This is a genomic window from Thomasclavelia saccharogumia DSM 17460, from assembly GCF_000686665.1.
Taxonomy (GTDB): Bacteria; Bacillota_I; Bacilli_A; order Erysipelotrichales; family Coprobacillaceae; genus Thomasclavelia; species Thomasclavelia saccharogumia.
On the sequence record NZ_JMLH01000011.1, the window covers coordinates 1 to 57,671 of the forward strand.

Below are 57,671 nucleotides of genomic sequence, written 5' to 3' on the forward strand. Positions count from 1 at the left end.
ATGTCCAGTAGAACCACAGGTACATTTAAATTTATTAAGATCTAATGATCTTACATCATTATCATAAGAGTTTTGAGAATAACTGTTGAAAGAAAGTGTTTTAAATGTTATCATAATCATGTACAAGACATACATATGTTTTTGGAAAAAAGGAAGGTAGGACTGCAATCTAATGATCCTTTCTTTTTTTGTATGCCGATCTCCTTAAACATAATAATAAAACAGCTGAGATAATTTGCATATTAATTTATCAAATTATTTCAGCTGTTTTTTTATATTTATTAATTTAATTTGATTTGTTCCTGTCTTTTTTTGTTTATATAATGTGCTAATCAACAATTTAACTTTTCATACATTCCTAGTTTTTTTGAAAGAGCAGGTATTTTCTGTTGTCGTTTTTCTTCTGATACACTATAAATATCACACATAAAATTCAAATACTGCAATCCCGTTAAGTACGGGTCAAGAATAGGAGTATCTGGAACATACGCCATTAGTTTTTTACATTCTGTTGGAGCAGACTTGATAGAAACACCATTTAAAAGAATATCGCCGGTATCATAGTCGTGAATAGTAAGACACGCTTTTAATGTAGTGGTTTTACCAGCACCATTTTTCCCGATAAAACCGTATAAATCGCCATCTTCAATCGTTATGCTTAAATCAGATACCGCTTTTTTTCCATTTGGATATATTTTAGTTAAGTTTTTTATTTCAAGCATATTACTGAAATTTCCCCTTTCAATCACTTCTCATTTAGAAAATTTTCTAAATGAGAAGTAAAAAAATAAACTTCCATTCCTCAATCATTACATTTTGTATATTTCTAAGTATCTTTATAATGCCAACACCAATATTACTACTGCCACAATAATAGAAATAACTGGAATTAAATAATACATAAATGTTCTTTCTTCGTTCTTTTTCATCAAAGCAAAACCTGAAAAGACATTTAGTATTGCACAAATTGCAGGTGTCCCAAACACAACAGCAGTCTTTGGAAGCACAGAGTTTACATTTCCATTACTGTCAAAATGAATAGGGACATCACTAGGTAATTTTCCCCAAAATACTAAAAAAATCAATACCGTTGCAACACAAATCAAACTTCCAATCATAATATGTTTTTTCATTTCCTTTACCTCCTCTTGTTTTTATAAACTAACATTAGGGAATATATAAGTGGTAAAACACCCACTAATATAATGACTAATGGAATGGACACAACCTTTAAAGGACTTACAAAAAGTTGAAGAATAAAAATAATTCCTGCTAAAATCCACGTATAACTGGCTAATTTATGTGTTTTGTCCCAACTTTCTTCATCATTTAGCAACCACGGAAATTTTAAACCTATATACTTATTTACATGATTTTTAGGAAAATAGTTTCCACTCACAATAAATAGCAAGCCAACAAAAACAATCGTTGCAATATTAGAAAATGAGGAATTTGGATAAATGGTGGAATAAATAGAAACAATCACTAAAAAAATTGAAGTAAAAGGCATAATCCATTTTCCTAATTTAACTAAAAACTTAGCTCCCATTGTTTTGCATACTTTAAAATTCAATACAATATTTAAAACTACATTTATAACGATACCACCAACAAAGAGCATATTTGAATATAAATTTTGCTGAACCGTTTTCGGTTCTGGATAAACAGCAGTAAACGATATATAAACAAGCAATGAACATAAACATATAAAAGTAGTTATTAAAAGTGTTCTTCTTTCTTTACTCATCATTTTTACCAGCTCCTTCATTAAATTGCATGCACCAAAGGACAATATCCTCAAATACGGAAACATTGATTTTGTAATATATATATTTCTGCTGTCTATTTTCAAATATCAAATCAGCTTTTTTTAATAAGGATAAATGATACGAAATAGTTGCATTAGATAAATCAAATTCGGAAGCTATATCTCCTGCTGACATTTCGCCCTTTTTTTTCAACATCATCAATATATCTCTGCGAATAGGGTCGCTTAATGCTTTAAATACATTAGGTAGGCTCATAATTATCACCACATCTACATTTCGATTTTTTTCTAAATGACTTTTTCTTTATTATATTCCCCAATAATCACAATGTCAATAGACTTTTAAAATAGTGGTAGTGACTAATTTAATCACTACCACATGCTTATCAATCTACAATCTTCCAGTTACTATCTTTATGTAACACAAGCTCATACTGCGACACCTGCGTCGCCTTTGTCTGATTATCAAGGAATTTCACGGCAACCTTGACTTTCACATTGTCCCCGTCCTTTGTAAAGATAGGGTTTACCAATTCAGAATAAAGATAGTCCCTGCCGATAGGTTCAAGTACATTTCCAGATACATAGTAAGCAAGCTCTTTTTCTGTGGCTGTTGGGTAGAGCTTAAAGAATGTTTCCAGAAATGCGGTAGCGTCGTTTACCGTATCAGCGTCTACGCTTGCGTCTGTTTCTGGTGTCTTTGGCTCATAGTCTGATTTTTCGATTGCTGGTGCAAGGGTAGGGTTCTGAACGATTACCATATCCCCGTCAGCGTCCACATGGACTTTTACCGTATAGGTTGCCTTGACCGCTGTTGTCTGTTCTCCCTCTTTTATCTGCTGATCTACTTCGTAGGTAGTAGAAAAAGTGTCCGCCCCCGACTGTTCGATACTCCACACAATCACATCTGTAACTGTGGAGCTGGTCGGTATATCGGTTCTAATGGTATCTACATTCAAGTCCTGCAATTCCTTTGTCAGATAACCGCTGATTGCCTGCGTCCTTGCTTCAATCGCTTCTTTGCTGTTGCTCCATGTATAATAGGACTTCGCAAAGTTCTTCACGAAATTTTCTATCCCGTTGGTGTCCTGCAAGCGAAGCTCTATGATTTCTTTTTCATGGGTGGTGTGCTGGTCGATAGCCGTAAAATTCTTATACACTCCAAAGCTCACACTTGCGATAAGCACTACCCACAACGCAATCACGGTTTTCTTATGTGTGCCTACCTTAACAGTACGCACCTTTTTTTCTTTGACATTTTCTGTCTGTTTCTTATTCTTCTTAAACATATTTTTCAAGTCCTTTCTATTGTTTTACTCGTCCTGCACCGATTAAGTGCTGTTGCCAGTAACTACTGCTTAGGTCTGCATATCCTATCGGGTCGCCTGCGTGGTACATCTGTGTCGGCGAAACAAGAATACCGACGTGTGTTACATAACTTCCAGCGTTATAGGTGGAATGGAAAAATACCAAGTCCCCAGCCTTTGCCTGCGAGAGTGGAAGATGTTGGGTAGCGTCATACTGTGCTTGTGCTGTTCTCGGTAAGGAGATACCAGCTTTTCCATAGCACCATTGCGTTAGTCCCGAACAGTCAAAAGAAGTGTTCGGGTTATTGCCACCATATACATACTTCCAGCCTTGATATTTCAACGCTTCATTCATAATCGCTTGTGCCGTCGCATTATCAAAGTGTGCCACGGTCAGATATTGATTGACTAATTCCACATAGAACATATTTCCATAGCCATACCGCCAGCCCCCATTCTTCGCAACGGCTATCGGGTTGGTGTAGGTTACTTTCTTTCCACCCGATTTCTCACGGGCGAAGCTCTCTGCAAGGTTAAAGGTGTGTTTTTTCCCTTTTCCTGCCACATATCCCACATAGCCATCGCCATAGTTATAGGACTGTATCGCTACATTCAAGTCGTCGATACCTTGATTTTTGCATGAAGAAAGCAGGGACGCAAAGTACTTACACCCCTGCTTGATTGAGCTTTCCGTATCTAAAGAGTTGGGCGGTAGTCCCAGACTTTCCGAACTCTGCATAACATCTTCTGCCGTACCACCACTTTCTACTTGAATGATAGCCAATAGCACATTGACATACTCGGAAATGTCGTATTCTTTGGCATATTTTTCCACCATAGGCTGATGTTTCAAGACTTCTGCGGATAAGTTCATACCCGTAATGCCAGAAGAAAAATTGCTGTTCTCGTCGTCGCTGTCTGCACTAATGAGGACACCAAAGAAAAGTACCAGAGAAAAGAGGATAGGAAACAGACTGCCAATGAGAGCGATATGTTTCAGTTTCATTTTTTCTTCTGTCCTTTCTTCGTTACAAGGTTACGGGTTTTCTCTATGGTCTGCTGGTTCTTCTGGACGTTCTGGGTCTGCTGAACCTTTGTCCTGCGGTCTTTTGTGTAATTCTGGCGTGTTTCCTGCGATACCACTTTTTCTATATTCTGCCTATGTACTGTCTGTGTAGGCTGGGTCGCTTTTCTATCAGAAGCACCAGAAGATAACGGACGCTCTTTGATAACAGTTGTCTTGACTGGCTCACTAGCTTTTGAAATGGTCGCTGTGGCAGGGCGTTTGACTTCTTGCGTTTTTTCCGCACTCGACTTTGGAATAGTTGAAGCTGTGGCTGGTCGCTCATGGGCACGGGTAGCTCCCGTTGTCGCTGATCCGTCAGCCTTTCGCTGTGCCTGCCTTGCTTCTTGTGCCTTTTGAAGCTCCATACGTTTGTCAGCGATATTTTGTCTATGCTGTTCCTGCTTTTCCAATCGTCCCGTCTGTCTGGACTGCTGTTCCTGAACCATGCCACGCTTGAAGTCGGACACGCTGGACTTTGCCTTTTCCTTTGCCGAATACACCGCATAAGCGGTCTGTGTCGGCATATCCTTGATATTTTCTTTGACAGCGTTTGCTTTGTCTTTCACTTTATTTTTTGTATCTAAGACAGCACCCACCTTTGAGCCTGCTCGCTGTCCCATGCTGGAAGTGGTATTGCCCCGATTTTCTTTAGAAGCCGTATTTTTTCTTTCGGCTCTCTTGCCAGCAACGGCACTTCCAGCTACCGCACCAGCCACACCACCCGAAATACCGCCAGCACTTACCGCCCTTGCAATACGGTGTTCCATACGCCTAGCCCTATGTCGCATAAACAGATACGGTCTGCGGAAAATTCTTCGCCCAATGCTTTGACTGTCGCCAGCATTAAGTGAGAACATACTCATTAAATCGCCCAGCTTCATGTAGATACCAGCGAAACACACTATCTGTAAGAACGCCACCATGAAAAACGGATAGTCCGTGGAAATGTTGTAAAACATACTGGAAATGCTAAATGCCACCGTTACAATGAGCGTTATTCCTGCCCGTGTCATTATGGTATTAAATACCCTTACGATTGCCTGCTTTGCCATGCTTTCATAGCTCGGTATCATGGATAGTAAAAAGCTGATAGGTAAAAACATTGCAAAGATAATAAAAAGTATCTGGCTAAACAACATCATGCCCGTAAGCAAGAATACAAATATCGTGATACCTAAGTTGAAGAACAAGAGGAAAAACACCATACCCAAACGATTTACCACCTGCGGTATCGTCAGATTGTTGTTGTCGTTATCCTCGATTTCTGTTTTCACGACTTCCTCTCTGGTCTTTCCGTCCTCGTCCTCTGGGCTTGCTGATACGAGAGCTTCCACACGGTCTGTCCCGATTTCCTCTGCGTTACTATTCCCGAATTGCAGAAGTAGCCACGGCTGTTCCACTTGAATAGAAAATAGGCTGTTCCGTATCAATTCCACGCTGTCCTTGCCCTCGCTGTCAGAATTAGGGAGCATGATTTTTGTTCCCAAGTCAAGCGAAGCGGTACTGATGTCTGATGAAAATTCATTTATCTTCTTGATGTAGTCGGGAGCATAGGCAATAAACGAAGCGGACAGCACGAACACCACAACAAAGTTGATAACAGCGTGAAGTGCCTTGCTGGTTTCCCGTTTTATCAGTCCCGTATAGGCAACATAAATACCAATGATTAAAATTATCAGTAATAGAGAACCTACATAAAACCCCGTACTCCCAAAGCCATTCTCGGTAACGCCTGCAAGGGTCTGTATGCTTTTTCCGATACTGTCTGCCATATCGTTAATAAAATCAAGTTTGTAGGCTTCCTGCACCACATAGCCCGTTGCATTGCTTAAATAAAGGCTTATCGTCCAGACAAAGTTGGTAATGCAGTAAAGCCCGTACTGTACCGATTTTCCGATACCGTCCAGCCAGTTCCACGGCAACCACGACCAGCTATTATCCACATAAAAATCAAGCTGGTAGTTGGAAAGGGGATATTTTGAGTAAAGATTTTCTGCGTTTATGGTATCGTCCACCAGTCCCGTCGCATGAGCCACCGTCCCCAGAAGTGAAAGCAGGATAAGGGAAAGTGCCACCACGAACAGAGCCATTTTGAGAAAGTGGAAAATCTTCTTTTTTGTGAACGCACCTTTTATCCTTTCTTTCATCACTCCACCTCATTTCTCTGTACGGGCGGTCTGGTATCAAAGGCGTGTAGTAATTCTTCAAAGACTGGGTGTATCTGTACTACACCGACACGCCCGTATAAGTCCTGCAATAAGCATTGTCCGTTCTCCAAATCACGCAAGCGTTTCTGGTTGTTCTCGTCGTCCTTGTCGATACCGAAAAATTCTAAGGTCTGTTTTATCTCGTTGATGTCAGTAGAACGGAAAGCGAATTTCAAGCCGATATTGTTTTTCAGACTTTCCTTTGACACGTCGCCAGAAGATTGTGTAACAAAATAGACGCCTGCCTGCATAGCTCGTCCAGCACGAACCAGCTTATTTGATAAGGTTTCGCCTTGTGCCACATTTAAGAACGCCCATGCTTCGTCTAAATCCACAATCTTAAAAATGCTTCTGTCTGAATGGATAAAATCAAGGGCAAAGGTACTAATCACAATCAGCATAGACACCGACAATAATTCAATGGTCGTGTATTCCTCAAATGTTGTATCCTTATCTGGTAATACTAAGTCCGCTACTTGAATGATATTGAGCTGATTATCCAGACTGATTGCATTTTCCACCGTACCGTCTGAAAACAGCAGATGTGCAAAGTCGTAGTCCGTGAAGCTGTCGATATGTTCTGCGATATTTCTTGATATGGGCGTATCTTCACGGCGTAGCTCGTCTATCACATGGAGCAAGCCCCGACTGTCGCTCTGGGTTACGGAGCGTACCGCTTTACGAAGCACGGGGAATTTTTCGCCGTCCCTAGAGGAAATACCAGTAAGGAATGTCAAGATGTCGATTGCCAGACTTTCAGCGTCTTTTACATTCTTCATAATCACAAATGGGTCAAGAAGCCCTGCATTGTCCTTGTCGCTGGTAAGGTTTACGATATTGATTTCATGGGCGATTTCTGGGAGCGTTTCTTTCCAGTTGCCTCTCTCGGCTTTGGGGTCTAAAATGACTGCTTGACCGCCAAACAGCACCGCATAATATACCAGAAGATTGTTGCAGAACGACTTTCCACCGCCAAGCGAACCGACAAAAGCAGAAGCAAGGGCATTTGTAACTGTGCCTTTTACGCCCTGCGAAGCTAAAGACGGTTGCAGGTACACATTTCTTCCCGTATCAACGGAATAGCCTATATAGATACCCGTGTTTTCTCCTAACTGCTGGGTCGCACCAAAACCAAGCCCTGCCAAGAAGTCTGATTTTACATACTGCACATAGTCATTGATATATCGTTTGCTGGCAGGTAAAAATTCAGAATGAAGCCCCAGCATATCGCCAGCAGGACGCACCAGTTTTACATTGAGGTCGTCGTAAAAGTCCTTGACTTCATCACAACGGCGTTTCAGCTCGTCAAGATCGGGTGCAGACACCCGTATGACGTAGCTTAACTTATACATACTTTCTTTGCTCTGGTCTAAATCCGTTTCCAGCTCGTCCACGCTGTCTAAAGCGTCCACCACATTTGAGCTTGTTTCACTTCCAGCTTGATAAGCGTGATTGTCAAGGTCTTTCAATTCCTTTTTCTTATTTCTTACGGTGCTAAGAGCCTTTCTGTTCTCCACGATTTCTACATTCATAGAAGTATCAACGGGGAACGTAAACTGCTGTTGCTGGAAATAGAAGATTTCAGAGGACGGAAAATCAAGCTCGCCCACAATCGCATTGACGGTAAAATAGGACACATAGCTTTCCCTGTCCTCATGCTCCAAGCGTAAATATCGCTGACTTTCTTCAATCATACACCTTGTCGGACGGATAATGTCATAATACTTTATCAGCGTTTCTTTCTTGTATTTCTTCTTTGGTAGCTGGTACTCATAATCTTCATAGGCGATACCGTCCCTGCCGTAAAGATGTTCCATGAGATACCCAAAATCATGGATTTCCAAGCGACGCACCTTAAAGCGACGGGAGATTTTATTTTCCAGTAACTTTTCCATTTTCATGTAACGGTTGATTTCATCATTCGGCATGGAAACAAAGTCATTCATCAGCGTGTGGTTTACTTCATGGAGAAATTCCTTGAATGTCAGCCACGCCGATTTTTTGATGTTCTTCAGATTAAGCTGTTCTTCTGTAACCATGAGCTTAAAGCCAAGAAAAAAGCGGTAGTCCACTTGATTGTCCCCAATCATAGATACTAACGCTTCGGTCTGTTCGTCTATCTTCTGGTAGGCAACTTCCTTTAATTTTCCCGTTACCAGTTTCTTTGACTGCTCCTGCATACTTCGTATGGAGCTTTCTGTGGCAATCTGCAACGCATGAATTTTACCCTCACGGGACTGTGCAATGAGCTGTCTGAAACTGTCATGCACGATAAATTTCTGCTCTGCGGATAAGAAAGAATAGTTGTACGGTATCAGCTCATAGTAGGCGAATACCTCATTGTCCTTGTTCCAGACAAGGTTATTGTCAATATATTTTATCGGGAACATAGTTCACACTCCTTACTGCCGTGATTGTTTCATTCAAGGTCTGCTTATGCAGTTTTACGGCTTTTCCTGCATAAGTGATTTTCGGTCGCAGGGCATAGGTTATCTGTGATTTCAAAAAGCTGTACGGCTTCTTTCCGTCAAAGGTTTTCTGCGACATGAACCAAGTGAGAGCAACGGGAATACCAAAGTATTTGAGAAATGCTCCCTCAATCATGGAAAGTGGGGGAATATCCCCAAACAGAATGATGATAAATTCCGTAATCACAAACCATGTAATCTGTGTAAAGGTAACGGGAAAGGGTAAGTTAAAGTCATTGATTGCATACAAGACTTTTTCCACGTTCCAGATACCCGTATAAGATTTAATCTTTTTCAAGTTCTTTCAGCTCCTTTCGTAAGTTTCTAAATGGAAAGGACAGCCATGTTTCAGACTGTCCCTTAAAGAGAAATACGCTGTCAGTAGCAACCATGCTTGTCGCTGATCTTCCAGCGTTAATATGGTATCTCGCACATACCTCGGCTTGTTTCAATAAAGCAACCACCCATATCCAAATCTCGCCCGTAGGCTTCATAGTCAATGTAGTTCTGTAAGCTGGGTGGAATGTCCCCAAGTGCCTGCAATTCGTCTATGTAGTAGTAGGCAACGTCTGTCATGGTTTCACAGTCGGGATAATAATAAATATCGTCCTTGTGTTCCACGACTTCTTCCAGCGTCCCGTAGTGGCTGATAAATTCGTCCAGACACTCTACGATATAGTCAGGAAGTTCCTCTATGATTTCATACATCTCATTGAGTTCTTCAATGGAAACATACTCGCCAATCGCAATGGGGAAGTTGTCGGTATCATGGATTGCGTATTCCTCATACTGTTCATTCAAGCCGATTTTTTCTTTCACATCTTCCTCGTCAATAGGAAAAGTGAACCAAGCACCGACTAAATAGCCCTCATTGTATTTGCCAAGATTAGCAATATAAACCGCCATATCATCAATCATAAGCACCACCTCATTTCCTACTCTGGCAGTTCAAAGATACCGTGTTCTGTTACTAAAAATTTCCCGTGTTCCTGCAAGTGAGAAGCATAGGCTTCAAAGTCAAAGTAATATTCTTGACAGTCCTCGGATAAATGCTTGAATGTCGGGTCATTCATCAGCTTTTGCCTTGCAACATCTATCATGCTTTTGCAGTCGGGATAAACCGTAATCACGTTTCTGCAAATATAAAGTGCTTCTAAGTTTTCATACACGGTAAGAAGTGCTGTATATTCTTCCTGCATATCGCTTGAAAGCTGGCGGTACATAAAATCTAGTTCGTTGAGCTGGTACACGCTTGTATGTTCGTGGACTTCATCAGCAAAGGGCAGTACCTTTTCGATAATGCGGTAATCTTGACTTTCTGCACCGACACCTAACTTTTCTTCAAACTCTGCAACATCTATCGGCAGGTCGAACCAGTATGATGTTGTTTCTTTGCCAGTTGTTCCTCTCGTTTCCACCAGCACCCTTGTTTCCTGCATTGTTCCTCACGTCCTTTCTGTTGTTTCATCACATCTTTTAAGCTCTGGTACGACATACCAAACACATACTTTGAAAAATCTTCTAACTGTTTTTCTTCATAATCGGCAGGGTTCAACCGTTTCATTTCCTGCCACACCTTACGCTTGTAAGAGGGCAGGTCGGAAATGTATTCACAGCCGACTTTTGCCTGCATATCCTTAAAAATATCGTTCATGTAATCACTCCAATCTGAAATTTTAGGTAAGAAAAAAGCAGTCAATCCTAAGACCAACTGCTTTGCATATAAATATAAATTTGTAAACTAAAATTTTCGGAAGTTTTTTTGTATTTTGTGTAGCCATAGTCCAGCAATACCAGCTATAATTGCCAAGAAAAAAACTGCGGTAGGAATAGAATGATTTTTTACTATAATCGCAATTACCCCAGATACTAAAATACCAATCCCTACGAATAAAACAGGTTTTCCTAATTCTTTTGCATATCCTTTTTTGTTATCAGTAGTATCAAATACTTTACCATGAACAAAAGAGTAATTTCCCTTTAATAAAGAAATACTCACGAATATAAGGATAGCAGAAACAAACCACATCATTATACTAAATCCTAACATAAAATATCACTTCCTAAAGTTGTATTTTTATATCCATATTATATCACCCCATTAACAACATCACAATAAAAATTTATGCACCGATAATCTTGTTGAATAGCTCTAACAGTACATCTTTCACACCGCCGGCGTTAAATACCAAACCGACAGCAATCAAGGCAACTACCAAGAAGCCGATAAGTTTGGAAAACTCACGCTTGAACCCTAAGTAGATACCGATAACCACAATCGCCATAAGCACCAAGCTCTGTGCGTTTGATAAAAACCATTGATACAAATTGTTTCCGAAATTCATGTTATTTGTCCTCTCTTTCTTCTAATTGTTTCATTTCACAGTCAGCTTCTTTGCCGACAGTCAAAATACACATCAAGACTATGCCGATACCCATTCCCAGAGATACCAGCAGGAAGTCTTTTAATAATATCCACATTTTTTATCACTCCTAACTTTCCACCAAATCTTTTGCAGGGGTCGTCTGCTGTTTGATTATCATTTCATGTTTTTCTGTGAGCTTTGCCTGCTGTTCGATTGTTTCCATGTAGTCTGTACCGTTTCCCTTATCAATTCTTTTCAGCATTTTCAAGGTCGGTGCTACCTGCCTTTGTACCCAACGCAATGTACGGTCTAAGGTGTAAGGCTCTGGCTTTGTCGTCAGCTTCAAGCTCTGTCTGTTATCGCCGATAAACCAAGCCCAGCGGTCATTGAGTTTCCAGTCATTTTTCCGCTTGTCTGGTTCTTCATCAACAAACCGCACATACTGGTTGATGATAGAAAAGGCGGTCTGCTCTGCGTCATAATAGGTCAGCAAATCCCGTACTGCATAATAGGCACGTTCATTGCGAAGCCGTATCTCAAAACGGTTGATAATATCAGCTTCTTCCAGCGGTGTCCCCAGCTTGACGTACTGCTCATAGTCCTTTTCATAGATACAGAAATACACATCTGATTTCAGCGAACCAAGATAAAGGGTGCGTCCCATATATTCTCTGTCGTCCTCTCTGTGCTTGATAAGCTCGCCCGACTGGTAAAACTTATAACTTCTGGACTTTCCGATATATTCCCGTTTCCTGCATTTTTCCGCAAGCTCTGGAATATCCAAAATGCCCGTATGGTCGTTGATAGCAAGGTCGATACGCTTCATCACGCCACCGTCTACCAATGCGTCCATGAGGAAGTCATACCAGCTTCTTTGCTGTGCCAGCAGGTAACTTTCAAACTGCCTGCAACCACGCCCCTTTAACTCTAAAAGGACACCTTTTTCCTCGTCAGCCGACGTATAGATAAAGATGTCCCCTAAAGAATAATGCTCCGTATAGCTGTAATGTCCGTAATCTTCATGGAGCATATAATTGATATTCAGTTTTAATATATCTTTGATGATGTGCTGTATATCCAGCGTGGGAAAACGAATTTTCACATAATCAAACAGCATGGTAAGCGGTGCTTCTGGATTGAACCTTGCCAGTTCTTTATACAGAGTTTCCAGAAGTTCCTTTGACGGCTTCATTTTTCCACTTTCTATCTTGTTGAGATATTCCCTTGTGATACCAGAAGCCACCGCCAGTCTGCCTTGTGAGATACCGTAAGCAATCCGCTTCTCCCGTAATTCTTTTATCCATTGTTCTTCATTCAGAACCATACCCCCAATCTGTAAAGTGTGAAGTTTTTTAAGGCGACTTCACAGCCGATTTTTGTTAGAAAATCATGCCAGAAGCCTTATGTTTCCTATGTTTTTTGTCTATTGTCTATTTGCAAACGTACCCCTCTGTTAGATACCGAGGGGTTTTACCTGCTGGCGTGGCTTACGCCACACCAGCAACGGCTAGTCCGTGCCGTCGCCTTTCGCTTCGCACGTCGCCGTCCCGTCCTGCCTTGCTTGTGCAAGAGAACCGATAGTCTGCAAAAAATCATGTCCTTTCGAGACTAAGGGCGTGTAAAATTCGCTTATCACGCTTGTTCCCACATCACAATAGCCACGCCCCTTGATACGCTTCTGAAAAAACTGCTTTTTAACATCTGAACCGAACAGCATACCATATCCTAATTCGCTGATACGCCCAAGTCCCACACGGAAATTGAAGTTATCTCTGATACCGTCTGAAAAATACTTTGCGTCTGGACGCTGGCAGGCGACGATAAGGAAATAACCTGCTTGTCGCCCTAACATAACGATTTTCTTTAACTGGCTAAGTAAGCTCACGCTTTCTTTTGTCCCCAGCATTTCAAAAAATGCCACATATTCATCAAAGATAAGAAAGCAGGGTGGCAGTCCCAGATAGGCGTAGTTTTTGCCCGTCTTATAGTTCGGGTGTCGCTTCATTTCCTCACTTCGCTGTACCATGCCCTCATAAAAGGCATTGACGCAATCTATCATTTCTTCTTTGGTGTGATACACATTTCCCATAACTGTCCCTAAGTCTGCAAGGTCAGCGTTCTTCGGGTCTAAGATATAAAGGACAGCGTTAGTATGCAGTAAGGCTTCAATGAGCGTCATCAGAAAATAAGTTTTACCACCACCCGTCCCACCAGCAATCAGAGCGTGGGGGAGTGCGTCATATTCCCAGACAAGATTTTTCATCAGTCTAAGACAGCCGTTTTCTGCCCGTACTTCATCAATGGTAATGCGATTTGCTATCATATCATAAAGCAGGGTATATTCGATATAGCCGTCATGCAGGGTCTTGTCGGTCAGCTCACAATACAAGCCACTTTCCAATTTATCCTCTAACCGTAAAAGCTGGTCTTGATATTTCCCCAGCGTGATTTCACAGCGGATATGAAGCAGTCCCTTTTCCATTTGATAGTAAATCTTTGGAAACCAGACGATTTTTTCTCTTGATCTGCTTTGCAGGTCAGTAAAAAAACCGCTGTCTTGTACGGTATCGGCTTCATACCACTTATTTTCCAGTATCATTCTTGCCAGCTTTTGACGGTGCAGGAGCTTCTTGAAACTATCGTAACAGAAGCGGTAATACAGAAAAGCGACCAATGCACAAACACCAGTCGCTATCAGTATGGTTATGAAGTTGTAAGGGGAGAGCGTCAAGCCGTTCTCTAACAAGCTGAAATGCTCCCAATCGGTACGCATGAGCTGTTTCGTATTCAGTAGCAAAAGAACCGCTACGAATACAAACAGAAGCGTCCCTATGGAAAAGTGATAGACAAGTTGCTTGTCGCTGGCTCTGATACGGTGTCCTTTGTTACAAATCTTACGCATAAATCAATCACTCCTTTCTGGATATGAAAAAAGCAGTCAATCCTAAGACTAACTGCTTTAAACTGTCTTTATTCAAAAATAAATATATCTTCTATCGGAGCTTTTACAGCTCTTGAAATATCTATTGCCAATTTAAGTGACGGATTATATTGTGCTTTTTCTAATCTCATAATAGTTTCACGACGAACACCTACAATGTCAGCGAGTTGTTCTTGTGTTAATTCTTGTGCTACACGATATTTTTTTAAATTACATACAAACTTTGCTTCCATAATTTATTCCCTTTTTTCATAACGATATAATAAATAGTTGCTAAGAAAAAGAACAAGAGCATAGATAAGTGAAACAGAAATCAGCATAAATATTGCACACCACTCAACATTACGGGAAAACATACCTATTGCCATAAGCCAGATAACTACAAATAATAGTTTAAAACCTATCTTGTAGGCTTCTAATTGTGCCTTACGTTTATTTTCTTGAAAAAGCTCATCTTCTAAGATATGAGAAAGTTTACCTTCAAAGAAAAAACTGAAAAAACCAAAAAATATGAAAAAAGCAAAAGGAAATATTTCTCCAAATTTATAGTATGTCCAAAATCCGCCAAACCCCAGAAAACCAAACATTCCACAAAATCCCCAGTAAGGAGAAATTGTTCTTGAATATCGTTTTTCCCTGCTGTTTTTTGAAAAGACATTTTTAAAGCAGATAATTACTATATAGATAGCATATAGTGCTATTAAAGCTCCAATTACTAACATAGGAATATCCTTGTAAGAAAATACATATTCCGACATATCCATATTTTTGACCCAGCGTCCATCATTGTATAATAGGGAGTAGATTGTACCAACAATAAGCAATAAAGCACACCCTACCCCCATAAAAATAATTTTTTTAATTTGTTTCTTTGACATATTTATCTCTCCTTTCAAATGAGATGTTTTTGTATCTTTATGAGATAAATATATCACTCCGCATTGTTCGTGTCAATCAAAATTAAGACAAATACATCACTTTTATTTCTTCGGCTGTCCCTGCGGTGTAGGGTTCTGTGGGCTACCTGCGTTCTGGTTGCCTTTATTCTTCAACACAATATCCTCTGCCTTTACATACCAGTCCACATCTGCACCCGTATAGGTTTTTCTTGATACCGTATCGGCTACTGGATTGACAAGCTCCACAACTGCATTGTAAGGAAATTCCCTTAACGGTACTTCTGGCGGTACAGACACGGGGATAATTCCACCGTGCAGACTGCACTTCAAATCATAGATACGCTTTTTAAGCTGGGTACTCGGTGTCCCGTCCTCATTCTGCAAGAACACATCACGTACCGCTGTAAACTTTAATTCTCCAAATGTTTTCTCTTTGTCAATAACAAACCCGTTTGATAATCTCATAAATTCTTCACTCCTTTACTTTTCTTCAACTGCTACAATATCATCAGCAACTAATACATAATCGGTATGTCCCATATCCCCGATTGCGTAACCTCTGCCGTATAACTTCGGATTGACAAGTTTTACTTTCTGTTCATACTTGAAATGCTTTTCGCCAGCCTGCACAGGAATTTCCACCACAACATTTTCGCCTTTCTGTATGTCAGAATAAAGGTTATAGCTTCGTCTGGCTAAGACCCTGCGGTTATTTTTATCTCTTTCAAAGACTGGCTCGCTTTCGCCTGCAAATTCAAGAGTTCCAAAAGACTGTGTCATATCTGGCACGACATATTTCATTTCCATATTGTTTTACCTCGTTTCTTTCTATATTTGATAAGTTTTTTAATTGTGATTTCTTATTCTGGCGGTTTGGGAAGTACCAGCAATCCCCCAGATAGTAAAGGGTAAAATCAATGCTTACGCACCCTTGACTATCCGTGTTCTTGCAGGTTGTAGGCAGACAAGCCAGAATAAGCAAAAATCTGCCGTTTGACAGCTTCGGCGGAGAGCGTGATTTTTCTTTCCTCATACCGTTACCGCCTTATGATTTCTTCATTTTACGGCGTTTGTAAAGATATGTTCCAGCCAGTCCACCAGCAGACGCAAGCAACATCACGATAAATGCCATTACATTTGTACTGTCGCCCGTTTTGGGACTGTCGCTAGGTCTGCTAGGCTTTTCTGGTGTCGGTGGTGTTTCGGGTTTCTCTGGTTCTTCTGGCTTTTCCTTAAAGGTAATCGTCTGTCCCTTATCCTCAATATTCTTATGTTCGGTAACTTTCTTCGGTTCGTCTGGATTGCTTAAATCGTACAATTCCTCAAAAGTTACAAGCTGTTTGCTGTCAAGAGAAGTAGCGTCAAAGGTAAAGGCAACTTCCACTTTCATAGCTTCGCTGTCAGCGGTAAAGGTATAATCACTTTCCACACGCTTTCCATTGATAAGAAGTTCTGCATTTTCTTCTTTCAACATCTGCCAGCCCACAAGTTTGTACTGTGTACCGATTTCTAAGCCCTCTAAGGTTACGGTATCAATGATTGTTACCTCTTTTTCAGCTTCAAGCTCTTTGTTGCCGTCTTTATCGGTAGCGGTTGTATGTATCTTGATGATACGCTCTGTGATAAGTACGGTCTGCCCGTCGTCCTTAATGTCTTTATGCTCCGCAACTTTTACGGGTTCGTCTGAATTGCTCAAATCGTATAATTCCTCGAATGTTACCAGATTTTTACCGCCAAGCTCGGACGCATTGAATGTATATGTAATTTCTATTTTCATTTCCTCATCATCAGCGACAAAGGTATAGTCATTTTCTACACGCTTTCCGTCAATGACAAGCTCGGCGTTTTCTTCCTTTAACATCTGCCAACCTTTGAGCTGATATTTTGAGCCTTTTGTAAGTCCGTCTAATTTGACCGTATCAACGATTGTTACCTCTTTTCCTGCAAGGATAGTCTTTTCGCCGTCCTTGCTGGTCGCTGTGGTATGGATAGAGATTTCTTTTTCGTATTCATCAGTCAGCGTCCCTAAATCAATCACAAGGTTATTTCTTGATACCACGATTTCAAAAGGTGGGATAAGTTCAAAGCCTTTGTTACTATCACAACGCATTTCTTCAATGATGTAGGTATCATAAGGTAATGCACCCTTGCTGTCGTCTGGTTCAGAAGTTCCAAACCACACACCGTCCTCGCTGGTCTTTCCTGCGTTGGTATTGTGCTTATGAGAAGCCCATTCAGCAGAAGTGGAGAATTGCCCGTTATCATCAGTTACCACGACGTGATTTTCGCCCGTTGTCTTGCTTGTGATCCTAAAAGGAACATCAGCAAGACGCTTGTGTGTGCCTGCACCGATTTTTACACCCTCAATATCTCCACGCTTAATCTGATTATAGATAGAATGGGCTTTTTCGGTTAAGTCCACGATTTTTCCATTTTCTGTGATTGTAAAATCAATCGGCTTTGCACCGTCAGTTAAGTAACCGTTGGGAGCTTCACTCTCAACGATACGGAATTTTCCATAAGGTAAGAGGTCAGAAGAAGTAGAAGCGACACCCTCAATATCTGTACGAATTGTCTTTACCACTTCATTTTTCTTGTATAACTTGCCCTCAACCAATACTGCATTATCATTTAAGGAAATGATGTCAAAGGCAGTATCTTTCAAAGTGGCACTTCCTTGTGGCTTTGTATCGCCCGTTTCTAAATCTCGTTTCTGAATTTTGACACCGCCACGGATAACCTTGTCTGATACGGAAAACTGGTTACTTCCAGATAATACGGCAAGGTCGCCGTCCTCGGTAATCTGTGTTACATATAAGCCTTTTATCTGTTCGGACTTATCGCCAGCCTGCATATATGCACCCTCTAACAAGTAGCCGTTTGGAGCTTTTGTTTCTTCTACGGTTAGTGTTCCAAGTGGAAGAACCGCCTTGCCGTCCTGCATATAGAAGCTGTCGCCAGATACTTTGTATGTGTCCGCTAATTTTGTGATGTAATGAGTTGTCCCGTCGCTGTCTGTTTCAGCGATTGTCTTTGTAACCCATGTACGAGTAGCTTCGGCAGGGAGATTGTCTTTATTGTAGAAGCCAGCATAATACTTCCATGTAAATTCCGCACCTGCTAAAGAAGCGTTCCCTTGCGGATTGTCTTTCTGTGTTTCCATATCAATCTTGAAAAGCTCAATCAAAGTGTCCGTTACTTTTGGCGTATCTGATACTTTCAAAATTGCTGTCTTTCCAACTTCAACCTTTAAGGAATATACAGTTTTATCCACTTTATATCCTGCTGGTGCGTATAATTCCTTGATATAGACTGTGCCTGCTTTTACCTCTGCAATATCTGTGTTTCCGTTTTCATCAGTCGTAAGGGTGGCAAGCTGTTTTGTGCAGTCTTTATCAGAAAAGACACCGTATGTTGCACCAGCGATTGAGTAATTCCCGTTACCGTCTGTGATGCTGGCATTACTGGAAACCTTTTGCAGTTTCGTATTTCCGACATTCAGTTTCGCCCAGAATTGTCCCAATTCCTGCCCCTCGCCAGAGTAGATATAACCGCCACATTCATAGCGTCCTTTATTTTCTTTGACAAAGGCTTTCGCACCAGAGAAAACTTCGTCCTGCGTAGCCTTTGGAATTTCATCATAAGAAGCTCGCACGTTATCACATTGCCAGCCAAGATGTACGCTCAATTTCTGCCAGACAACACATTGTTCCAACAGATAGACTTGTTTATAGTTCAATTCCTTGTGAGCTTCGCCATACTGTTTGACATACTCTAAGGATAACGCCACATCTGAAATCTGGTCGGCACTCATGCGTGAGCTTGCGTCAGCTCTGGTCTTATAGCCGTTCTTAAAATCTGTATTGATGTCAATACAATAGGCAGTTTCGCCCTCGACTTTCATATAGCCCTCATTGAATGTCGAACCAATAGAACCGTCATTCATTACTTTTTCAATGATACCGACACGTTCTGCACTTTCCGTCCAGTATTGCTTGCTTTCTGCATGAACGGGTGTAGTCGGTAAAGCAGTAACGACAGTTGCAAGAGCTAAGAAGCCCGTACACAATCGTTTCCATGTCTTTTTCATAAATCTAATGCTCCTTTCATTTTGGGTATAAAAATAGACGCTCATTTCTGAACGTCTACATTATTGAAAGGCTTGTCCTCTCACACATATTTTATTTTAATAGGTACAACAGTTGCCTTTCTCCTTGTATTTTCGTTGTTTTCATTACTTGCGTTATCTACAACCCCCATGTCCTGGATCTATTACCACCGATACCCCTTCTAATGTCAGTTCTTTACTAACAGCTATCGGACTACTTAAATAAAAACATTTAGTAAATATATATATAACGGCAGTTATTGCAATTATTAGATATGTTTTTTTCACAAAATCACCTATCTAACTATATGCATTAAATCATTAAATAATGTCCAAAACTAACCAAGCACTAATACAATTTAATTTCATCATCTCTACTTTAACACTTTTTCTACCAGCTTATATAAATACTTTGAATATGGTGGATATAATGAGATAAGGTTTTTTTTTAAATAGCGATGATGAATAGTCTGTTTATGACTAAAAGCAATAAAACTATCTTTACCATGATACTGTCCCATTCCCGAATAGCGAACACCCCCAAATGGCACCTTAGCTGATATTAAATGACTTATACAGTCATTTATGCAACCACCACCAAATGATAATCGTTTTGTTAAATATTGAATGTATTGTTTATCATTAGAAAAAATATATAGGGCTAAGGAAAACGGATGACGTTCGATAATTTCTACGATTTCATCACGATCTTTATATGTGATGATTGGTAAAATAGGGCCAAAAATTTCTTCATTCATAAAATTACTGCTACCCCCATCAACTAAAGTCGGTTCAATCCACAAATCATTACGATCATAATTACCTCCTGTATATATTCTTTCACCATCAAAAAGATTAACTAAACGATCAAAATGCCGCTCATTAACTATTCTAGCATAATCATCTTGACTCAAAAATTTATCAATTATAGTTTGCCATATTTGAATAAACTCATCTTTTAATTTTTCACTAATTATTAAATAATCAGGAGCAACACAAGTTTGTCCCGCATTCAAAATCTTTCCCCAGGCAACTTTTTCAACAGCATCCTTTAATAAAGCACTGTCTTCTATTATAACAGGACTCTTTCCACCTAATTCCAAAGTAACCGGTATTAACTGCTCACTAGCTGCTTTCATTATCTTTTTGCCAACTTCAATACTACCTGTAAAAAAAATATGATCAACCAAACTATGCGTTAACATAATCGTTATTGCTGCATCTCCTAAAATACAGCAAACATATTTATCTATAAATATTTCGTCAATAATTCTTTTTACTATTTTTGCTGTGGCAGGAGCGTTTTCTGAGGGCTTAACGATTGCGCAATTTCCAGCGGCAATTGCACCAATCAATGGTTCAATTACGAGTTGAAAAGGATAATTGAAAGGTCCTATAATCAAACTTATTCCTAAAGGTTGATAAGTAACTGTATCATACGAACCAAATAAATAATATGGTGCTATTTTGCGGTTTGGCTTCATCCACTTTTTTAAATTCTTCTGCATATATCTAATGCTTTTTAAAACATAACCGATCTCGGTTGAATAAGCTTCAAAAGAGCTTTTCCGTAAATCTTGATATAAAGCCCGCTCAATATCTTTTTGATATTCTTTTATTTTTTGATAAAGTAATGTCAATTGTTGATTTCTAAAATTAAAATCGTATGTTTTTAAAGTTTTAAAATATTCATGCTGCTGGTTAACAATTTGTTCGATATTTTTCATTTTATATAGTTGAATTAAAACAACATAACCTCCTTATATTTGATCTATTAAATAATATACTTATAATTATAAATAAAATTAAACTTTTTTCTATAAATAAGATATTTTAATCTCATTATAGCTAATAGCTATAACAAAGTGCTGTTTTTCTGTATTTTACAATAATCAAAAGACAAGTTATTATATGCAGTGATAGGAGGATAAGTACATGTTAAATATAAAATATGATATCGTTGGTTCTTTTTTAAGACCTCAAGAAATTAAAAAAGCACGCGCCCAATATCAAAAAAATGAAATTGATTTAAAACAACTAAGAAAAGTAGAAGATCAAGAAATCACAAAACTAGTAGAAAAAGAAGTTGCTCATGGATTAAAATACGTAACAGATGGAGAATTTAGACGTCGCTGGTGGCATTTAGACTGGCTAAAAGAATTTGATGGATTTACAACTAAACACCTTGATAAAGAAAGAAACGGTGTTGTAAACCATATTGAATTAGGTTTGATTGAAGGGAAAATATCTTATGATAAAAATAAATCACACCCTGAAATTGAAGCCTGGAATTTTCTTTATAACTTAGCTCAAAAATACCCTGGTATTGAAGCTAAAAAATGTATCTCTGGTCCTAATATGATTTTAGTCGACCATTTCTTACAGTTAGGAATAAAAGATACCCCTTATTATGGCAATGATATCGATGCTATTATCGATGATATTGCTACAGCTTATCAAGATGCTATTTTAGATCTATATGACCATGGCTGTCGCTATTTGCAAATCGATGACACTTCCTGGACATATCTTATTGACGATGATTTTTTAGCAAAAGTTGATAAATTAGGATATCAAAAAAATGAAATCTTGCAGTGGTTTAAAAAAGTTTCTACAAAAGCTTTAGAAAACAAACCTCAAGATATGGTTATTGCAAGTCATTTTTGCAAAGGAAATTTTAAAGGTTATCCTCTCTTTAAAGGCTTTTATGATTCAGTAGCACCTATCATTTGTCAAATTCCATATGATGGTTTTCTCGTAGAATATGATGATGAACGTTCTGGTTCTTTTGATCCATGGGCACAGTTAAAAGGAACAAATACTACTTTTGTAGCTGGTTTGATATCTACTAAAAATCCTGTTTTAGAATCACACGATGAAATCAAAACAAGATATCTTGAAGCCAAATCAATCATCGGTGATAATATTGCTTTATCTCCTCAATGTGGTTTTGCCTCTGTAGAAGAAGGAAACTGCATCGATGAAGATACTCAATGGAAAAAAATAGATCTTCTTGTTTCCTGTCAAGATTTTTTATAAAAATACTGATTGAAAAAGATTATCCCGCCAAGGATAATCTTTTTTCGTTAAAACATCTTATTTTCTTTTCTCTTACACACATATATGATTACAGTACAAGCTATCATGAAATATCCATAAATTAATCCTTCTGAATAATCTCCAGTCTGTGGTGATTTAGATATATTTGAATCATCTAACTTATCTGGTTCAATTGGTTTTTCAGAATCTTCACCAATTTTAATTAAATTCTTGATAGCATCAGCTAATGTATTTACCGCCAAATCTACTGTTTCTTGATCAATTGGATCAATTAAAATATTTTCAGCATTTTCTAATGCCATCTTAAACTCAGATTTCCCTATCTCTTGATATGTGTTCAAATCGATCATTTTAGCATCTTTAATTATTTTTTCAAGTGCACTAAGATCAATAACAGCAGAATCCGCTTTTACGTTAACGTGAATAGTATCACTATATTCACCAGCAATAACTGTAATATCAGCCATACCTGTTTTACAAGCTGTAATCATACCATCTTCTACTGTAACAATTTGGTCATCACTACTTTGCCATATTAATTTTTCATGAATATAAGTTTCAATATAATCTAGCTGCATATTATATCCAGTAGACGCAACATTTTTTGTGCCGCTACCTTTGATTACTACATGATGATTTTTTAATTCTAAGCGTTCACTTTCATATAAGCGAGAATATACAATTCTTCCTGAACTATAGGCATCTACTGTTGTTACATATTCACTATCAATAAATACATCAAATTTCCCATTTAAATATTCTAAATTTCCAATAATCGCAAAACTATCTCCATAAAAATCAAATTCATAACCATAGTTTTTAGCATCATCTCCATCAACTGGTGAGCACCAGTGATCATCACCATTATAAAACATACTTGGATATCCTTCATCAGTATGCCAGGCTCCATTATAAACAACATTTTCATCAAAATCATTTATAATTGCTGTTTGTTTTAAAATCTCTGTTAACAAGTTTTCAGGTGATACTGTGGTCGTTAACTGTTTTGTTTGATCTGGGTATAACTCAATATCACGCTCGTTAATTGAAATATAAGGAACTACTGATCCATTAGCTGCCTGTTTAGATAATTGATCAATAAGCTTTTGTGATGAAATAATATCATAACTCAATTTATTAACAACATTTTCAACATCAGCACTTAGCCAGCTGTATGTTTCTTTTAAATAGCGAAGTTTTTCAATATCCCTTAAACCTTCTATAAGTTTTTCAAACCTTGGTGTAGATTGAGCCTTATAATTTGCATCTCTTAAATCAGGATAAATCAAGTATAAATCACCAGCTGCAAACAAATCATGTTGAGAAGTGATAAGCGGTTCGGCATTAAAAGAATCAAAAGCCCAGCGTAATAATCCATCTGTACCATCTTTATAACTTTCATAAATAGATGCTACACTCTCGCCAGGATTATTCAACATAGCACTATTTTGTGCTCCACATGTATATATCGTGGTTATTAAACCTTGTTGTGATCTTTGTTTAGTAATTTCTTTTGCCTTATCTTGAGAACCGATTGATATCGAAAGCGATAGATCATCAATTCTATCAAAAATACTTTCAGTATCATAATTATATACTGCAAGTGAAGTTTTTAATGACTTACCATCTTTATTTTTTACTGATTCAACTAAATCTAAGACTGGAGTAACTTCACTAAGAGGCCGTTCATCCATTGACATATACGCTATATCAAACCAGCCTTTTTCATCCATATGTTCAACATAATCTTGTAAAAAGATCGACCACAATTCATTCCAGCGCTGTGAACCAGTATCTGGTCTTTCAAAAACTACCTGATTTGCTGCCTCATCAAAATAAGTAATTCGATTTCCCCAACACGATAATGAAAACGCCTTGATTTGTTTATCAATACCATGTTCCATACATAATTCAACCCATTTATCTAAATCAGTATAATCAAAACTAAATGTTCCATCAGCTTTCTTTGTCCATTTTACCATCGAAGGATACGGATCATGAGTTTGACTATTCCAAGCATCTTCTACTACCGTAACAGTAATAGCATCCCCACCGATTCTTTTATAAAGTTCTAGTTGACTCTCTAATCCTGCCTGATATTGATCATCTAAATGAACATAATACAAATCAGTTACATCTGTACCAAAATACTCACTAGATGATTTACCTGAATAATAACGATTTGAACTGTATGGATACATCCATAATTCAATCTGTGATTGAAATTCTGGTAACACCAGATCCAAGACATCAAGCTGATATGTAAATTCTGTTAAAATTTCACCTTGCGATACTAATGATATCGTTGTAGTATATGATCCCGCTTGAGCATCTTTTGGTATCGTTATATCCACCCATGCGCTATACATCTGATTTGCTTTTAAATCTCTTTGTGTATCATGAGAGATAATATCAAAAATGCTTTGATTAGATGTATGCGCTATTGCCGTATCCATATAAGTTAAATGAATATTCTCTTTACTGATAACATTCCCTTCTTGATCAACTAAATCATCAGCTATTAATGATACAGCCGAATATTCTTTTGCTTTTGTAAAAATATCGATTCGACTCGTTACTTCATCATTTTTCCAAACATCTTTATGCCATGTTTGTAAAGACGATAAATCTTTATCATAAAGATCATTAACATATGATAAATATTGTTCTGGATAAGCATGCTTATTATTATCGCTGATTATTCCTAGAATTTCATTTTTGCAAGGTTTTACGGTTACTTCTACCTGCTTAAAAATATCTGTATTTTCCAGTTTTGCTGTAACTTTCGTAACCCCAGCACCAACTGCTGTAATTAAACCATTTTGATCAACAGCAGCAACCGCAGAATCTTCACTTGTCCAAATAACATCAGGTATTTGTGTTACATAAGATGGAAGAATCGTATAAGTAATTTGTTTTTGCATTCCTTCTTCTAAACTTAATTGTAAATCACTTAACTGGATATCTGTAGCAAAGTACTCCATTTCTTCACTTTCAACTACAGCATAATCAATCGCTGCTTCATAATTATCTCCAGCATCTGCATTTTTGCTACCATTTAATACAACTCGAATCGTATGTAGACCATTTTCTAATAACGAACTTTGATACAACATTTCTTTATTCGCTCTACCATTACGATAATAATCGATTTCCCCTACTTTTACATCATCAATATAAACATCTGCTATACATCCATCATTAACACGATGACCATATAATGTAACCCTATTTCCTAAAAACTTTAACGAATATGATGGATAATTCTCATTGAAAACCGCTTTAGTTGTCCAATGTTCATCGCCACCTTCAAATAAGCTAGGATAGCCACCCTCATATACCCAGCCATCGCTAAACGAAAATTGGTTAACATCTTCACCAACATCAGAATCATTAATAATAATTTCTGAATAAATTTGATTTGCTTTTACTCCAGGACATCCCACTAAAACCATAAAAACAGTTAAAACAACTATAAATATCTTTTTAATAACTAACAGATTTTTCTTCATTTTCTCACACTCCTTTTTATCAGTTAGTTTTTATATCGATAACATCTTTCTCTATAAAATCACTTCCCCTGATAATAATTTTATAAGTGATGATTCGACCTCATATATTTATACTTTATCGTAAAAAACGTATCTTTTAAATTATAAAATTTACCTATTATTATATAAAATCAATTAAATATTTAATGTAAAAATACTCCTTATTAAATATATTATACATTCAATTTATCCCAATTAATATACATCCCGCTTACACTTTTTAACTAACAAATTGCATTTTTTAATATCCCAATAATCTAAGTTTTAGTCTTGATCCTATAAATCACAAATTCCTTTACCTTTACCATAAACATCATACCAGTCATTATTAAAATCATTTACCGCTTTTTCAATATTTGGATTTGCAAATATTTGTTTTAATACGACTACTGGCGCTGTTACACTCTGGGCTCCTGCATTAAAGGCATCGCGTATTTGCTGGAGACCTTTAAAACTCGCTGCTAAAATCTTACATTCATAATTATCTATAACGATCCGCTTTGATAACTCATTGATCAATTCATATGGATCACTTCCTAAATTCCCAATGCGATTTACATATGGCGCAATATAATCTGCTTTTGCCGCTAACGCCATGTATGCCTGCATTAAATCATACACAGCTGTTGCCGTGACATTATGACCTTCCGCTTTTAAAATTTTGATTGCCTTGATTCCTTCATACGATACTGGTACTTTAATATATACCTGATCATCGATTTCTTCTAAGATACGATGACCTTCATTGACTATTTCATCGCAGTCTTTAGAAATAACCTGGACATGGAGACTTCTATCTTTACCAATGATCTTTCTTACTTCTTTCATATGCTCAAAGAAGTTTTTCGGACTTGTTGCTTTAACGATCGAAGGATTGCTGGTTACTCCGGTAATTGGCATATGTTCTATCGCATCCTTGATTTCTTCTAAATCTACTGTATCAATAATAAATTCCATCTCTTTTTTCTCCTGCTATAATATTTGTTCAGTTCTACCAATAATATCATCTTGAGTAGCTTTAGATAATACATTGAAAAATGCTGAATATCCTGCTACACGTACAATTAAATCTTTATGTTTTTCAGGATGCTTTTGAGCATCAATCAATGTATCACGCGAAACGACATTATATTGGACATGATAACCATCTAATCGATTAAAAAATGTTTTGATCATCATTTCTAATTTTTCTTTATTTTCTTCTTTAGCTAACATCTGTGGGGTTACTTTTTGATTCAATAATACCCCACCTGTTATTTCATGGGTCGGTAATTTAGAAACAGATTTAAAGACTGCTGTTGGACTGCTTTTATCCATCGAATGAGCCGGCGAACATCCTTCAGCAAGCGGTGTATGCGCTTTTCTTCCATCAGGAGTTGCCATTGTTCCATATCCTTGACCAACATTTGCTGAAATACTTGAAGTTCCTGCATAACGAATACCACCAATTGGGCCTTTACCATATCTAGTATTAGGGTATTTTTTTATTTCATCAATATACGAATTATAAACTTCAACAACTAATTGATCCACATAATCATCATCATTTCCATATTTTGGAGCATCGTTAATTAACATATTTTGAATTCTTTGGTTTTCAACACTTGTAAAATCGTCAGCTAAAGCTGCCATTAATTGTACAGGGGTTATTTTCTTTTCTTCAAAAACAAGTTTTTTAATTGCCGCTAGACTATCCGCCATATTGGCAATACCAACTTGTAATCCTGAAATAAAATCATAAACTGCCCCACCTTCTTTGATTGTCTTACCACGACCAATACAATCTTCTGTCAATGCTGAACACAAAACATCTGGTACATCTCTTTCTAATGCTAAATCAATAGCATTTTCAACAATAACACTCATCCGCGTTAATTCTCTAAGAACATGATCAATCGCTTTCATCAATTCATCAAATGATTTCATGTCCTCAAAACGTCCCCGACCTTTGACAAAACGTTTACCTGATGTTGGATCGATTCCATCATTCATAGTAATAAGTAAGATTCTAGGAAAGTTCATATAACTCATTCCGGTACATCGATATCCCCATTTACCAGGAACTGCTGTTTCAACACAGCCGATTGCACTATAATTATAAGCATCTTCTTCTTTAACACCTTTTTCGATGAAAGAAGGAATAATAACTTCATCTGAATTGAAAGCCGGCATTCCTGTACCTAACTTCATAACTTCGATAGCTTCATCCAAAAATGCTTTTGGCATATTCCGATGATAACGTACTGTTAAATTTGGCTGTGGTAATCTTGTTTGAGCTACTGACTTTAAAACTAGATATGATAATGCATTAGTAGCATCTTTTTTATCTGGTGTTTGCCCGCCGATTGTTACATTTTGATACATTGGACTTCCGGCACTGCTGAATGTATGTGCCTGGCTTCTGACTTTATTGATCGTTAAAGTTTTGATCCACAGATTTGTTAACATTTCTACCACCTGGTCATCATTAATAAGTCCATGATCAATATCATGCTGGTAATATGGATAAATATACTGATCAAAACGCCCATATGATAAAGAGTGCCCATTAGATTCAATTTGCAAAATCAATTGAATAAACCATGTTGATTGAACTGCTTCATGAAAAGTTTGAGCTGGCTCATAGGGGACTTTAGCACAAATACGGCTAATTTCTAATAATTCTGCTTTTCTTTTTTCATCAGCTTTCACGGCTAATTCTTTAGCTAATTTTGAAAATCGTAATGCATATGTTTTTACCGCTTCAATAACAATCAACACTGCTTTATAAAACTGATACTTATCTATATTTTCAACAACACATAGATCCAATCCATCTTTTAATTGTCGTACTCTTTCTTCATATCCTTTTAATCCCGTTTTTAATACTTGTTGATAATCCACAGCTAAATGGGCATCTCCAGAATTTAATTTCCCTTCCATTCCAAAAAAACCTGTTTCCATATAAACTTTTACTTCATCAGGAAGTAAAGCGCCACCTTTTGATCTTAAATTATTATTTTCCCAAAACGGTGCAATTGAACGCAGATCTTCTTTTGTTTTTTCAGTAATATAAAAAACATCACCATCTCGCTTTTCAAACAGATCTAATTCATCTAAAACAAATTCTAGTGTATATTCAGGAAAAATTGGCGCATCTTTATTAGAAGCTGCTTGATTCCCTACGATAAGGGTTTCATCTTCAATATAAATAGACATCTTTTCTAAAATATTTTTTAACATCAAAGCCCGTTTCATGATAGCTGGCTGATTTTGATTTAGTTTGTATGCTTCTGTTGCAAGTAGTGCGCGTTGAGCACAAATATAGGGTTTTTTATCTAAAACTTTTTCTCTAAATTCATTCATTCTTGGAGTTAAATCTCCAAAATGGGCAACATTTTTCATTTTTATCCTCCTTATTTCATTTGAAATTAATTATATTTTCATTGATAAATATATTTTATCATAAGCAGAATTAATGTAAATATATTTTTTAATTAAAAGTTATTATACTTTCATTCGTAATTATTGTTTACATTTAAAATAATGAATGTTATCATTATAAATATGAAAAGGAGACGATATTGATGGACGGGATAATATTTAATATTCAAAAATTTAGTCTTCATGATGGTCCTGGTATTCGTACAACCATCTTTTTTAAAGGTTGTCCTTTAAAATGCGGCTGGTGTTCAAATCCTGAATCACAACTTGAAAAAATCCAAATCTTATATGATCAAAAAAAATGTATTCATTGTCAATCTTGTATCAATGCCTGTCAACATAAAGCAATTCAAATGATCAACGATAAAATCATAATTGATCACCAAAAATGTACTGGTTGTTTATCATGTGTTGATAGTTGTTTTCAAAACGCTTTAGATTATGAAGGTGAAAATAAGAAAATAACCGAAATTGTAAAGATTTGTTTACAAGATAAAGATTTTTACGAAGAATCTAACGGCGGGATTACTATTTCTGGAGGCGAAGGAATGAGTCAACCCACCTTTTTAAAAGAATTAGTTAAAGAATTAAAAAAACACGATTTACATCTGGCAATCGAAACGACTGGTTATGTTCAACCTAATATTTTTAAAGAATTAGCCCCTATGTTTGATTTAATATTATTTGATATTAAACACTATGATTCTTATCAACATTTTCTTGGTACAAACGTCCATAACGAATTAATTATTCAAAACTTGAAATGGGCAGTTAAGCAAAAGATTGAAATCTTGCCAAGAATTCCAGTCATTCCTGACTTTAATGCATCATTGGATGATGCTAAAGGTATCGCTAAGCTTTTAACAGAAGTTCAATTATCAAAAGTACAACTTTTGCCATTTCACCAATTTGGTGAAAAAAAATATGAATTATTGAATCGTGAATATCGTTTTAAAAATAAAAAAGCCCTTTATCCTGAAGATTTACAAGAATACCAGCAAATCTTTTTAGATAAAGGAATCGATTGTTTTTTTTAGGAGTGATACTCCTTTTTTATTCAGTTTTAAAAATCTCTATATTCTGTTTATGTAAATAATCTTCTACTTCTTTAGGTATATTTGCATCAGTATATAGATAATCAATATCATAGATATCAACCAGATTGACAACACCCTTTTGATGGAATTTTACTGAATCAGTTACAATAATAACATGTTCCGCCTGCTTAGCCATATCACGTACCGCCTCACTTCGCATATAATCATTACCAGTAAAACCACTTTTTTCACTAAACCCATCAGTCCCGATAAATAATTTATCAACAAAAAAAGTTTCAGCACATTTTTTCATGATCGGCCCGACCATTACTTGAGACTCATTTTGATATTCTCCACCTAATAAAATAATTTTTACAGTCCCCGTCTTTCTTATATAATCAGCAATAAACGCAGAATTCGTAATAATTGTCACATCTTTTTTAGTACGAGCTATTTCTAAAGCAACAAGAGCACAGCAAGACCCTGATTCAATCATTACTGTTTCCCCATTTTCAATAGTTTCTACAGCAAGTTTAGCAATTTTTTGTTTACTATCATAATGATACGCTAAGCGATTATTAATATCATCACTATCATTTAAAGTTGCATAGCCATGCTCCCTAAGCAAAACCCCACTATTTTCTAATACAGCTAAATCTTTTCTGATCGTCACTTGAGATACTCCTAGTATTTGTGAAAGCTTGCTAACTTCTATTTTTTTTCTTTCAGTTAATAGTTCTAATATTTGAGTATGTCTTTTATTCATAATAACTTTATATCCTTTCTACCTGTCGATTCAAAGCTTATTTAATTATGAATAAATGCTTGTTTCTGAAGGTAATCTTTTTTTATTGATCTATAAAAAAATAAACTGTAAGCTTTATTACTTTACAAAACTATACTTTTCTTTACTTGTTAAAGCAACAAAACTTATAATTCACTTTAAATATTACAAGATTTTCTTTTATCATCTTTTCTATATAAGAATATCATATTAAAATTTCGTTTACAATAAAAAAGGATTTCATGATATCGTGATGAAATTTCAAAAAACATTAATTTTTTAGCACTCAGGTGTTGACAGTGCTAAAATAAGTGTTATAATATAAGTGTAGTTAAGAAAAGGACCTTAACGAGGTAAATAATTTTATATCCCAGCGTAAAACTACTGAGATAAAGAAAGAAAGAGGCGATGTTTTATGAAATTTTTACCTATTATGAATGATGTATTTGATGATTTATTTTATGATTCTTTTAAAAATTATTCTAACGTGAATGCGATGCGCACAGATATTTGTGAACAAAATGATCAATATTTATTAAACATGGAACTTCCTGGATTTAAAAAAGAAGATATTCAAATGGAATTAAAAGATGGTTATCTATTAGTTAATGCTACTAAAAATGCAGATACTGAAGAAAAAGATGATCAAGGGCATGTAATTAGACGTGAACGTTATAGTGGAAGTTGTAGTCGTAGCTTCTATGTCGGAGATATTAGACAAGAAGATATTAAAGCTTCATTTGATAACGGTGAATTAAAAATCACGATTCCTAAAGACAATGTTAAACAAGTTGAAGAAAAGAAATATATATCTATTGATTAAAGCCAATGCAAATTGGCTTTTTTTATTTATAATAAAATAAAAAAAGTTTGATTTTATTAACCAAACTTTTATAACGTTGATTCATTCCAATTAACATAACAATCTAAGATTTGTTGCCCTGCTACTTCATTTTTTCCCTCGATTTGATCAATCACTATTTTTGCTGCTTCAAGCCCTTCTTCAAAAGCCGGCTGTACAATTGTAGTTATAGTTGGAGAAGAAAAATTGACCCATTCCATGTTATCAAAGCCCATTAATCCAATTTTAGGCATACGTTTGCAATGATGTTTCATTGCAATAAAAACAGTTGGTAAAGCCCAGCAATTAGGTACAAATACTAATGTTTTTTTATTTAAATCAATTCGATTATCAATAAAATCTGCAATAACTTCAGGCTTAACTTGATCATTTTCAATAATAAAGGTTTCATGATGTAAATCATGATCAACCAAAGCATCAATAAAACCACTCGCCCGCTCAAGACGCGTACTTATCAATTGTGGATCAGCTGTTAATAAGAAAAATTCTTCATAGCCTTTTTCTATACACTTAGTCGTCGCTTCGTAAGTTGCTTCATAATTATTAGTTTTAACCCATTTAGTTTTTAAATCATATAATTTACTATCAAAAAAGACCATTGGTTTTTTTAATCCCTCAATCTTTTTTGATAACTTACGAAATTGTGCCGTTGGCTGAATAATAAAACCATCTACCCCCATTGAAAGCATTCTTTCCACATAATTTTCTTCTCGCTTATGATTATAATCACTATTTCCAACAATAATTTGGTACCCATCTTTACTAGCAGCTGATTCAATTCCTTTAACAATCTGATTTGAAAATGTATTGGTAATATCCCCAATCAACACTCCAATCAATTTACTATTTTTAGAATTAAGTGAACGAGCTACAATACTGGGACGATAATTTGTTTTTTCAATAACTTTGGCAATCTTTGCCTTTGTTTCTTCTGACATCTTTTCAGTCTTCCCATTTAAATAAAAAGAAACAGTAGTCTTTGATGTCCCAGCCATTTCTGCAATATCTTTAATTGTTATTTTACGTTCATTATCCATATTTCATCGCACCTCACGTCTATGTTAATCTTAGCACAAAAGCTGTTTTTAGTAAACCCGTTTACTAAAATATTCAATAATTTAAAATTATTAAACAACAATCAAATATTTTTTATAATAAAATCATCTTATGAATCAACTAAAAAAAGATTTCTAGAAATCACTAGAAATCTAATCATTTTTTTCAATAAAATACTTTTTTGTCAAAAGAATAGCAATCAATCCAGTTACGAAAAATAATAACATTACTTCACTACAGCTTATCTCATCCCCTGTTTTAATACTATTTTGTTTACTAACATCATCTGATTGATTACCAGTATCAGCTTTTTTATTTACAATGATGTGACATTTAGCTTGATATTCAGTACCTTCAATAGCAGCAATAACATCTGCCTCTCCAACAGCTAAAGCTTTAAGCTCGCCATCTTTTACATCTACGATTTCTTGATTTGAAGTTGACCAAACAATCTTAGTATCTTCAGATACCCCTAAAACATTCAATTTAGCTCTATCACCTACTAACATAGTAATTTGACTTTGATCTAACGTAATCACCGGCACTTTATATGATAATGTTATATCTTTAGTTACCGAAGCATTTTTAACAGTTGAAATAGTAATATCTCCACTAATATCTTTAGCTGGATCTTGAATTAAACTAATACTCAAAGTACCATTTTCATTTTCTTGAATTGTTATATATGGTTTTAATTCTTCACTAATTGTTGTTCTTAAAGATCTTATCTTAGAATCAGTAGTTAAAATTGGAGTTAAAGTAATGGTATCGCCAACCTTTGTAAAAGTAGTTTTATCAGCTCTTACATCCAAATCAACGGCAGTCTTTGCTTCTGTAAAAATCATAGCTCCATAATACATAGCATTTGTTTTCGCTTCGTTTTTTGTACCCCCGGTTCTAAGTCTTTGTTCAGCAGCTTTAGTCAAAATTGAAACATCTTGATTTTCATCCACCTGGTTAAGATAATGATTACTAACAATTTCAAATACCATTGATGAAATATCAGAATTTAAACGATTTTTATCAGATACAAATGTTTTTGAATCGACATTATCCCCAAGTAAATAAGCTGCATTATATTTTGCCCCTACTAATAAACGATCATTATATGCACTATATAAATTTATCCCTTGATTCCAAGCTACTTCAGCTTGGTAAGCTAATCCTGAGATCCCCATACGAGAATGTGTTGCATCACGACTTGTTTCCTGTGATTCACCTGTAGCATATACATAATTTGGCAAAGACCCCATTGATGCTGTATTACCACCTTGAAGATTACCTAAATACATTTGTCTCAAAGCATCATTAAATAAATCAACATCCTCCAGATATACAGCAGCAGCCATATTAAAACCACCGATCAAGGCATCCCAATTACCATTTGCCTGTGGATAATATTCGCTTGTTTTAGCTAATAATTTTTGAATGAAAGTTTCAAATTTTGCCATATCAGCAGTTTGCCACTTATCTTCACTAGCAATATTTGGATCATTATTATATATATGTTTTAAAATTTCAGCAGCATTTAAATAATCTGGACCCACAATTGAAAACCTCAATTTCAAATCATTACCATCAGCCACAGTCTCTAAAGTCGTAGCCCAGCCATTTAATATTTCAATAGCTTTTTTAGCATTAGCCAAATCACCATCTAAATACCACATCAATGCATTATAGTATGCCGCACATCCATCATTTGTATATTGAGTCCCACCATAATTAGGGTTATTATACGGACCTACATCCATTAATGATTGTGGTGCAGGAACATAATCAGCTTTTGCATATTTTGAAGCTTTCATTTCTTGATACCCTTTACCATAAACAGTATCTAAATCATCTTTATTAGCTTTTATTGTTTCTAGATCATCCATCGTAAAATAAATTCCTGGATGCTCAAATTTAAAATCATCATCAATATATGGAATTTCATCAGTAGAAACATACTCATCTCCAACATAACTAACATCAAAATAATCTAAGTTCGGGCCATCATAAACACCTTGTCCAGGAGGAGCTTGAATCCCTAATGTTACAGTATTTTCTCCTTCATCCAAATATATGTTCATAAAATTATCATTCCACTTTGTATTACCGATAACATTTGCGTAGTTATTATCAGTTTGTGGTGTTAATGAAGTATTAGTATTAGCATCATATTGATCATTATAGCCAGAAATATTGAAAATCATCCAGCCTGCCCACTTATTGCTGTCAGTATAAAATTCTTCAGTGTTCCCTTCACTAACTGGCGTATTGATCATAATCCGGCAATTTCTTTCATCTCGATCATTACGATACCCTTTCACTCGTGTTGCTGGATTGTTATATTTAAAACTAAATCGATAAAATCCTGATTGGGGCACTGTTACCTTCCAAGTAGCTGTATCATTTTTAATTGATTCAACAGGTTCCCCACCATTTTTATCAACTAATTGATAATCTTCTCCATACATATTATTACTAGCAAATTTAGTAATTGGATCACTAAAATCAAGGTATTTCCCTCCATCTGCACCACTTAGAACTAGTTCAGCACCAATTACTGGTGAATCAACAGGAATTTTATCACCATCATTTCTAACATAAATATTCCCTGTACTTGAAATAAAATCTTCAGCTTGATAACGTTGATTAAACTTTTCAGAACTTTCTTGACCATGAATATTCATCATTGTTGTAAAACTTAGTGTTAAAGATATTCCTAGACTTATTGCTAAAACCTTTTTTACTTTTTTCATTTTATTCCCCTTAATACTCTTTTTTCTTTAATTTTAAAACTATTCCTAAACTAATTACAACTATACCGATCATTAGATAAATCGCTGATTCATCTCCGGTATTAACTCCTCCTTTAAATTCTCTAACTATTTCTTCAACTTTAGCATCATTATTTATTTCTAAATCAGGCTTTTTATCCTCATTTTGAAGCAATACTAAATTATTCAAAGCCTCATTCAATAATTGATAAAGTTCAGTAACTTGATGATCATTAATTCTACCATATTTAGCATCAATGATTCCTTGCTCAGCTTTTTCAAGTGCAGTTATTAAATCTTGAAAACTAACTTGAGTATATTTATTTTCATCATTAGTTATTTCATTTGCTTTAGCAACTAAAACTTCTAAATCTGTAGTATCAGCCAAATCAATATTTTTTAATGCCTCTTGGCTAGTATTGTAGACTAAAATTAATTTTTCATTATTTGAAATATCAGCACTATGCTTTGTAATTTTATTTCCTAACCGCATTGTTAAAATAGCATTTTGCGGATCACTAGCATTCTCTACATCAATATAAACAATTCGATTATCATATGCAGGTGAAACTAGATAATAAAAACCAGCACCTGTACATTTAAGAACAAATTTTTCTTTCTCACTAATATTTTTAGCATCAGCTTTAATAATATTTTCTTCACCAATTTGTTCATCTTTGACAGATAAATATGTGTTAGTCGTAATGCATCTAATTGCATAAGTACCATCTTGATTATTTTCAATTTGATAATATGGTGCATCGGCTTTTTTACTTGAAGCTGTCAATTCTCCAGAATTTGTAACAGTGAAATATGAATTTAATGTTTCTGGAATATTATCAATTAATTCACCATATTTTTTAGCATCATTCCATGTTCTTTGATACCATGGCTCTAATCTTGTTCTTATTTGAAAAAATGGTTCACATACTTCAGTTGCTTCACCGCTATATGATGTTAAAGTGCCAAAATTCAAATTATCGTTATGAACATAGCCTTGAGCCCGCATTGCTTCAGCTGCTTTAGCCATCCAAGTTACATCAACACTAGAAACTTTAGAATAGTAAGCTAAAGGTAATTCATATACTGGTCTTAATTCACCCCGGTTAATTTTTTCACTATCAACTATTTTCCATTTAGTATTACCAAACACATCAGTTAATGGCTCCATTTTTAATCCATTAGTATCGTACAGATTATATTGTGCTGCCCAATTAAAAGCTTTAGCCAGACGATTATCATATAGATCAAATAAATTTTTATCTTGATTTAGAGCAACCTGGCAAATTTCCGCCATATATCCAATTCCTAACTGAGCATGCGCTTGATCTCTAAAACTTTCAACTGACTGTCCCCAGTCACTTACATAATTAACGATCGATCCATTAACATGGATATCTTGATATAAACTTACAGCACGATTATAAATTTCTGGATTATCACAAACAACACCTATTGAAATCATCGAAATCATCGCTGCGGTATCCCAATTTCCATTAGCTAACATTGGTGCTCCCAAATCTTCAATAGCTGGATAAATTACATTTTCCATAACTGTTTGAAACTTTTTAAAATCACTATCACTATACCCTTTATATCCACCATGATAATATTTAATAATTTCAGCCGCATTTATATAACGATAACTATTGATTCCAGCACCTAAGATACGATCTCGACCATCTACCATTTTAAGAGTATTGGACCAGGCATTTAAAACATTAACAACGCATTGAGCATATCTATCTTCACCTGTTATTACCCATTGTAATGCATTAAAATAAGCAGCATTACCACCTTGTTCATAATTAACAATATTATGACCAGCTGGAGTATTATCACCACGTCCTACTGCTTCTAAAGCTTGTGGTTGATAATCACTAGATGCCATATCATCAGGGACCATTGTTTGTAATTTCTGATAATCAGAATACCAAGGCTCTTCTTTATTTATGATGTGTTCTTTCATAGCATCTAGTTCTTCAGGTGAATGAGTTATTCCAGGATGATTGAAAATCTGAGTTTGTACAGTTACACTTTGAGAATCTTTCCCATTATATTCAACTACGATCTGATGCTCACCAGCTGACAAACCGTTTACTTGAGCAATAAATTTATCACCTTCTAAAGTAATATTTCCTTTTGACACTTTATAATGACTAATATCTTGATCATCATTAACTGGATACCAGCTTAATTTTACATTTGTTCCTTCAACAGTTTGCCTTACTTCTAACTGATCATGATTTATTACATCACAAAATTCAAATTTGTATGGTTCATTATTTTTAGTAGTGCTATATAATCGCTCATCCATTCGAATCATAGTTGTTGCATAGTCTGCATTATCTCTAAGTTTAGTTAGATGACTTGTAATTATATAACGATCTGATTCTTGATAATAAGCTAGTTCAAAACGTTCATTCCAATTTACCGTAACAGCACCTGCTTTGATTTCATAACCATCATTAATACGATTATAATAACTTTTATCAGTATCCTGCTCATTAAAATAATTTTGAATCGTTAAATATTTATTATTGTCAAGACACTTTATAGCATAAGATTTTTTAGCATAATTTATTTCATCTTCAGCATACTGATAATCACGATAATCAAATATATATAAATTGAATATAGCAGCTTCATTTTCATTAGCCGTTGTTTCAAAACTTTCATCATCTTTTAATTTTAGATACTCACCATCTTCATCCTTAATCAAAAAAGTCTTTTGCGCAATTGAACCATTATCTAAATAATTCCCTTCATTATTAATTGATTCAATACTAACAGGTTTTTCTGCATTGGCATAATCGATTTTTAAAGATAGCGGTGTCGTTGAACGTGATGAAAAAATTTCACTAGCAGCGGTTATTCCATCATCAACTTTATCAGTCGTAATATGTAAAGTAATTACTGATTTTCCGTCATTAATAGCATCTAATAATAATTCTGTTATATCTAAACTTAGATTTTTATTTCCATTAGCAACTTCATATTGTTTTACTGGTGAATCACTTATATCACTAGGTCGTTTATTATAAGTAAGATTATTTTCATCCCATTTAGTAATACCATCTACCAAAAACTCATTGCTCTGACAAATAATAAAAGTATTTGCCCCATTTTTCTTTGAACCTTCTAAACTGATCATTTCAACATTATCTTTATCTATTGATGATAAATCAAAACGAATATATGCATGTCTTCCTTTACCAACGATCAATGTTTGTGAATCATTAAAATTCTTATCACTCTGACCATTGAAATTGGAAACCATACCATCATTTAAAATATAATTATTTTCAACTGCATTTACAATCGTCAAAGGAGTTATCATCACTAAACATAAAAATATTGATATAATATATTTTATTTTTTTCATTTTTTATTCCCCTTTTTATTATTTAAATAATTTAAACTATAAACTTTAGTTCTCTTTTATTCACCTCAGCTCTCACTAATTACTAAACCGGTTTACTATAAATAGTATAACTTTAATTGAAAGCGGTGTCAATAATTAAACTTATAAAATTAAATATTATGTTAAAATCAAGAAAAAAACAGCCACCAATATTTGTGAACCGGTTTTATTAAATGGCTATTTATAAACAAACTTTAAAATCAACAATTTTTATTTCTGTTTTATCTTTCGTCCCATCACCATAATTTGACTAAGTGCAGGAAACTGTGATTCTTCATCCGACATTTGCAAATTTGATAACATCAGCCAAGTGATTTTTTTTGTCGCAAAAGCAATTACTTGTCGACTTCCTGTTTTAGAAAGTTTAATTTCCTGTATCGTACCATCAGAAAAACTAATTTTTGCTTGATGCCACCAATTATCATGAGGAAAATCAGCTCGTAAATAAAGATATATTTTATCAATTTCTACCATAGTTCCAAAATCAACTTTTAACCAGGCATTACTTTGCTGATTAATTCCCCATGAACTATGAGGCCAGCTGCCATGGTTACTAGTTTCAAAGATACCATCGATAGCATTTCGCGCATAAAACTGTGGATTGGTTGTTTTCACATTAGTTGTAACGTGTGGATATAAGACTTGATTATAATTCGTATCAAAACTATTCTTAGCCACATTATGATAATTCATAAATTCTGCTTCACTAATAATACTTGCATATGCAAAATGACGTTCTTGACTAAACGCACCAGCTCCATAAGGCTTACGTTCCTGGGCAAAAGGAATTGTAAAAGTATATTGATAGTCAGTTAAATATACCCAGCTCTCTTCCAAACTATCATCTAAGCGTAATTTTAAATATAACCCTTTTGTATCACTAACAATACATATTTTATCACCCGGCTGATAATAACCACGATAAGCCATCGTGACTTCTGTTTCATTTTGTTTACTAAAAATTTCTTCATTATAACTATTTAAAACCATTAATTTTAAAAGTGCCATCGTTTCTCCTTCCTTGCAAATAATTCAATCTTACTGAGCATATCTTCTATAACAAAATAGTTATTTAATTGTTGATAAACACGAATCTTACGATTTTTTTGATTATAGATATAATGATGCTCTTCATCAAAAATTGGTGCGATTATCTCTTGATAATAACTTTTTTGTTCCTCTAGTAAAACCCCTATAGCTCCAGAATCTCCCATGACCCAACATTCAGGATTGATCCAGTTTTTTTCTTTGGCATTAGTTTTCATAAACGTAATTAACTGCTCATATAAATATTTTCCTAATTTCCCCATTGGAGCTACTCTTAATTTTAACTGTGCCAAAGAAACTAAAGTAGTTTTATATACATTACTGGGAATTTGCCATAATGGTAACTCACTAGCAAATACATAATTTGCTGCTATTAAATCATTTCCTAAATTACACTCTTTGCTTCCTTTAGGATAACGGCCGCCACCAACCCAAATTGCCGTCATTTTAGAAGTAATCCTTGGTTCCTCAAGCAGTGCAGCCGCTAAATCTGTCAAAGCACCTATATTCAAAACATATAAAGGTAATGAATCCTCTTTTAATGCTTCTTCAATAATTAATCTAGTTCCCGCACTTACTTCATATTCTTTAATATTCACAAGCTTTTGATCAGCACCTAAAACAATTGGATATTCACCATAAGTATTTGTAAGTTTTGCTAATTTAACCATTTCAGCATATGATAAATGATTCGTCCCATGATCACGAAAATGTCCTGCCACTAGCCCCTTGATTATAAATTTATTAGTCAGCATAGCATGTACTAATGCATATTGGTCATCAGCCTCATTTTTAGCATCACTGCAAATAATTATCCTTATCTTATTTATTAACATTTTTCCTCCGTAAATAAACTGCCATTCCATCGAATTTATTTAATCCTCTTAAAACTAATCGTTGTTTTTCAATAACCGCTTTTTTCAAACCATAAATTTTAATTATTTCATAGTTGTCTAAATCCACTTGAACATGAGCAGGACCATTTGCAAAAGTATGGAGTACAACTAATGCCTCATCGAGGTATTTACGGATAACTACTTGATATCCTGTCGGTTCTTTATAACTTAATCCGCCTTGGTAATCAATAGTCGAAAATCCTAAATCAATAATATGACTAACACAGCGATAAAAAGTAATCCCTTCTTCTATCACCTGCCATTGTTGTGTAGATAAATCTTTAATATTTCCTGATAAACATAACCGTCCTAACAACCCACTGCTAATTTTATAATAAAGCAACGCTATTGTTTGGTCTGGCTGTACTACTGCCCAAATTTGGCTTTGACGAGGTAAGATCATTCGTTGTAAATTAGCGCCGATAATTGGAATACATAGCGATTCATGGGCATCAGAAAACGAAGACATATCTGTTATCTTTAAAAATGGTTCAACTAAACGGTGCCCTCCCGCACTACAATTTTCAATTATTAAATTAGGTAGAACATGCTTTATTTTTCTTATATATTCTTGAGTAGCTTTTATCCCGCGATAAAGTTGTTCCCCTAATGAATCACCACCATCCATTCCAATTCCCAGATTATCATTATAATCAATTTTTAAATAATCAAATTCATTATCTTCTAAAAATTTAAGCACATGTTCATCTAAGTAGTTAATCACACTTTGATCCAATAAATTTAAGAAGCGTCGATTTCCTGAAGTAATGGGATAACCATCACGCTGATATAAAAAATCTTGATGCTTAAATAATTCAGCCTCACGACCGCAGCTTTCAAACTCAAACCAAATACCGGCTTTCATTCCCCTTTGATGAATATAATCAACAACTTCCTTAATTCCTTGAGGAAACAATTTGCGATTATAATTCCAATCACCATGTTGAATATTCCAAGAATCATTATGATCAACAGCGTGTTTATACCATCCGCAGTCAATAACAAAATATTTGATTCCCTTATTCACCAATAAATCAATTGTCCTTTTAATCTCACTAGCCTGAGGATTGCCCCAAGTAGTACAAAATTCATTAAAAATGATTGGAAGTTCTTTTTCATCATCTTTGATATCCAGCTGAATATCTCTAACGATTCGCTGTGACAACTCATCAATATTACCCTGAACTACCGAAATCATTGCTTTAGGAGTTTGGAATTCTTGATTAGGTTTTAAGATTTTCAACCAATGTCCCTTTTCTCGATCAGCAATTCCTCCTGAAAGGCATAACGCATTATCTTTTCGATATACTTCTAACTGCCAAGAACTTGCAATTGCTAACTGAATTCCCCAAAGGACATTAACGTTTTTATCTTCAATCGCTATAAAAGGAAAATATTCACGATTTGGCATACTGCCAACTTGACCAAATCTAATACTGTTTGCTCCAGAAGGTTTCCATGATGGTTCTAACATTGATTCTTCAATTGGACGAGTAACTAAACGCCCTTCATAAGCCCAAGTACTTTTAATTTGATGCATCAATAGACTTTCCTTAGCTAACCCTTTAGTAAATGGAGTAATTGAACCTAAAGTAAAACTTGATATCATTTCAATTTTTATATTTTTATTAGTTCTATTGATCACTTTAGTAAAGGTGTTTATAGCTTTGCTACCAATATCAAACGATAAGTGATGTTGATAATCAATCCCTCTATCATCATATAAATGAGTAATAATTGTATAATGCGTGTCTTTAATTATTTTTTCTTGGAACTGATATTTTAATTTAAAAGTTGTTTCACTATTGCGCATTGTCCTACCTTGAGAATAATTGAACGGATAATCATCACCAACTAACTTCACTTGAATCAACGGTTCAATATCATCGTTTTCATCAATAATCTGATCAATCATTGAAATAGGTATAATTCTTAATCCTACAACCTCATGCCCTTTACGATCCACTCCGCGTAAATAACAAATCTGCATATCCTGACTATTATATGTCGCTAATATCTTATTCATCTTCATTTATCTCTTTTAAATACCATTGTTTACTATAAAAATCCTCTTTAACTTTTTCTAGAGGTAAACCAACATTCATCAAAACACTCCCATCATAAACTTGATTATCTTCTAATAAACAATATTTAGTATTTACTTTTAATCCTTTCAATTTTAATCGTTTCGGTACCGTATTTGGCTTAGCCAAGATCTGAACATAGCTCACTAATACCTGCTTTTGATAGAGATACATCCAAGCCTGTTCATTATCATTGTCTTTCAAACGATATAAATCACCAAATTGAATAATTGGACGAAGTTTTTTATACTTAGTTATTTGATTTTTAATCACAGCTAGTTCAAGATCACTAAGTTTTGTTAAATCTAACTCATATCCCAAAGTTCCTTGCATTGCGACAACAAAACGAGTCTCAATACCTGTAATCCGACCAACTTGATGATTAGGTGAAGCCGAAACATGAGCCCCCATACTAATTGCTGGATAAACCATTGAAGTGCCTTTTTGAATCGTTAAACGTTCAATCGCATCACTATCATCACTAGCCCAAATTTGCGGCATATAATAAAGCATCCCTGGATCAAAGCGTCCACCCCCACCAGCACATCCTTCAAACAAAACTTGGGGATATTTACTCACTAGAACATCAAGAATATGATATAGGCCTAACATATAGCGGTGTAAGACTTCTTTTTGTAAATGCACTGGTAAATAATTAGAGCCAATATCGGTAATATTACGATTCATATCCCATTTGATATACTCAATATTAGCACTATCTAAAATATTACTAACAGCTTTGATTATATAATTTTGAACTTCTGGATTACATAAATCTAAAACTAATTGGCAACGGGAAGTCTGTGGTTGATAATCTTGCACACGAATCACCCAATCAGGATGCTTTCTATATAAATCACTATTCGGATTGACCATTTCTGGCTCCAGCCATAGACCAAACTTCATTTTTAAAGCATTGATCTGCTTAACTAATTTGTCTAATGGACCACCAATTTTTCTTTCGTTAACATACCAGTCTCCAAGCGAACTGGTATCATCATTACGTTTGGCAAACCAGCCATCATCTAAAACAAATAATTCAATTCCTAATTTACTAGCTTGTTTGGCCAAAGAAAGTAATTTTTCTTGATTAAAATCAAAATAAGTAGCTTCCCAATTATTAATTAAAATAGGGCGAAGCCTTTTAGCAAAATGACTTATCATTAGACATTCACGATACAAATGATGATATTTACGACTCATTTCCCCAAGCCCTTTTGAACTATAGATCATTATAACTTCCGGGCTATAAAAACATTCTCGCGGGGCCAAATCCCAACTAAAATCAAAAGAATTTATTCCCATCATCATTCGTGTATTTTGATGCATATCAACTTCAATATTTGCCTCAAAATTACCACTATAAACTAAATTCATACTATAAATATTTCCATGATCTTCATTTGCATCATGATCCAGCAAAGCAATAAATGGATTTTGTCCATGACCACTTGCTCCACGTTTACTATCAACGATAAAATTCCCTTGTCTGAGTGCTTGACGATTTAAATGACATTCACGTCCCCAAGCTCCATTTAATGATAAACAATCAAACTGGTCATCTAAGAAACTAAAATTAGCACTCATAATTTTTTCAATGACAATATCTTGGTTATTATGATTAATTACTCTAACACTTTGACTAATTGCATCTTGATCAAAAAATATTGAAAAACTTAAAACTATTTCTAATTGTTTAATTTGATCAACCATACTAAATTCTATAGTTTGCGCTTTATCACTTAAAACTGTTGGTAATCCACAAATTTTCTTTTTACCCTCAATAATTTTATATTTAGTGAACTCAAAACTAGAAATTCTTGAGCCATCTTGATATCTAAACATAAATGCCGGTATCCGCATATCAGGATTACCATAAGCTGGGTATAATAGTGGCATCTGTTCTAATTTAAAATTTCTATTTCCATCTAAATCACTTAAATAACTAGCCCGTTTGATTTCTTTAATAAGATAACTAAACGTTTGATCATAAACTCGTTTTCCCCAATATAAACAAACAAGGTGCCCTGAATCGAGCACACTAAAAATCATTGATGTTTTATTTGTTTGGAGATGAAATGTTTTTTCATGCTCTAAAATCTCAATCATTTTAATTCCTCTTAATCATTATTCTCTTGGTAGAATTCACTAAAAACAGCTTTAGTATCTTTATTAAAATTATCAACTGCACTAATTGCGATGACCGCCCCAGTATAAGCCCATCCAGAAACATGCTCATCACTTAAAATAGATGCATCCAGCACCGGACCAACTACCTCAAACTTAGAATCATCACAAGCATAATAAAACTGAATCTTATCCTGTTTAACCATTACTTTTAAAGATATTCTTTTTACATCATCATTTACATATTTATAATTACCTTCCAAAGGCTCATTAAAATTAAAATTATCATTTGTCAAAATATTAATAATTCTTTGTTTCTTTACTTCATCATAGCCAACATATAGATAGTGAAATGCTTTAGTATTATAAAAACAACTCAACCCAGCTGTTTGATTATAGTGATATGGCTTAAAACACAACGTAGTTCCTGCAACAAAGTCAAAACTAGTCCACCTTCTCGCAATCAATGATTGATCAAACAACGAGGTTAATGAATCATTTCCCTTTAATTCTAATCCAGCATCAACTAAATTCACTTTATCTTCAAATTTTGTCCTTAAACTTAACCAGCCCTCATTAACAAAATCAATATTTTTAAAGTTTGTATAATATTTATTTTCTAGACCCTGGTTAACTGTTTCACCTGGAGCTTCAACTTCTACCAAAGGTGTGCAGTCACCTTGAACCATTCTCGGCCAATCATTGATCCATTCAATTTTTTGCAATGATGTCTCACGTCCTAATACCGAAACCTCCTGTTCATTTAAATACCGTGCACATAAATGGACTAAATACCAGCCATCATCTGTTTCCACAAAATTACCATGACCAGATTTTTTTAAGATCGTATCTTTTTGCCAAGCCGTAATAAGTGGATGATATGGTGAAATTTCATAAGGTCCCCAAATATTCTTAGAACGAGCCACACAAATCGAATGATGTCTTCCTGTTCCTCCTTCAGCAGCAATAATATAATAAAAATCACCTTTTTTCATCAAATGCGGTCCCTCTGTTCCACCTGTCGCACTACCTTTGAACACTACTTTTGCTTCTCCAATCATTCCCTTTTCAAAATCAAATTCTTGTAAGAGTAAGCCATTAAACTTTTTATGTCCATTCAAAGGACGGGGATCCCATTGTGGATTTAATACATAATGTTTACCATCATCATGAAACATTGAAGGATCAAAACCAGAAGCATTAATAAAAAGTGGCTCACTCCATGGACCATCAATTGTCGGGGCAGTAATAACATAATTTTCAACATCTTTGAAATAACCATCAATTTGTTTAGAAATAGTATAAATTAGATAAAAAGTATCTTCATAATAAGTTAAGGCTGGTGCCCAAACTCCAGCCGAATCCGGAATTCCCCGCAAATCAAGATTACTTAAAATTGCTCCATGGCGTCTCCAATTAACCATATCATCAGATTCATAAACGCTTACTCCCGGCAGCCATTCAAAAGTTGAAGTGATAATATAATACTTATTCTTAGCTTTACAAATACAAGGATCAGGATTAAACCCTCGTAAAATTGGATTAATAATTTTAGTCATTTTGTATCTCCTCAATAAGTTTTAAATTTTTGCAATTAGTTATTTTAACTAAACTATTTTTGTTTATTTTAAGCATTGTAGTTTTATTAAAAATCACATTATCCATAATCAATTCAATACTTTCATCAATTACTAAAAAAGCATCTTGATTGCAGTAATCAATAAAAGCGTCTTTAATTACTAATTGACATCTTTCACCATTGCCTTTAAATAATGATGATTGTTTTAAATTAACCAGCTTAACATTCTCAAAAACTATTTTTCTAAGCGGCAAATTATTTTGTAGCATCTTTTCATTCCCTTGATCATAAACTAATAATTTTGTAACATCTTCAAATTCACTATTTTTAATGATAATATCATCACCATCTTCGCGAATCTTATCACAGCAAATCGCATAATATTTAAAAACTGCATGAGTATTATAACTATTTGTAGAACGATGCGGATAATGTCCTGGACCAACAAATTTACAATGATCAAAAATAAGCTTATTTCCACCAATTCTAAGTACGTTACATGCGGTATTAAAATAGCAGTCTCTAACTAATAAATTTCTAATATCATAACCTGCAACACAATCATCACCAGTTTCTAGATGACAATCACTAATTTGAATATCACTACAATGATGAAGATTGAAACCATCATGTCCTGCTTTAATATTTACATTATTAATAATTATATTTTGACAGCTGTCTAACTGATGCGACCAGTTAGCACTATTAACAAATGTATAACCTAGCAAAGTAATATCCTCACATTGACTAAAGATGATTCCCATCGGTCCTCGAAATTTTTCTTCACCATTTTCATCATAACAATCTTGACCGTTAATTACCAAGCCACATTTGCCAATGATTTTAATATCTTGAACTTGAAAAGCACAAATTATCCCATATATATAATATTCAGGTAAATTCCATAATTTAATATAATCTTCATTTTGTAAATAACCTAATGTACTGGGTATTTTAAAATCATGATAATCTTGATAATTATTACTACCATATAACCTGGCATTTTCTTCTAATAACAAAGTCATGTGTGAATATAATCTTAAACTGCCAACATAATATTTACCTTCAGGGACAATGAGCGTACCTCCCCCCTGTTTTAAACAAGCATCAATAGCGCTCTGAAATGCTTGCGTCTGCAATTCTTGGCAATCTTGTTTAACTCCATAATCTAAAACATTGAAATAATTATCCATAATTTCCCCCGCTATAAAATATATTTTTCAATCACATCAGCAACACCATGATGATTATTATCAAAATCACTGATCACATCAGCTTTTTCTCTAATTGCTTTCGTAGCATTCTTCATCGCTACTGCCAATCCAGCTGCTTCCAGCATTTCTAAATCATTTTCATTATCGCCGATACAAATAACTTCATTTACATCAATTGATAAATATTTTGCTAATTCCTTTACAGCGGACCCTTTAGTAACTTGTTTATCGGTTATATCAACATAATCAATGTCCGACATCGCTACTGCATAAAGATTCAGCTCTTCAAACTCATTTCTGATTTTCTGATATTTATTCTTATCTCTTTCTAAAATAGAAATTTTTACAATATCTTGGGCATGTTCAAAAATTAAATTTTGATAATCTTCTGGATCTTTAGCAATAATGAAGTCAGCTTTTAAGCTGCCTTTTTCTAATTGTTTTTTCCAAGAATTTGAAACATCATTATTTCGAATTGAAAATTGTGGGGTGCTAAATGCTGCATATGTTTTATTTTCAACAATAACTTGATAAGCTTTTTCCAATTGTTCCTTAGTCAAAGTATGCTTTAAAACCGCTTTGCCATCATCTTCGAGATAAGCACCATTTAAACAAATCAATAATGGACTAACCCCAATTTGTTTAAAAATCTCATTTAAAGAATTAGGTGTCCGTCCTGAAGCAATTGCAATTCTTATACCTGCCTTATCAGCTTTTTTTAAAGCCTCAATATTTTGCCTGGATATTGATTTATCGTCGCTAGCTAAAGTACCATCAACATCAATGCATAGTAATTTATATTTCATTTTACTTACCAAATTAAAATATCCTTATCTAATAATCTTAAAACTGCTTCGATGAAGAAATAATCACCATAAATAATTGGTACATGTTTATCATGTTCAGTAAAATATGAGCCTGAACCCATTTGGACGATTGAATCATAGTTAATATCCCAATTACAGAATTTTTTATCAGTAGCTTTTAATATTTTAATAGCTGCATTAATATAGAAATCTTTTTCTAATGCAGGAACATGATTAGCAATTTCAAGCAATCCACAAGCTGCGCAGACACCTGCAGTTGAATCCCAGTATACTGGTTCTTTAGGAGCTCTAAAATCTAATAAAGCAACTCCGTCAGTTAAATCAATTTGTGATATAAAATAATGAGCAACCTTTTTAGCTGTATCTAAATATTCTTTTTTATCAGTATGCAAATAACTTAAAGCAAAACCATAAATTGCCCAAGCTTGTCCCCGTGACCATGAAGAACCACTAGCATATCCTTGCCCTCCTGGTGTTTCCAATAATTCACCATTAGTCGGATCTAATACAATAATATGATTGCAAGAGCCATCTTGGCGGACAGTATTATTCATAACTGTATCAACATGATCCATTGCTATATATTTAAAACGTGGATCATCAATAACATCTTGTGCCCAATATAATAATGGAACATTCATCATACTATCAACAATGACCCAGCCAGCTCGATCACGATTCCATGAACGAATAAACTTTCCACGGGGATTATAACGACCTGCCAATAAATGCGCAGCATGCAATCCTCGCGCTAAAGAACGTTCATTTCCTGTAATACGGTAATTTGCAACTGCACTATGAAGCCACATAAATCCAACATCATGGTGTAACCCTGTATATTTGTCAAAAGCTTGATCCAACTTATCTTCAACTCCATTAGCTGCTACCTTATATTTTTCTTCACCGGTAGCATGATACATTTGCCAAAGCATCCCCGGCCAAAAGCCATTAGTCCACCAAACTATGTCTGTTTTGGCTTTATCTTCCCGATATACTCCATCTTCGGCAATATAAGGAATTTTATCACCGATCCGATCACATTGTGCTGACATCTTTGCCATTATTTTTTCATATATTTTATCTAACCATTTTTGATTATTTTCATCTAAATTATATTTCATAGTCATCTCCTAGAATTCTTCTAAATATATTTTTTTATTTTTAAACTCAAGCAACTGATGCTCGAATTTTAACGGTATCATCATATTTGGGCAATTACCTTGAAGATCACCGTAAACTAAACTTCCTAAAAGTGTTTGACCCTTGTTTATTACGCCATACAAACATGCTACACCATTTGTTTCACAATCATAAATATTAGTATTAGGATTTTGCTTTATCGCCACTGGTATTCGATTTTTAAAAAGATCTCTAATTCCGCTGCAAACCCCATTATTTTCTAAAATAATAATTTTATCCTTAACAATCGGCTGATTAAATTTATAATGCCATCCCCAAACAGGAAAAGCTCCTTCATATGCATGTAGCTCCATATCAGTAACTATTCGATGAATTCGTAAATGATAATCCTCATCAATTGGAACAAGCCAAGTTTCTATATCTGCTACCACACCATAATTCCACTTACTATACAAATAATCCTTATGAACTACACACTTTTGAATTTCACCACGGCTGACATACTGATCCGTTCCCTTTACTGATAGCGCCAAGGCATTATCAATTGCATAGTTTTCTATCCCCTGAACATCACGACTTAGATTCCAACCAAATCCAGTTGAGTAACAAAACTTTCCGTACTTAGCATGATGCTGTAAAACATGTCCTTTACTATACTGAAAACCAGATAAAGCATAATGATGTTTAATCCCTGCAATAATTAAAAAACCAGGTTCAACTTGACAACTCAAAGTATTCAAATCAATTCTTTTCTTAGCCTCAATCTGCCAAAAAGAATGACTGCCGGGTAACGTCAATAATACAAATGTCTTTAAAGCCCATGCTGGTGAGCCTGGTGCATTATAATCTTCTGATAACAATAAATTAGGATAACCACAACCCACAGTAATCATATTATTTTGAGTAATAGGAAAATCATGCCAGTAGTTCAAATTTCTAAAAATTATTTCTTTAACTTCACTAAGTTCATAATTATAGCTCTCACTTACTACTTGTCCTACCCAAAATGCCACATGACCAAATCGATAACTTAAACTTCGTCCAAATTGAAGGGTTCTACCTTGTTGATCAATCCAATATTTGAAATCCTCTTGGAATTTCCAGCAACGCTCTTTAACAGTTTCATGATCAAATTCATCCGTATATTTACTTAAAATCATACTATAAAAGTGAAAACCAAAAGCAATATAGTAATCTCTTTGACTTGCTACCCCGTCTTGATACCAGCCATTACCTACATACAAATTATTAATTTTTGCTTTAGCCTCATCTATTTTAGCTTGACTATATCGCAAATTGTTTTTTTTCAATCCACAATTCACGATCAATAAAAATAACAACCAATTATTTTGTGGAAATTCAATTTCATTGATAGAATTTAACCATGTCTCTAAGTATTCAATTTCTTCATTACTAAAATAGTTCAACAGTTTATCTTGGCAACAGAGAAGGCCATAACCATATACAGCCATTTCCACAGCTATTTGGCGAGTTTTTGTAGTAGGTTTTAAAAATACTGTTTTTGTTTTCAGGTTCAACTCATATTTTATTCTTTCAATATATGGTAATACTAGCATCTCATCATAATCACCACTTGCAATCAAAGAAAAGATTGCCCAAAGTGGTCTTGATACATATTCTAATTCTCTAATCTCCTGCTGATATGTTGAACCGGTTACTCCTTGATAATCCCAGGGATCAGGTAACATTGTTTTAAGCCAGTCAACTAAATCAGCTCTGCTACATAACTTGGAGTGTTCTTTCAAATTCTTGGACATTTGTCTGATAATCCTCCATTGCTCTAGTTAAATATTTTAAATAATCTTTCTGATTATTCTTTGTTTGATAAGATTTTGCTAAAAGATACTCCAAATATCCTTTTTTCTTACCTCGATGTTTTTCTAATTCATTTTCTAATTCATTGATATATTTGGTTGAACCATTCATTAAAATGTCATAGTGGCGCTGATATTTTTTTAACTCCCTTTCATCAAAAACTTCAGCCATTTTACTGACAATCTTTTTACATCTATTAATTTGGTCATGATTACAATAATAGTTAAAACCACGTACTAAAATATCACTAAGCTGATAAGTTGTTAGATTCATTTTCATCATTTGATTGAATTGATTCGTAACACCCTGATCTGTTTCAGTCTTTATATAGGCACTAAGTTTTAATATCTCTCGCGTATAGATTGGCATCATCGCTCTTGCTAATCGACTATCAACATATTTAAAAAAGCTATCATAATCTTCAGTATTTAAACTATTATAAACTTTCATAAAAATATTTTTCTTTATTATTGCCATTATAATTGATGAAATAATTAAAATTATTATAATAATTAAAACTCCACTCATATTTTACCTCCAAATATAACAAACAAAGGGCTAACAAGCTCTTCCCTGTTAACCCTAAATAACCTTTTTATCCGCCACAGACTCCTAATACAGTTAGAAGCACTGATGCAGCAAACATTACTAATAATACGGTAATTGGTTTATTTTTCTTACGTAAGTAGAAGAAAGAGGCCATTGTAATTCCTAGTGGTAATAAACCAGGCATAATTTGATCTAAGACATTTTGTAAATTAAACACTGTTCCCCCAAAGTCGGCAACGAATGTTGTTTTAAAACTTACATATTGGGCAGTCATTGCCCCAGTCATAATCAAACCTAAAACCGCAAAACCTTTAGTAAAAGCCTTGATTTGACCTGAAGCAAGAGCTTTTGAAATATACGTACTACCTAATTTTAAACCAAATGTAGCTCCAAAATATCTAATTAAAATATTAGGAATATTATAAACTAATGCAAATAAGATCGGCCCTAACCAAGATCCACTTTGAGAGAAACCTAAAGCAATCCCAGTTGCAATAATTCTTAAAGCCCCAGAATAAATAGAATCACCAATTCCTGCAAACGGTCCCATTAAGGCAACTTTAATTGCTTCAATTGAAGCATCATCAAAATCTTTACCAGCGTCTAAACAAGCTTTTCTTTCTTGCTCCATAGAAATAACTAATGAAAAGATAAATGGTGACATTCCTGGTGTTGTATTAAAGAAATCTTGATGACGTGACATTGCATCATAAAATTCATCCGTTTCCTTACCATAGATGTCCTCTAAATAAGGTATCATTGTCCAACCAAATGTTGTTCCTTGTTGTTTTGTATATGACGTACAGAACATTAACCACATTGATCTCCAAAATACTGATCTTACTAGTTTCTTTTGTTCTGACGTAAGTTTTGTCTTCATTGAAGGTGCTGCTGTATTAGTCATTGAAGAAGTCCTCGCTTTCATCAAGTGTTGTTGTCATTACTTGTCTTTTTTCATCATCTTTAATTTTTCTTAACTCATTGAAAATAATAATTGCGGCTACACACCCTCCAATAAATGAAATTTGTACTAAAGACAAGATTTTAGTAGAAGCACTAGTTAATTTGACTGCACCATCTACAAGAGAAGCCCCAGTAACATTATTATAGAAGAAGAAAGCACCAAGACCAAAACCTAAGAAATAATATGGACAGATTTCTTTATTCCATAATGATTTTAATAATAAAGCCATACCTAATGCAGGCAACATTGTTGAAGCAACAGTCATAGACTTTTGAACCCAGTCTGGAATGGCATTGACAAAGGCACTAACTGCATCTGTACCTACATAAATACAGACAAATCCTAAAACAAAATAAGCTAAATGAAAACCAATAAATTGAAGGATCCATAATCTCTTAAACCCTTTAATATTATGTTTTTTAATTAAATCTTCAAATTTTGGAACTAATGAAGTTACTACAACCTTCATTGATGAATATAATAAAGTTCCAAGAGCAGCAAGCGGTAATGCTAAAGTAACCGCAGTTGCTAAATCCTTATCTAACAATAATGCAAAAGCTGCTCCAAAAATTGAACCTAAAGTAAAGTCACTTGGCATAACACCACCTAAGCTAACATTACCCAAAAATACTAACTCTAGCTCAGCAGCTAAAATAATTCCCTCAGTTGGATGTCCTAATAACGCTCCTAAAATTGCAACACAGAAGATTGGTCTTTGGAACATTGTATTTCCATACCAGTCAAAAAACTTAGTTGCTGCTAAGACAACCCCAACAATCAATGCGTTTGTTAACATATTCTACTTTCCCCCTAATAATTTCATAAAATTCTGTTTTTCATCACTTGGTAAAGGTTGATGAATCATTTCAATTCCTAACCCTTCAAGTTCCTTAAACACTTCTTTGTCATGTTCAGTTACATATACAGATTCAGATATCTTTACTTTCTTTGATAAACCTCCACCAATGCGCCCATAATTAGCCACATTTAACACCGGCTTTTCACTTACACCTTTAACAACTGCCAATAAATCATCTGGATTATTAGAAATTACTAAAATTTTCATTGCCTCGCTACGAGGATCTGATAAAATCCCAATAGTTTTGTTGATTGGCAAAATTGCAGCTTTTACTCCAGCAGGCGCCGCCATTTTTAAAGCGCTTACTTGAATTTCATTGCTAGCAATAGTATCACTAGCAACAATAATTCGATTAATACCTAATTCTTTAGACCACATCACGGCAACTTGACCATGAATTAATCGATCATCAATTCGCATCATTGAAATCATGATTTTATTTCCCCTTTCTGTCTGTTAAATTCATTAAAAAAAATCATCTTCATTTGATATGTTTTGCTTTTCTAGATATTTAGTAGATATATGAACAATACCTTCTTTACAAGCTTCTATCTTCGCTTGAATATCTTCATCACTCATTGGTGCTGGTGCAAATAATAATTCAATTACTAATCCCATATTTAACCCACTAACTAATTTGACATTCTCCTCTTGAATCAATGTCATGCAGCCATTACAAACACTCCCACCTAATAAATCAGCAACTACAATAAATTGCGTATCAGGATTTTCTTTAGCCATCTTTGCCACCTGATCACTAACAATTGAATAATGCTCTCCCGGCATCATTCCTAAACATGATAGTGCCTCATTTTCTCCAACGATCATTTGCACAGAATGCAACATTCCTGCTGATAGTTTTCCATGAGAGACTAAAATAATTTTCTTATCCACTAAACTTCCTCGCTTTCTAATAAATTACCACTAATTCGGTAAACTGGTTTACTTACACTTTCATTTTATACCACTATGAAAGCGTTGTCAACATTTTTTACGAGAATATTTTACGATAAAAAAGTACATATATAAGGATACAAGTAGCAAAAAAAATCATTTATTTTTTATTTTTTTGTCAAAATATTAATAAAAAAAATAAATTTTTTTCATTTTTTTGCATTTACCCATTGACAAAACCGGTTTACTAAATTATGCTTTAGTTGTAACTAATAGTTACATCCTTTCAAATATTCCAGTAAGTCCATGTAAAATTAATATTTCTGGTTTACTTCAATTCAATTTCTTACTGGAATAATTATTTAGTTAAGAAATGGAGAAGATTATATGACTTTTAATATGAATAAATTTTCCTTAACAGGTAAAGTTGCTCTCATAACCGGTGCCTCTTATGGAATTGGTTTTGCAATTGCCAGCGGATATGCCAGCGCTGGGGCTACGATTGTTTTTAATGATATTAATCAAGATTTAGTAAATAAAGGTTTAACTGCTTATCAAGCAGCAGGAATAACAGCTCATGGATATGTCTGTGATGTCACTGATGAAAACGCTGTTAATGAAATGGTTAAAAAAATTGAACAAGAAGTTGGAGCAATTGATATTTTAGTAAATAATGCAGGAATTATTAAACGAATTCCAATGTGTGAGATGAGCGCCAACGATTTTAGAAAAGTAATTGATGTAGACTTAAACGCTCCATTTATTGTTTCTAAAGCTGTTATCCCTTCAATGATCAAAAATGGTCATGGAAAAATCATTAATATTTGCTCAATGATGTCAGAATTAGGAAGAGAGACTGTAAGTGCTTATGCGGCAGCTAAAGGCGGCTTAAAAATGTTAACACGTAATATTGCTTCAGAATATGGCGAATTTAATATTCAATGCAATGGAATTGGTCCAGGATATATTGCTACTCCACAAACCGCTCCACTTAGAGAATTACAAGCTGATGGCAGTCGTCATCCGTTTGATCAATTTATTATTTCTAAAACTCCAGCAGCACGTTGGGGAAAACCTGATGATTTGATAGGACCTGCGATTTTTTTAGCAAGTGATGCTAGTGATTTTGTAAATGGTCATATTTTATATGTTGATGGTGGCATCTTAGCCTATATTGGTAAACAACCACAATAACGAAAAGGAGAATCGTATGAAAATTGCTTTAATTAACGAAAACAGCCAAGCGGCTAAAAATGAAATTATTTATAAAACTTTAAAAGAAGTAGCTGATCAAAAAGGCTACGAGGTATATAACTATGGCATGTATGGTAAAGAAAACGAGAGCCAGTTAACATATGTTCAAAATGGTTTATTAGCAGCCATTTTGTTAAACTCAAAAGCTGCCGATTTTGTTATTACAGGATGTGGTACAGGTAGTGGGGCTATGCTAGCATTAAACAGTTTCCCAAATGTTACATGTGGATTAGCAGTAGAACCAACAGATGCTTATTTATTTTCTCAAATTAACGGAGGTAATGCTCTATCAATTCCTTATGCTAAAGGATTTGGCTGGGGAGCTGAATTAAATTTAAAATTAATTTTTGAAAGATTATTTGCAGAAACTGCTGGTGGCGGATATCCAAAAGAACGCGTAGTTCCAGAACAGCGAAACGCTCGTATTTTAAATAAAGTGAAACAAATTACACATACTGATATGATGACAATTTTAAAACAAATCGATCAAGATTTCTTAAAAGAAACAATTGCTGGTGAAAAATTTCAAGAGTATTTCTTTGCAAACTGCCAAGTTGAAGAAATTGCTGATTATATTAAATCAGTTTTATAATAGTGCTGTTACATGTATATTAGCTGTCCCATTACCTTTTATTTCCTCTCTCCTTATAAATATAATAATTGCTGATTATACATTGTAATATATTTTGCCATCATTTGATGGCATTTTTTTGAAAGGAAAATAGAAATGAAAAAAATATTATTTTTTGGTGAACCATTGATTAGATTCACCCCTCTTAATAATGAGAAAATTAGCGATAATGCATTAACTTCTATGCATTACGGCGGTAGTGAAATTAACATTGCTAGAACATTATCTGGGCTAGGAATTGCCACTAAAGTATTTACAGGATTACCTGCTAATCCTGTTGGTAAAAGTTTTGTTAATTTCATGAATCAAAATAAGATTGATACTAGCAGTATTTGTTTTAAAGGAGAACGCGTAGGCTTATATTATCTTGAAAATGGCTACGGCATTAGAGCAAGCGATGTTTATTATGATCGTAAAAATACTAGTATCAATGATATTGATATCTTGAATATTAAAATGGATGCATTATTTCAGGGTATTACCCATTTTCATTTTAGCGGTATTACTGTTGCTATCTCACCAGAAGTAAGAACTACTCTTCATGTTCTTCTTCGAGAAGCTAAGGAACGAAACATTACTATTTCAATGGATTTAAATTTGCGAACTAAAATGATTTCTATCGAAGACGCTAAAAAACAATTCAGTATTTTTGCTAAATATGCAGATTATTGTTTTGGAATT

At 34.7% G+C, this 57,671-nt stretch carries 50 protein-coding genes (1 of these 50 running past the window's edge); 6 read left to right on the forward strand and 44 right to left on the reverse strand.

What is annotated here, in order from left to right:
- Positions 1-332: 332 nt before the first annotated feature.
- From BR82_RS15100 to BR82_RS0104005, 23 genes are all read right to left on the reverse strand, one after another.
- A complete protein-coding gene (locus BR82_RS15100; protein ID WP_240474506.1) occupies positions 333-749 on the reverse strand; it encodes an ATP-binding cassette domain-containing protein in 417 nt (138 codons plus the stop codon).
- An 87-nt stretch (positions 750-836) separates the two neighbouring features.
- Positions 837-1,133 (reverse strand): DUF1648 domain-containing protein, encoded by a 297-nt coding sequence (locus BR82_RS0103895; protein WP_027089100.1) that lies wholly within the window; start codon positions 1,131-1,133, stop codon positions 837-839.
- 5 nt (positions 1,134-1,138) lie between these two features.
- On the reverse strand, positions 1,139-1,750 hold the full coding sequence (locus BR82_RS0103900) for an SdpI family protein (RefSeq protein WP_027089101.1): 612 nt from the start codon (positions 1,748-1,750) through the stop codon (positions 1,139-1,141).
- Complete coding sequence (locus BR82_RS0103905; protein WP_027089102.1) at positions 1,740-2,024, reverse strand: autorepressor SdpR family transcription factor; 285 nt, start codon at positions 2,022-2,024, stop codon at positions 1,740-1,742. Before BR82_RS0103905 ends, BR82_RS0103900 begins: the two co-directional genes overlap by 11 nt.
- Positions 2,025-2,154: 130 nt before the next feature.
- Positions 2,155-3,057, reverse strand: a complete 903-nt coding sequence (locus BR82_RS0103910) for a conjugal transfer protein (RefSeq protein WP_027089103.1) — start codon at positions 3,055-3,057, stop codon at positions 2,155-2,157.
- 16 nt (positions 3,058-3,073) lie between these two features.
- Positions 3,074-4,081, reverse strand: a complete 1,008-nt coding sequence (locus tag BR82_RS0103915; RefSeq protein ID WP_027089104.1) for a bifunctional lytic transglycosylase/C40 family peptidase — start codon at positions 4,079-4,081, stop codon at positions 3,074-3,076.
- Positions 4,078-6,288 (reverse strand): CD3337/EF1877 family mobilome membrane protein, encoded by a 2,211-nt coding sequence (locus tag BR82_RS0103920; RefSeq protein ID WP_027089105.1) that lies wholly within the window; start codon positions 6,286-6,288, stop codon positions 4,078-4,080. The genes BR82_RS0103915 and BR82_RS0103920 overlap by 4 nt, the downstream gene beginning before the upstream one ends.
- Positions 6,288-8,738 (reverse strand): conjugal transfer ATPase TcpF, encoded by a 2,451-nt coding sequence (gene tcpF / locus BR82_RS0103925; RefSeq protein WP_027089106.1) that lies wholly within the window; start codon positions 8,736-8,738, stop codon positions 6,288-6,290. The genes BR82_RS0103920 and tcpF overlap by 1 nt, the downstream gene beginning before the upstream one ends.
- Complete coding sequence (locus BR82_RS0103930; protein ID WP_004843362.1) at positions 8,716-9,114, reverse strand: conjugal transfer protein; 399 nt, start codon at positions 9,112-9,114, stop codon at positions 8,716-8,718. Before BR82_RS0103930 ends, tcpF begins: the two co-directional genes overlap by 23 nt.
- Before the next feature lie 116 nt (positions 9,115-9,230).
- The gene (locus BR82_RS0103940) at positions 9,231-9,734 is read right to left on the reverse strand and encodes an antirestriction protein ArdA (RefSeq protein WP_004843360.1); all 504 of its coding nucleotides are present in this window, start codon (positions 9,732-9,734) and stop codon (positions 9,231-9,233) included.
- A 17-nt stretch (positions 9,735-9,751) separates the two neighbouring features.
- Positions 9,752-10,255, reverse strand: a complete 504-nt coding sequence (locus BR82_RS0103945) for an antirestriction protein ArdA (protein ID WP_004843359.1) — start codon at positions 10,253-10,255, stop codon at positions 9,752-9,754.
- A complete protein-coding gene (locus tag BR82_RS16620; protein WP_004843358.1) occupies positions 10,174-10,470 on the reverse strand; it encodes a hypothetical protein in 297 nt (98 codons plus the stop codon). Before BR82_RS16620 ends, BR82_RS0103945 begins: the two co-directional genes overlap by 82 nt.
- Before the next feature lie 87 nt (positions 10,471-10,557).
- A complete protein-coding gene (locus tag BR82_RS0103950) occupies positions 10,558-10,866 on the reverse strand; it encodes a hypothetical protein (RefSeq protein ID WP_004843356.1) in 309 nt (102 codons plus the stop codon).
- A gap of 73 nt (positions 10,867-10,939) precedes the next feature.
- Positions 10,940-11,161 (reverse strand): hypothetical protein, encoded by a 222-nt coding sequence (locus tag BR82_RS0103955; protein ID WP_004843355.1) that lies wholly within the window; start codon positions 11,159-11,161, stop codon positions 10,940-10,942.
- A 1-nt stretch (position 11,162) separates the two neighbouring features.
- Positions 11,163-11,297: a DUF3789 domain-containing protein gene (locus BR82_RS0103960; RefSeq protein WP_004843354.1), complete on the reverse strand. Its 135-nt coding sequence runs from the start codon at positions 11,295-11,297 to the stop codon at positions 11,163-11,165.
- A 12-nt stretch (positions 11,298-11,309) separates the two neighbouring features.
- Entirely contained in the window at positions 11,310-12,506 is a 1,197-nt protein-coding gene (gene mobT, locus BR82_RS0103965; protein WP_004843353.1) for a MobT family relaxase, read from the reverse strand.
- Between the two features lie 183 nt (positions 12,507-12,689).
- Positions 12,690-14,084, reverse strand: a complete 1,395-nt coding sequence (locus BR82_RS0103970) for an FtsK/SpoIIIE domain-containing protein (protein ID WP_027089107.1) — start codon at positions 14,082-14,084, stop codon at positions 12,690-12,692.
- A 68-nt stretch (positions 14,085-14,152) separates the two neighbouring features.
- Entirely contained in the window at positions 14,153-14,356 is a 204-nt protein-coding gene (locus tag BR82_RS0103975; protein WP_008787613.1) for a helix-turn-helix transcriptional regulator, read from the reverse strand.
- A gap of 3 nt (positions 14,357-14,359) precedes the next feature.
- The gene (locus BR82_RS0103980) at positions 14,360-15,001 is read right to left on the reverse strand and encodes a DUF2178 domain-containing protein (RefSeq protein WP_025579173.1); all 642 of its coding nucleotides are present in this window, start codon (positions 14,999-15,001) and stop codon (positions 14,360-14,362) included.
- Positions 15,002-15,103: 102 nt separating this feature from the next.
- Positions 15,104-15,487, reverse strand: coding sequence for a YdcP family protein (locus BR82_RS0103985; RefSeq protein ID WP_027089108.1), 384 nt, complete (start codon positions 15,485-15,487; stop codon positions 15,104-15,106).
- 15 nt (positions 15,488-15,502) lie between these two features.
- Positions 15,503-15,829, reverse strand: a complete 327-nt coding sequence (locus tag BR82_RS0103990) for a YdcP family protein (protein WP_027089109.1) — start codon at positions 15,827-15,829, stop codon at positions 15,503-15,505.
- A gap of 238 nt (positions 15,830-16,067) precedes the next feature.
- A complete protein-coding gene (locus BR82_RS0103995; RefSeq protein ID WP_027089110.1) occupies positions 16,068-19,112 on the reverse strand; it encodes an SrtB-anchored collagen-binding adhesin in 3,045 nt (1,014 codons plus the stop codon).
- A gap of 392 nt (positions 19,113-19,504) precedes the next feature.
- A complete protein-coding gene (locus BR82_RS0104005; RefSeq protein WP_027089111.1) occupies positions 19,505-20,872 on the reverse strand; it encodes an aldehyde dehydrogenase family protein in 1,368 nt (455 codons plus the stop codon).
- Positions 20,873-21,065: 193 nt separating this feature from the next.
- Here BR82_RS0104005 and BR82_RS0104010 point away from each other — a divergent pair, with 193 nt between their 5' ends.
- Positions 21,066-22,169: a 5-methyltetrahydropteroyltriglutamate--homocysteine S-methyltransferase gene (locus tag BR82_RS0104010; RefSeq protein WP_027089112.1), complete on the forward strand. Its 1,104-nt coding sequence runs from the start codon at positions 21,066-21,068 to the stop codon at positions 22,167-22,169.
- A gap of 47 nt (positions 22,170-22,216) precedes the next feature.
- Here BR82_RS0104010 and BR82_RS0104015 read toward each other — a convergent pair whose 3' ends face one another.
- The 3 genes from BR82_RS0104015 to BR82_RS0104025 all read right to left on the reverse strand — a co-directional run bounded on the left by BR82_RS0104015 (position 22,217) and on the right by BR82_RS0104025 (position 29,125).
- Positions 22,217-25,702: a glycoside hydrolase domain-containing protein gene (locus BR82_RS0104015; protein ID WP_027089113.1), complete on the reverse strand. Its 3,486-nt coding sequence runs from the start codon at positions 25,700-25,702 to the stop codon at positions 22,217-22,219.
- A 315-nt stretch (positions 25,703-26,017) separates the two neighbouring features.
- Complete coding sequence (locus BR82_RS0104020) at positions 26,018-26,698, reverse strand: fructose-6-phosphate aldolase (RefSeq protein WP_027089114.1); 681 nt, start codon at positions 26,696-26,698, stop codon at positions 26,018-26,020.
- Between the two features lie 15 nt (positions 26,699-26,713).
- On the reverse strand, positions 26,714-29,125 hold the full coding sequence (locus tag BR82_RS0104025; protein ID WP_027089115.1) for a glycyl radical protein: 2,412 nt from the start codon (positions 29,123-29,125) through the stop codon (positions 26,714-26,716).
- Positions 29,126-29,307: 182 nt separating this feature from the next.
- Here BR82_RS0104025 and BR82_RS0104030 point away from each other — a divergent pair, with 182 nt between their 5' ends.
- Positions 29,308-30,201 carry a glycyl-radical enzyme activating protein gene (locus BR82_RS0104030; RefSeq protein WP_034864118.1) on the forward strand — a complete coding sequence of 298 codons (894 nt, stop codon included), beginning with the start codon at positions 29,308-29,310 and terminating at the stop codon, positions 30,199-30,201.
- Positions 30,202-30,217: 16 nt separating this feature from the next.
- Here the strand turns inward: BR82_RS0104030 and BR82_RS0104035 are convergent, their stop codons facing one another.
- On the reverse strand, positions 30,218-30,967 hold the full coding sequence (locus BR82_RS0104035; protein ID WP_027089117.1) for a DeoR/GlpR family DNA-binding transcription regulator: 750 nt from the start codon (positions 30,965-30,967) through the stop codon (positions 30,218-30,220).
- Between the two features lie 433 nt (positions 30,968-31,400).
- Between BR82_RS0104035 and BR82_RS0104040 the strand changes: the two genes are divergently transcribed.
- Complete coding sequence (locus BR82_RS0104040; RefSeq protein ID WP_027089118.1) at positions 31,401-31,808, forward strand: Hsp20/alpha crystallin family protein; 408 nt, start codon at positions 31,401-31,403, stop codon at positions 31,806-31,808.
- A gap of 68 nt (positions 31,809-31,876) precedes the next feature.
- On the opposite strand, the gene BR82_RS0104045 is transcribed toward BR82_RS0104040, so the two are convergent.
- The 17 genes from BR82_RS0104045 to BR82_RS0104125 all read right to left on the reverse strand — a co-directional run bounded on the left by BR82_RS0104045 (position 31,877) and on the right by BR82_RS0104125 (position 55,105).
- Positions 31,877-32,884 carry a LacI family DNA-binding transcriptional regulator gene (locus BR82_RS0104045; protein ID WP_027089119.1) on the reverse strand — a complete coding sequence of 336 codons (1,008 nt, stop codon included), beginning with the start codon at positions 32,882-32,884 and terminating at the stop codon, positions 31,877-31,879.
- A gap of 171 nt (positions 32,885-33,055) precedes the next feature.
- Positions 33,056-35,647: an alginate lyase family protein gene (locus BR82_RS0104050; RefSeq protein WP_027089120.1), complete on the reverse strand. Its 2,592-nt coding sequence runs from the start codon at positions 35,645-35,647 to the stop codon at positions 33,056-33,058.
- 10 nt (positions 35,648-35,657) lie between these two features.
- Positions 35,658-39,050, reverse strand: coding sequence for a DNRLRE domain-containing protein (locus BR82_RS0104055; RefSeq protein WP_027089121.1), 3,393 nt, complete (start codon positions 39,048-39,050; stop codon positions 35,658-35,660).
- Positions 39,051-39,299: 249 nt separating this feature from the next.
- Complete coding sequence (locus BR82_RS0104060) at positions 39,300-40,097, reverse strand: DUF7402 domain-containing protein (RefSeq protein ID WP_027089122.1); 798 nt, start codon at positions 40,095-40,097, stop codon at positions 39,300-39,302.
- Positions 40,085-40,972: a nucleoside hydrolase gene (locus BR82_RS0104065; RefSeq protein WP_034864120.1), complete on the reverse strand. Its 888-nt coding sequence runs from the start codon at positions 40,970-40,972 to the stop codon at positions 40,085-40,087. Before BR82_RS0104065 ends, BR82_RS0104060 begins: the two co-directional genes overlap by 13 nt.
- Positions 40,959-43,058, reverse strand: a complete 2,100-nt coding sequence (locus tag BR82_RS0104070) for a glycoside hydrolase family 36 protein (protein WP_027089124.1) — start codon at positions 43,056-43,058, stop codon at positions 40,959-40,961. The genes BR82_RS0104065 and BR82_RS0104070 overlap by 14 nt, the downstream gene beginning before the upstream one ends.
- Positions 43,051-45,225, reverse strand: coding sequence for an alpha-galactosidase (locus BR82_RS0104075; protein WP_027089125.1), 2,175 nt, complete (start codon positions 45,223-45,225; stop codon positions 43,051-43,053). Before BR82_RS0104075 ends, BR82_RS0104070 begins: the two co-directional genes overlap by 8 nt.
- Positions 45,226-45,236: 11 nt before the next feature.
- Entirely contained in the window at positions 45,237-46,802 is a 1,566-nt protein-coding gene (locus BR82_RS0104080; protein ID WP_027089126.1) for a glycoside hydrolase family 43 protein, read from the reverse strand.
- Positions 46,795-48,015 carry a glycosyl hydrolase family 28 protein gene (locus BR82_RS15105; RefSeq protein ID WP_051592737.1) on the reverse strand — a complete coding sequence of 407 codons (1,221 nt, stop codon included), beginning with the start codon at positions 48,013-48,015 and terminating at the stop codon, positions 46,795-46,797. Before BR82_RS15105 ends, BR82_RS0104080 begins: the two co-directional genes overlap by 8 nt.
- Positions 48,016-48,026: 11 nt before the next feature.
- Positions 48,027-48,842, reverse strand: coding sequence for a Cof-type HAD-IIB family hydrolase (locus BR82_RS0104090; RefSeq protein ID WP_147590206.1), 816 nt, complete (start codon positions 48,840-48,842; stop codon positions 48,027-48,029).
- Between the two features lie 5 nt (positions 48,843-48,847).
- Positions 48,848-49,984 (reverse strand): glycoside hydrolase family 88 protein, encoded by a 1,137-nt coding sequence (locus BR82_RS0104095; RefSeq protein WP_147590207.1) that lies wholly within the window; start codon positions 49,982-49,984, stop codon positions 48,848-48,850.
- A 9-nt stretch (positions 49,985-49,993) separates the two neighbouring features.
- Positions 49,994-51,781, reverse strand: a complete 1,788-nt coding sequence (locus BR82_RS15110) for a DUF2264 domain-containing protein (protein WP_051592738.1) — start codon at positions 51,779-51,781, stop codon at positions 49,994-49,996.
- Positions 51,744-52,367 carry a hypothetical protein gene (locus BR82_RS0104105; protein WP_027089129.1) on the reverse strand — a complete coding sequence of 208 codons (624 nt, stop codon included), beginning with the start codon at positions 52,365-52,367 and terminating at the stop codon, positions 51,744-51,746. The genes BR82_RS15110 and BR82_RS0104105 overlap by 38 nt, the downstream gene beginning before the upstream one ends.
- A gap of 67 nt (positions 52,368-52,434) precedes the next feature.
- On the reverse strand, positions 52,435-53,292 hold the full coding sequence (locus BR82_RS0104110) for a PTS system mannose/fructose/sorbose family transporter subunit IID (protein ID WP_027089130.1): 858 nt from the start codon (positions 53,290-53,292) through the stop codon (positions 52,435-52,437).
- Positions 53,285-54,148 (reverse strand): PTS mannose/fructose/sorbose/N-acetylgalactosamine transporter subunit IIC, encoded by an 864-nt coding sequence (locus BR82_RS0104115; RefSeq protein WP_027089131.1) that lies wholly within the window; start codon positions 54,146-54,148, stop codon positions 53,285-53,287. Before BR82_RS0104115 ends, BR82_RS0104110 begins: the two co-directional genes overlap by 8 nt.
- 3 nt (positions 54,149-54,151) lie before the next feature.
- Positions 54,152-54,643 carry a PTS sugar transporter subunit IIB gene (locus BR82_RS0104120; RefSeq protein ID WP_027089132.1) on the reverse strand — a complete coding sequence of 164 codons (492 nt, stop codon included), beginning with the start codon at positions 54,641-54,643 and terminating at the stop codon, positions 54,152-54,154.
- 33 nt (positions 54,644-54,676) lie between these two features.
- The gene (locus BR82_RS0104125) at positions 54,677-55,105 is read right to left on the reverse strand and encodes a PTS sugar transporter subunit IIA (protein ID WP_027089133.1); all 429 of its coding nucleotides are present in this window, start codon (positions 55,103-55,105) and stop codon (positions 54,677-54,679) included.
- Between the two features lie 387 nt (positions 55,106-55,492).
- Here BR82_RS0104125 and BR82_RS0104130 point away from each other — a divergent pair, with 387 nt between their 5' ends.
- From BR82_RS0104130 to BR82_RS0104140, 3 genes are all read left to right on the forward strand, one after another.
- Positions 55,493-56,299 (forward strand): gluconate 5-dehydrogenase, encoded by an 807-nt coding sequence (locus BR82_RS0104130; protein ID WP_027089134.1) that lies wholly within the window; start codon positions 55,493-55,495, stop codon positions 56,297-56,299.
- Positions 56,300-56,315: 16 nt separating this feature from the next.
- The gene (locus BR82_RS0104135) at positions 56,316-56,951 is read left to right on the forward strand and encodes an RpiB/LacA/LacB family sugar-phosphate isomerase (protein WP_027089135.1); all 636 of its coding nucleotides are present in this window, start codon (positions 56,316-56,318) and stop codon (positions 56,949-56,951) included.
- 135 nt (positions 56,952-57,086) lie between these two features.
- Positions 57,087-57,671 carry the 5' portion of a sugar kinase gene (locus BR82_RS0104140; RefSeq protein WP_027089136.1) on the forward strand. 417 nt of this gene lie beyond the right edge of the window, so the window shows 585 of its 1,002 coding nt (coding positions 1-585); its start codon is at positions 57,087-57,089; the stop codon falls past the right edge of the window.

Bases quoted from the DNA above. Each gene is read 5' to 3' on its own strand.
- BR82_RS0103895 (WP_027089100.1), bottom strand. From the start codon at position 1,133: ATGAAAAAACATATTATGATTGGAAGTTTGATTTGTGTTGCAACGGTA.
- BR82_RS0103900 (WP_027089101.1), bottom strand. From the start codon at position 1,750: ATGATGAGTAAAGAAAGAAGAACACTTTTAATAACTACTTTTATATGT.
- BR82_RS0103905 (WP_027089102.1), bottom strand. From the start codon at position 2,024: ATGAGCCTACCTAATGTATTTAAAGCATTAAGCGACCCTATTCGCAGA.
- BR82_RS0103910 (WP_027089103.1), bottom strand. From the start codon at position 3,057: ATGTTTAAGAAGAATAAGAAACAGACAGAAAATGTCAAAGAAAAAAAG.
- BR82_RS0103915 (WP_027089104.1), bottom strand. From the start codon at position 4,081: ATGAAACTGAAACATATCGCTCTCATTGGCAGTCTGTTTCCTATCCTC.
- BR82_RS0103920 (WP_027089105.1), bottom strand. From the start codon at position 6,288: ATGAAAGAAAGGATAAAAGGTGCGTTCACAAAAAAGAAGATTTTCCAC.
- tcpF (WP_027089106.1), bottom strand. From the start codon at position 8,738: ATGTTCCCGATAAAATATATTGACAATAACCTTGTCTGGAACAAGGAC.
- BR82_RS0103940 (WP_004843360.1), bottom strand. From the start codon at position 9,734: ATGATTGATGATATGGCGGTTTATATTGCTAATCTTGGCAAATACAAT.
- BR82_RS0103945 (WP_004843359.1), bottom strand. From the start codon at position 10,255: ATGCAGGAAACAAGGGTGCTGGTGGAAACGAGAGGAACAACTGGCAAA.
- BR82_RS16620 (WP_004843358.1), bottom strand. From the start codon at position 10,470: ATGAACGATATTTTTAAGGATATGCAGGCAAAAGTCGGCTGTGAATAC.
- BR82_RS0103950 (WP_004843356.1), bottom strand. From the start codon at position 10,866: ATGTTAGGATTTAGTATAATGATGTGGTTTGTTTCTGCTATCCTTATA.
- BR82_RS0103955 (WP_004843355.1), bottom strand. From the start codon at position 11,161: ATGAATTTCGGAAACAATTTGTATCAATGGTTTTTATCAAACGCACAG.
- BR82_RS0103960 (WP_004843354.1), bottom strand. From the start codon at position 11,297: ATGTGGATATTATTAAAAGACTTCCTGCTGGTATCTCTGGGAATGGGT.
- mobT (WP_004843353.1), bottom strand. From the start codon at position 12,506: ATGGTTCTGAATGAAGAACAATGGATAAAAGAATTACGGGAGAAGCGG.
- BR82_RS0103970 (WP_027089107.1), bottom strand. From the start codon at position 14,084: ATGCGTAAGATTTGTAACAAAGGACACCGTATCAGAGCCAGCGACAAG.
- BR82_RS0103975 (WP_008787613.1), bottom strand. From the start codon at position 14,356: ATGGAAGCAAAGTTTGTATGTAATTTAAAAAAATATCGTGTAGCACAA.
- BR82_RS0103980 (WP_025579173.1), bottom strand. From the start codon at position 15,001: ATGTCAAAGAAACAAATTAAAAAAATTATTTTTATGGGGGTAGGGTGT.
- BR82_RS0103985 (WP_027089108.1), bottom strand. From the start codon at position 15,487: ATGAGATTATCAAACGGGTTTGTTATTGACAAAGAGAAAACATTTGGA.
- BR82_RS0103990 (WP_027089109.1), bottom strand. From the start codon at position 15,829: ATGGAAATGAAATATGTCGTGCCAGATATGACACAGTCTTTTGGAACT.
- BR82_RS0103995 (WP_027089110.1), bottom strand. From the start codon at position 19,112: ATGAAAAAGACATGGAAACGATTGTGTACGGGCTTCTTAGCTCTTGCA.
- BR82_RS0104010 (WP_027089112.1), top strand. From the start codon at position 21,066: ATGTTAAATATAAAATATGATATCGTTGGTTCTTTTTTAAGACCTCAA.
- BR82_RS0104015 (WP_027089113.1), bottom strand. From the start codon at position 25,702: ATGAAGAAAAATCTGTTAGTTATTAAAAAGATATTTATAGTTGTTTTA.
- BR82_RS0104020 (WP_027089114.1), bottom strand. From the start codon at position 26,698: ATGGAATTTATTATTGATACAGTAGATTTAGAAGAAATCAAGGATGCG.
- BR82_RS0104025 (WP_027089115.1), bottom strand. From the start codon at position 29,125: ATGAAAAATGTTGCCCATTTTGGAGATTTAACTCCAAGAATGAATGAA.
- BR82_RS0104030 (WP_034864118.1), top strand. From the start codon at position 29,308: ATGGACGGGATAATATTTAATATTCAAAAATTTAGTCTTCATGATGGT.
- BR82_RS0104035 (WP_027089117.1), bottom strand. From the start codon at position 30,967: ATGAATAAAAGACATACTCAAATATTAGAACTATTAACTGAAAGAAAA.
- BR82_RS0104040 (WP_027089118.1), top strand. From the start codon at position 31,401: ATGAAATTTTTACCTATTATGAATGATGTATTTGATGATTTATTTTAT.
- BR82_RS0104045 (WP_027089119.1), bottom strand. From the start codon at position 32,884: ATGGATAATGAACGTAAAATAACAATTAAAGATATTGCAGAAATGGCT.
- BR82_RS0104050 (WP_027089120.1), bottom strand. From the start codon at position 35,647: ATGAAAAAAGTAAAAAAGGTTTTAGCAATAAGTCTAGGAATATCTTTA.
- BR82_RS0104055 (WP_027089121.1), bottom strand. From the start codon at position 39,050: ATGAAAAAAATAAAATATATTATATCAATATTTTTATGTTTAGTGATG.
- BR82_RS0104060 (WP_027089122.1), bottom strand. From the start codon at position 40,097: ATGGCACTTTTAAAATTAATGGTTTTAAATAGTTATAATGAAGAAATT.
- BR82_RS0104065 (WP_034864120.1), bottom strand. From the start codon at position 40,972: ATGTTAATAAATAAGATAAGGATAATTATTTGCAGTGATGCTAAAAAT.
- BR82_RS0104070 (WP_027089124.1), bottom strand. From the start codon at position 43,058: ATGAATAAGATATTAGCGACATATAATAGTCAGGATATGCAGATTTGT.
- BR82_RS0104075 (WP_027089125.1), bottom strand. From the start codon at position 45,225: ATGATTGAGATTTTAGAGCATGAAAAAACATTTCATCTCCAAACAAAT.
- BR82_RS0104080 (WP_027089126.1), bottom strand. From the start codon at position 46,802: ATGACTAAAATTATTAATCCAATTTTACGAGGGTTTAATCCTGATCCT.
- BR82_RS15105 (WP_051592737.1), bottom strand. From the start codon at position 48,015: ATGGATAATTATTTCAATGTTTTAGATTATGGAGTTAAACAAGATTGC.
- BR82_RS0104090 (WP_147590206.1), bottom strand. From the start codon at position 48,842: ATGAAATATAAATTACTATGCATTGATGTTGATGGTACTTTAGCTAGC.
- BR82_RS0104095 (WP_147590207.1), bottom strand. From the start codon at position 49,984: ATGAAATATAATTTAGATGAAAATAATCAAAAATGGTTAGATAAAATA.
- BR82_RS15110 (WP_051592738.1), bottom strand. From the start codon at position 51,781: ATGTCCAAGAATTTGAAAGAACACTCCAAGTTATGTAGCAGAGCTGAT.
- BR82_RS0104105 (WP_027089129.1), bottom strand. From the start codon at position 52,367: ATGAGTGGAGTTTTAATTATTATAATAATTTTAATTATTTCATCAATT.
- BR82_RS0104110 (WP_027089130.1), bottom strand. From the start codon at position 53,292: ATGACTAATACAGCAGCACCTTCAATGAAGACAAAACTTACGTCAGAA.
- BR82_RS0104115 (WP_027089131.1), bottom strand. From the start codon at position 54,148: ATGTTAACAAACGCATTGATTGTTGGGGTTGTCTTAGCAGCAACTAAG.
- BR82_RS0104120 (WP_027089132.1), bottom strand. From the start codon at position 54,643: ATGATTTCAATGATGCGAATTGATGATCGATTAATTCATGGTCAAGTT.
- BR82_RS0104130 (WP_027089134.1), top strand. From the start codon at position 55,493: ATGACTTTTAATATGAATAAATTTTCCTTAACAGGTAAAGTTGCTCTC.
- BR82_RS0104135 (WP_027089135.1), top strand. From the start codon at position 56,316: ATGAAAATTGCTTTAATTAACGAAAACAGCCAAGCGGCTAAAAATGAA.